Here is a 57,671-nt window from a genome sequence, read left to right as displayed (position 1 = left end):
CCGCGCATGAATTCGACCAGCTCAGGCGGCAGCCGGTGCACCGCGTAGGCCGAGGTGTCCACATAGAAGTTCGGGTACTTCGTCGCGAGCGAAAGCACCTCCGGGATCCACGGATAACCCACGTGCCCGCCCACGACGACCAGCTGCGGGAAGTCCAGCAGCACCTCGTCGAGGTACGGGATCGGGCGGCCCGGCTCGGAGGGACAGAGCGGCCCGGTGTGCCCGATCTGGGTGCAGAAGGGGACATCCTCCTCCACGCAAGCCACGTAGACCGGGTAGTAGCGGCGGTCGTTCGGCGGCAGGTTCCACAGCCAGGGCACCACGCGCACTCCGACGAACCCGAGATCCCGTACGCAGCGCCGGATTTCGCGCACCGCGCCGATCGGGTCGGTCAGGTCCACGGAGGCGACGCCGGCGAACCGGTCCGGGTGTTTCGCCACCAGCTCGGCCACTTCGTCGTTGGAGACCAGGACTCCGTTCGGCCCCTGCCACGCCGACAGGAGCCCGACGCGTACGCCGCCGTCGTCCATCGCGCCCAGTGTCGCGGCGGTGCTGGGCGCGGCGCGTTCCAGGTTCGTCCAGCGCACGAGCGTTTCCAGCCACGGCTGTGCCATGAAGCGCTGGTTGGGCTGCTGCATCCAGACGTCGATGATCTCGTCAGCCATCGATGGCTCCTTCGGCGGTGAGCAGGGTCCTGGCCGCGCGGGCGACGGCCTCCACGGTGCGCGACGACGGGAGCTCGCCTCGCTCCAGGTGGCGCCGCACCGCGGCATAGGGCAGGTCGATCAAGACGAGCAGCAGGTCGTCGGTGCCCTGTCCGGTCATCGGCCGCAGCTCGCGCACCAGGCGGCGCCACGCCGTTTCCAGGTTCTGGTCCGTCTGCTTCGCGGCGACGCGCTGCTCGGGGGACCACGCCTGGTCGTCGAAGGCGCGCCGGCCCGCGTTGAGCACGTGCGCCTCGCCGGGGTGGGCCCGGCACCAGCGCACGACGTGCGCGGTGGAGGCGATCGCGGCTTCCGCCGCCGTGCCGTTTTCAAGTATCGCCAGGTATTCGGCGTGGAACCGCTCCACCGTGCGCAGCCACAACGCCGCCAGAAGCGCGGGCCGGTCGGGAAAACGGTGGTAGACCGACCCGCTCGGTGCCCCGGCCTCGCGCGCGACGGCGGACATCGTCACCGCCCGCACCCCGCCTTCGGCGAACAGCCGGACGGCAGCGTCCAACAGGTCGTCCACGGTGTGTCTCGGCGGCCGGCCCATGTATTGGAGACTAGCCTCTAATTTGTCGGCTTGACAGGGCGGATTCAATGGCCTGATAGTGGCCCATTGACGGGGTGTGCGGTGCGGGGAAAGGTGTGCGGATGAACAGTGCCCGGGGCATGCTCACCATCGGCGAGCTGCGCGCGCTCGCCGGAACCCGCGAGATCGACACGGTGCTCGTGGCGATGACCGATATGCAGGGTCGCTTGCAGGGCAAGCGATGCGCCGTCGAATACTTCCTCAACGAGGTCGTCCCGCAGGCCACCGAGGCGTGCAACTACCTGCTCGCCGTGGACGTGGACATGAACACCGTCGACGGCTACGAGATGTCCTCCTGGGAGCGCGGTTACGGGGATTTCGTGCTGCGCCCCGACCTGTCCACGTTGCGCCGTGTCCCGTGGCAGGAGGGCACTGCGCTGGTGCTCGCCGACGTCGAATGGGTGCAGGGCGGTGACGTGCCTGCTTCGCCGCGGCAGATCCTGCGACGGCAGCTGGACCGGCTCGCCGAGCGCGGGCTGGCCGCGTTCGTCGGCACCGAGCTGGAGTTCATCGTCTTCGAGGACACCTACGAACAGGCGTGGCAGCGCGCGTACCACGATCTGCGCCCGGCCAATCAGTACAATGTGGACTACTCGATGCTCGGCACCGCCCGGCTCGAACCGCTGCTTCGCCGTATCCGCAACGAAATGGGCGGCGCCGGGATGTACGTCGAATCGGCCAAGGGTGAGTGCAACCCCGGCCAGCACGAGATCGCGTTCCGCTACACCGACGCGCTGTCCACTTGCGACAATCACGTGATCTACAAGACCGGGTCGAAGGAGATCGCCGCGCAGCTGGGCAAGAGCCTGACGTTCATGGCGAAGTACAACGAGCGCGAGGGAAACTCCTGTCATATCCACATCAGCCTGCGCTCGGCGAGCGGCGAACCGGTGCTCGCGGACGGGCACGGGCACTCCAGGCTGATGGATCACTTCCTGGCCGGGCAGCTGGCCTGCCTGCGTGAGCTGACTTACTTCCTCGCGCCGAACATCAACTCCTACAAGCGTTTCATGCCCGGCAGCTTCGCGCCGACCGCGGTCGCCTGGGGCACCGACAACCGCACCTGCGCACTGCGGGTCGTCGGGCACGGGCAGTCGCTCCGGGTGGAGAACCGGGTGCCGGGCGGGGATGTGAACCCGTACCTCGCGGTGGCCGCGCTGGTCGCCGCCGGGCTGCATGGGATCGAGCACGAGCTGCCGCTGGAGCCGGAGTTCCACGGCAATGCCTACGGTTCCGAAAAGCCGACCGTTCCCAGCACATTGAGGGATGCCGCTGCCCTGCTCGCGGAAAGTAAGATGGCGAAGGCGGCGTTCGGTGCCGAGGTCATCGAGCACTATCTCAACGCCGCCCGCGTCGAGCTCGCCGCTTTCGACGCTGCCGTAACGGATTGGGAGCGTATTCGTGGTTTCGAACGGCTCTAGGCCGCTCATCGGCCTCTCCACCTACGTGGAGCAGGCCCGCTGGGGTGTGTGGGACACGCCTGCCGCGTTGCTGCCGATGTCCTATGTGGACAGTGTGGTGCGGGCGGGCGGGGTGCCGGTGCTGCTGCCGTCGGTGGGTGAGGACGTTTCAGCGCTGTCCGCGGTGGACGCGCTCGTGCTCACCGGCGGCGCGGATGTCGATGCGGCGCGCTATGGCGCGGCAGCGCACGAAAAGACGGTCAGCAGGCCGGAGCGGGACGGGTTCGAGTTCGCCCTGGCGCGCGAGGCGTTGCGCCGGAGTATGCCGGTGCTCGGGGTCTGCCGCGGTATGCAGGTGCTGAACGTCGCGCTCGGCGGCACGCTGACCCAGCATCTACCCGAGACGGTCGGGCACGCGGAGCACCAGCCGGCGCGCGCCGTCTACGGGCACAACCGCGTGACGCTCGCCGGACGCGCGGCGGAAATCCTTGGCAGCGAAGCAAAAGCGCAGTGCTACCACCACCAGTCGGTGGCCCGGCTGGGTGCCGGGTTGCGCGCCGTCGGCTGGGCCGCGGACGGCACCGTCGAGGCGGTCGAGCTGGCAGGGGAGCGGTTCGTGCTCGGCGTGCAGTGGCACCCGGAGCAGGACACCGACGACGTAAGACTGTTCGCGGCGCTGGTGGAGGCCACATGGACGTGATCAACCCGGCGACCGAAGAGGTCGTCCGGACGCTGGAGCTGACGTCGCCCGCGGAGACCGACGCGGCGATCGAACGTGCGCACAAAGCCTTGCCGGGCTGGAAAAGCGTCGCGCCAGGGGATCGGGCCAGGCTGCTGCGCCGGTTCGCCTCGGCGGTCGACACGGACATCGAGCACCTCGCCGCGCTGGAGGTGGCCAACTCCGGCCACACGATCGGCAACGCGCGCTGGGAGGCCGGTAACGTCCGTGACCTGCTGGACTACTACGCCGGCGCGCCGGAACGTCTGCTGGGCCAACAGATCCCGGTCCCGGGCGGGGTGAACGTCACGTTCCACGAGCCGCTCGGGGTGGTGGGTGTGATCGTGCCGTGGAACTTCCCGATGCCGATCGCCGGCTGGGGTTTCGTGCCCGCGCTCGCGGCGGGGAACACGGTGGTGCTGAAGCCTGCCGAGCTGACTCCGCTCACTGCCTTGCGGTTGGCGGAGCTGGCCAGGGAAGCCGGGCTGCCCGAGGACGTGTTCCAGGTGCTGCCGGGCAAGGGAAGCGTTGTGGGGCAACGGTTCGTGACGCATCCCGCGGTGCGGAAGGTGGTGTTCACCGGGTCCACCGCGGTCGGCAAGCAGATCATGGCGGGCTGCGCGGAGCAGGTGAAGCGGGTCACCCTGGAGCTGGGCGGCAAGAGCGCGAACATCGTTTTCGCCGACGCGGACCTGGAGAAAGCCGCCGCGACCGCGCCGTACGGCGTGTTCGACAACGCGGGCCAGGACTGTTGCGCGCGTTCGCGGATCCTCGTGCAGGCGTCGGTGTACGACAGGTTCATGGAGCTGCTCGAGCCTGCGGTGCAGGGGGTCCGGGTCGGGGATCCGGCGGCGGAGGGCACCGAGATGGGCCCGCTGATTTCCGCGCAGCACAAGGCACGTGTGTCGGCGTACCTGCCGGACGACGCGCCGGTCGCGTTCCGCGGCAGCGCGCCGTCGGGGCCCGGGTTCTGGTTCCCGCCCACGGTGGTCACCCCGGGATCACCGGCCGACCCGTTGGTCACGGAGGAGATCTTCGGTCCGGTCGTCGCCGTGGTCCCGTTCACCGACGAGGCTGACGCGGTGCGCCTGGCCAATGACACCGAGTACGGGCTTTCGGGCTCCATCTGGACTTCCGACGTGGGCCGCGCGCTGCGTGTGTCCCGGGCGGTGGAGGCCGGGAACCTCTCGGTGAACTCGCATTCCTCGGTGCGGTACTGGACTCCGTTCGGCGGGTTCAAGCAGTCCGGTCTCGGCCGTGAGCTGGGGCCGGACGCTGTGCAGGCCTTCACCGAGCTCAAGAACGTCTTCATCAGTACGGAGGAATGAATGCAGCGCTTCGCAGGGCGGGTCGCGGTGATCACCGGCGGCGGCAGCGGGATCGGCCTGGCCACCGCCCGCCGGCTCGCCGAGGAGGGCGCGAAGGTCGTCGTCGCCGACGTGGACGCCGCGGCGGGCAAGGCCGCTGCCGGCGAGGTGAACGGCGAGTTCGTGGCCACCGACGTGACGAACGAGGCCCAGGTCGAGGCCCTGTTCCAGAGCACAGTGGACAGGTTCGGCTCGGTGGACGTGGCCTTCAACAACGCCGGCATTTCCCCGCCCGAGGACGATTCGATCCTCACCACCGGGCTGGACGCCTGGAAGAAGGTGCAGGAGGTCAACCTGACGTCGGTGTACCTGTGCTGCAAATACGCCATCCCGCATATGCAGCGCCAGGGCAAGGGCTCGATCGTCAACACTGCTTCGTTCGTCGCCGTGATGGGTGCGGCCACCTCGCAGATCTCGTACACCGCGTCGAAGGGCGGGGTGCTGGCGATGACCAGGGAGCTCGGCGTGCAGTTCGCGCGCGAGGGCATCCGCGTCAACGCGCTGTGCCCGGGGCCGGTGAACACCCCGCTGCTGCAGGAGCTGTTCGCGAAGGACCCGGAGCGCGCCGCCCGGCGCCTGGTGCACGTGCCGATGGGCCGCTTCGCGGAGGCGACGGAAATCGCCGGCGCAGTGGCTTTCCTCGCCAGCGACGACGCGTCCTTCATCACCGCGTCGCAGTTCCTGGTGGACGGGGGGATCAGCGGGGCGTATGTGACGCCGCTTTAGGTGTTGCGCTGCGAGGGCAACGGCCGCACAGAGCGCGCTCTGTGACCCCGGTTCGGTGGCGGGGCGTGGGCGTGGTGGTGGTGCCGGTTGCGCTGCGAGGGCAACGGGCCGTGCGCTGGGCGGGGTGAGGCTCGCATCGCGTTGCTGGTTGCTGGGTGCCGGGTGGTGCGGTGGTCCGGCGGCGGGGCTGGCGTGGTGCGTGCCACCGCGCCACCCGCCCTATAGACTGATCCCACCAAAACCGAATACGGCCGACATGAGCCGGAGCGGGAGAGTCCCCGTGCCGCACGGGGCGCCGAAGGAGCAATTTCCCCGCCAATCTCTCAGGTACCAGTTACCGCTCGGGCCAGGCCACTCTGGAAAGCAGGCGCGCACAACCGCGCCTCACCCAAGGTGAAAGCCGCGCACTGCGGTGAAACTCTCAGGTGCCGATGACAGAGGGGGAGTTCCCGCACCAGCGCAGAAGGAGCTCCCCATGCACACGTTCGCGGACCGGCACATCGGACCGGCCGAGCACGAGCAGGCGAAGATGCTGGCCGAATGCGGGTACGGCAGTCTGGACGCGCTCGTCGAGGCGGCGGTACCGGCGGCCATCCGCAACCCCCGTGAGCTGGACCTCCTGCCGCCCGCCAGTGAGCACGAGGCGACCACCGAGTTGCGGGCGCTGGCGGCGAAGAACCGGCCGATGACGCAGATGATCGGCCTCGGTTTCAGCGACACGGTGACCCCGCCGGTGATCCGCCGCAACGTGCTCGAAAGCCCCGCCTGGTACACGGCGTACACGCCCTACCAGCCGGAGATCTCCCAAGGGCGCCTCGAAGCGCTGCTCAACTTCCAGACCATGGTCTCCGACCTCACCGGTCTCGACCTGGCGAACGCCTCGCTGCTGGACGAGTCGACCGCCGTGGCCGAGGCCGTGATGCTCATGCGCCGCGCGTCGAAAGCCAAGTCGAACCGCGTGGTGCTGGACGCCGAATGCCTGCCGCAGACCATCGCCGTGGTGCGCACGCGCGCCGAGGCTGTCGGCGTCGAGGTGGACGTGCGGGATCTCGGCGCCGGACTGCCCGAGGAGTTCTTCGGTGTGGTCGTACAGTATCCGGGCGCTTCCGGAGTGTTGCGGGGCAAGGGTTTCTACGAGGCGATCGCCAAGGTCGCCAAGGACGCGGGCGCGCTGTACACCGTCGCGGCCGACCTGCTGGCGCTCACCATGATCGCCGCGCCCGGAGAGTTCGGGGCCGACATCGCCGCCGGCACCACGCAGCGGTTCGGCGTGCCGCTCGGCTACGGCGGCCCGCACGCCGGGTACCTCGCGGTGCGCAAGGGCCTCGAACGCTCCCTCCCCGGCCGCCTCGTCGGCGTCTCGGTGGACGCGGACGGCAACCCCGCGTACCGGCTCGCGCTGCAGACCCGCGAGCAGCACATCCGCCGTGAGAAGGCCACCTCCAACATCTGCACCGCGCAGGTCCTGCCCGCGGTCCTCGCCGCGATGTACGCCGTCTACCACGGGCCGGACGGGTTGAAGGACATCGCCGAGCGCGTGCACCGGCTGGCCAGCGGGCTGGCGGCGGCGTTGCGCGAAGGCGGTGTCGAGGTGGTGCACGAGAGCTTCTTCGACACCGTGCTCGCCCGGGTGCCCGGCCGCGCGCGGCAGGTGGTCGCCGACGCGCGCCGCTTCGGCATCAACCTCGGCGAGGTGGACGCCGACCACGTGCGGATCGCCTGCGACGAGGTCACCGACATCGACACGCTGCGCCGGGTGCTGCTGGCGTTCGACACCGAGGCGCACGCCGAGCCCGGCCCGGCCGCCCTGCCGAACGGGCTGGCAAGGGAGAGCGAATACCTGACGCACGAGGTGTTCTCGAGCCACCGGTCCGAGACGGCGATGCTGCGCTACCTGCGCCGGCTGTCCGATATGGACTATGCGCTGGACCGCGGGATGATCCCGCTCGGCTCGTGCACGATGAAGCTCAACGCGACCGCCGAAATGGAGCCGATCAGCTGGCCCGAGTTCGCCGGCCTGCACCCGTTCGCCCCGGCCGAGGACGCCGTGGGCTACCGGGAGCTGATCGAGCAGCTGTGCACCTGGCTGGCCGAGGTCACCGGCTACGACAAGGTTTCCCTGCAGCCGAACGCCGGCAGCCAGGGCGAGTTCGCCGGCCTGCTCGCGATCCGCGCCTACCACAAGGCGAACGGGCAGCCCGAGCGCGACGTCTGCCTGATCCCCTCGTCCGCGCACGGCACGAACGCCGCTTCGGCGGTGCTGGCGGGGATGCGCGTGGTCGTGGTCGCCTGCAACGACAACGGTGACGTCGACCTGGCCGATCTACAGGCCAAAGTGGACAAACACCGGGAGACCCTGGCCGCGATCATGGTCACGTACCCGTCGACGCACGGGGTGTACGAGAACGGGATCGGCGAGATCGCCCGGATCGTGCACGACGGCGGCGGCCAGGTGTACGTGGACGGCGCGAATCTCAACGCGCTGCTGGGCCTGGCCAAGCCGGGCGAGTTCGGCGGCGACGTCTCGCACCTGAATCTGCACAAGACGTTCTGCATCCCGCACGGCGGTGGCGGCCCTGGCGTCGGTCCGGTCGCGGTGCGCGCGCACCTGGCGCCGTACCTGCCCAACCACCCGCTCTCGCCGGAAGCCGGCCCGGAAAGCGGGGTCGGCCCGATCTCGGCCGCGCCGTTCGGCTCGGCGTCGATCCTGCCGATCTCGTGGGCGTACGTGCGGATGATGGGTGCGGCGGGGCTGACCAGCGCGACCAAGGTCGCCGTGCTCGCCGCGAACTACGTGGCCGCCCGTCTTTCCCCGCACTACCCGGTGCTCTACACCGGCCGCGACGGGCTGGTGGCGCACGAGTGCATCCTCGATCTGCGGGCGCTCACCAAGCGCACCGGGGTCACCGTGGACGACGTGGCGAAACGCCTGGTGGACTACGGTTTCCACGCGCCGACGATGTCCTTCCCGGTGGCCGGCACGCTGATGGTGGAGCCGACCGAGAGCGAGGACGTGGCCGAGATCGACCGGTTCTGCGACGCGATGATCGCGATCCGCCGGGAGATCGAGGAGGTGGCCGACGGCCGCTGGCCGATCGGCCAGAGCCCGCTGCGCAACGCGCCACACACGGCGGAAACCCTTACCAGCGAATGGGATCTGCCCTACGATCGCCGTCTCGCCGTGTACCCGGCCGGGGTGGTGCCGAAGGCGAAGTACTGGCCGCCGGTCCGCCGCATCGACGGGGCGCACGGGGACCGCAACCTCGTCTGCTCGTGCCCGCCCATCGAAGCCTACGGGAGCTGACATGCACACCGCGCTCTATGGCGTCCACAAAGGACTCAACGCACTGTTCACCGACTTCGCCGGCTGGGAGATGCCGGTGCGGTACTCCAGCGAGCTGGCCGAGCATCGCGCGGTGCGCGAGACGGCCGGGCTGTTCGACCTCTCGCATATGGGCGAGATCGAGCTGACCGGCCCGCAGGCGGGCGAGGCGCTGGACTACGCGCTGGTCGGCAAGCTGTCCGCGGTCAAGCCGGGCCGCGCCCGCTACACGATGATGTGCGCCGCGGACGGTGGCGTGCTAGACGATCTGGTCGTGTATCGCCTTGCCGACGAGCAGTACCTGGTGGTGGCCAACGCCGGAAACGCCGCGGTGGTCGCCGAAGAGCTGGCGTCGCGGGCCGCGGAGTTCGACGTCGAGGTCACCGATCGTTCGGCCGACACCGCGCTGATCGCCGTGCAGGGCCCGAATTCGCCGGAGATCGTCGCCTCGGTCACCGACGCGGACCTGGCCGCGCTCAAGTACTACGCGAGTGTGCCTACGACCGTGAAGGGCCACAACGTGCTGCTCGCGCGCACCGGGTACACCGGTGAGGACGGCTTCGAGCTGTACGTCCCCGCGCCCGAGGCGGTCGAGGTGTGGCGGCTGCTCACCGCCGCCGGAGAGCCGCACGGGCTGCTTCCGGCGGGGCTCGCCTGCCGCGACACGCTCCGGCTGGAAGCCGGAATGCCCTTGTATGGCAACGAGTTGTCCAGCGACCGGGCGCCGTTCGACGCCGGGCTGGGCCGGGTCGTGAAGTTCGACAAGCCGGGGGACTTCGTCGGCAAGGCCGCGCTGGAGGGTCGGCAGGAGTCTTCGCAGGTGCTGGTCGGTCTCAAGGGACAGGGCCGGCGCGCGCCGCGACACGGGTACAAGGTGCTCGACGGGTCCACCGAGATCGGCGAAGTGACCAGCGGCGCGTTGTCGCCGACGCTCGGCTACCCGATCGCGATGGCTTACGTGGCAACGGAATCGAGCGAGCCGGGGACGAACCTGTCGGTGGACGTCCGGGGCCGGATCGAGCCCGTCGAGGTCGTCACGATGCCCTTCTACCAACGCTCCTGAGATGGCCATCAGCGTCTTCGACCTGTTCTCGATCGGGATCGGGCCGTCGAGTTCGCATACCGTCGGCCCGATGCGGGCGGCGCGGATGTTCATCGATTCGCTCGGTGACGCGCGGGTGACGCGGGTCGAGGCGGAGCTGTTCGGTTCGCTGGGCGCCACCGGGCACGGGCACGGCAGCGACCGGGCCGTCCGATTAGGACTGTCCGGCTACCGGCCCGAGGACGTGCCGCTCGACGCGGAGCCGTCGCACGAGTTCGAGCTGGACCTGACGATGCATCGCCGGAAGTCCTTGCCGGAACACCCGAACGGCATGGTCTTCCGCGCTTACGGCGAAAAGCTGTTGGCGGAGCGCACTTACTATTCTGTCGGCGGTGGGTTCGTGCGCGGTGAGCAGGCGATCGTCGAGGACAGCACGGCGCTGCCGTACCCGTTCTCGACCGGCGCCGAGTTGCTTGCGCATTGTGCTCGAACTGGCCTGCCGGTCAGCGAAATCATGCTGCGCAACGAGTTGTCCTGGCGCACTGCGGAAGAAGTGCGTGCCGGCCTGCTGCGGATCTGGCACGTGATGGCCGAATGCGTGCGCAACGGCTGTGCGCACGACGGCGTGCTGCCCGGCGGTTTGAAAGTGCCGAGGCGGGCGAAAGCCTTGCACGACAAGCTGTTGGCCGAGGACAGCGCCGGTGACTCGCTGGTCGCGATGGACTGGGTGAGCCTGTACGCGCTCGCGGTCAACGAGGAGAACGCCTCGGGCGGTCGCGTCGTCACGGCCCCGACGAACGGTGCGGCGGGCATCATCCCCGCCGTCCTGCATTATTACCGGCGGTTCGTTCGTGGTGCCGATGACGACGGTGTGGTGCGTTTCCTGCTCACCGCCGGGGCGATCGGCGTGATCCTGAAAACGACCGGTTCGATCTCCGGCGCGGAGGTCGGCTGCCAGGGCGAGGTGGGCTCGGCCTGCGCGATGGCGGCGGCCGGGCTGGCGGAGCTGCTGGGCGGCAGCCCCGAGCAGGTGGAGAATGCCGCCGAGATCGGGGTGGAACATCATCTCGGGCTGACCTGCGATCCGGTGGGCGGGCTCGTGCAGATCCCGTGCATCGAACGCAACGCCGTCGGCGCGTCCAAGGCCATCCACGCCGCGCGGATGGCGATGCGGGGCGATGGCAGCCATGTGGTCACGCTGGACAAGGCGATCAAGACCATGCGGGAAACCGGTGCGGACATGAAGGTCAAATACAAGGAGACCGCGCGCGGCGGGCTCGCCGTAAACGTGATCGAATGCTGAAATGACCGGCGCTGGCGATGCGGTGTTCCGGCCCGTGCGGGCGGGGAACGCCTTCGAGGAGACCGTCGAGCGGCTCCTGCAGGCGATCCGGCTCGGGGTTGTCGGGGCCGGTGAGCGCCTCCCGTCCGAACGCGAACTGGCCGAACGACTGGGCGTCAGCCGCGTGACTCTCCGTGAGGCAATCCGAGCCCTGGCCGACGCCGGTTACGTGGAGTCGCGGCGTGGGCGGTATGGCGGGACTTTCGTGATGGAAACCCTGCCCGAGCCCGGGGAGACCGGCGATCGGCGGCCTGAGCTGGAGGACACCCTCAGCCTGCGGCATGTGCTGGAGACGGGCGCCGCGGAGCTGGCGGCGGGGCAGGCGTTGAAACCGGCCGCGCGGGAGCATTTGGCCGCCACCCTCGCGGAGGCGTCGGCGGCTTCGCTGAGTGACTATCGACGGCGGGATTCCCGCCTCCACCTGGCGATCGCGGAGGTCACGGGCTCGGCGTCGCTCACCTCGGCGGTGGCGGACGTGCGGATGCGGGTCAACCGCCTGCTGGACGAGATCCCGTTGCTGGAACCGAACCTCGACCACTCCAACGCCCAGCACGATGCGGTCGTAGGCGCAATCCTGGACGCCGACCCGACGGCCGCCAGGCAAACAATGGCGGAACACCTGGACGGCACAGCCTCACTACTACGCGCCTTCTTGAGCTAACAACCTCCACCCAACCGCAACCCGGCAACGCGACAGCGAGCCACCCCGCCCACACCCCACCCTCGAACCGATCCTAAGCGCCCTCAGCGGTCGACGTGGCGTGTCAAGGCATCTTTCCCGCCTTGACACGGTGCGGCGACCGTTGAACACTGCGCGGTCGGGGCGAGAGTGGGGTACACAGAGCGCGGCCGCTATCGCAAGCCGCAACCGTTGCCACGCAAGGGAAACAGCGCAAGGGAAACCCCTCAGCGCCGAGCCTTCGGAATCACCAGCGGCGTCCCGGTTTCCGGATCCGGCATCACGCGGCACGGCAGGTCGAAGATCTCCTCCACCCGCTCCGCCGTGACAACCTCCTCCGGAGTCCCGGTCGCGATCACCTCGCCGTCGCGCATCGCGATCAGGTGCGTGCCGTAGCGGGCGGCGTGGTTGAGATCGTGCAGCACCGCCACCAGCGTCCGGCCCTGCTCGGCGTGCAGCTCCGCGCAGAGGTCGAGGATGTCCATCTGATGCGAGATGTCGAGGAAGGTCGTCGGCTCGTCCAGCAGGAGCAGCTCAGTCTCCTGTGCGAGCGCCATCGCCAGCCAGACCCGCTGACGCTGGCCGCCGGAAAGCTCGTCGACCAGCCGGTCCGCCAGTTCCGAAACACCGGTCGCGGCCATGGACCGCTCGACGACGGCCGCGTCCTCCTTCGACCACTGGCGCAGCAGGCGCTGGTGCGGGTACCGGCCGCGGGAGACCAGGTCGGACACGGTGATGCCGTCCGGCGCGATCGAACTCTGCGGCAGCAGGCCGAGCCGCCGCGCGACCTGCTTGGCGGGTATCGACGTGATGATCTCGCCGTCCAGGTAGACCATGCCCTTACGCGGCTTGAGCAGCCGGGCCAGTGCACGCAGCAATGTGGTCTTGCCGCACGCGTTCGGGCCGACGATCACCGTGAACGACTGATCGGGAATGGTGACCCCGAGATCCTCGGCGACGGTACGGCCGTCGTAGGCCAGCGTGAGTCCTTCGCCGTGCAGCCTGCTGGACGTCGTTGTGTCGGCGATCGCGGTCATGAAGTTAGGCTAACCTAGCCGATTTGCGAACGGTACTAACTTGGGTGAGTGTTCGACGTCACTGACCTCACCCGCATCGCCCCTGTCCTCGATTCCCGCTCCGTGACCTTCGAGAACCCGACCGGCGAACGCGGCGCGGGCGGCGCCGCGGCCGGAGGCCGCAAGGGTGCGCCGAGCAGATTGGTCCAGCCGGACGAACGGGTGGTCCTCGCCGACCTCGCCGGACCGGGCACGATCAGGCACATCTGGCTGACCTTCCCGCCTGGCCCGCCGGAGCAGATGCGCGCGGTGTACTTCGAGGTCACCTACGACGGCTTGGACGAGCCCAGCATTTCCGTGCCCTGTCTGGATTTCTTCGGCTCTCCGCACGGCAGGCCGGTGGCCTACGCCAGCGCGCTGACCAGCATGCAGCAGGGCCGCGGTTTCAACAGCTACCTGCCGATGGCCTTCGGCGAACGGGTGCGCGTCGAGCTGGTCAACGCGTCCGGTCGCGCCATGCCGGTGTACTACCAGATCGATTACACGCTCGGGATGCAGCGCGATTCCGGCCGGTTGCACGTCAGCTTCCGTCGCCGGAACCCGACCGTGCTGCGCGAGGATTTCGTGATCGCGGAGGGATTGCGTGGCCCAGGGCGGTTCCTCGGTTGCGTGGTCGGCGTGCGCCCGATCGACCCCGGCACCTGGTATGGCGAGGGCGAGGTGAAGGTCTATCTGGACGGCGACGCCGAGCTGCCGACGATCTGCGGCACCGGGCTGGAGGACTACGTCGGCTCGGCCTGGGGCATGGGCCCGCACCACGCCTGGTACGCGGGCGCGCCCCTGGACGTGCGCAAACCCGGGGCACAGCTGGGAGAGTTGCCGGACTACGTCGGGTTCTACCGCTGGCACGTGCTCGACCCGATCATGTTCCGCGACGAGCTGAGGGTAACGATCCAGCAGATCGGCGCCGATCATTTCCTGCCAGGACAGGAAGAACGACTCGCCGAGGCCGAGGCGCAGGGGCGCGTCGCCGGGACCGGGATCAACCGGGACCGTGGTGGACCGTTGCTGGCGAGCGGAATCTTCGAACGGGTCGACGACTACTGCGCCACCGCGTTCACGGTGTGCGCGCAACCGCAGCCGGTGCCGCGGCTGGACGTGGCCGGCGCGGTGGCCGACCTGGCCCGGCTGCCGTATGAGAAGCCGGACGAGATGGAGTTCCTATTCGCGTGAGGCCTGGTCTCCCACCGCCACGACGGCGTCGCGCAGCGCGGCGCGCAGCCGGCCGACGTCGAGCGGTTCCAGCACCGCCGCTTCACCCGGCGGGGCCACCAGAACGACCCGGCCGCTACTGATGAACACTGTCAGATCACGGCGCCTGCCGGCGAGATCCCGGCAGCTCACCGCCCATTCGTTCGGTGTCGCCACTTGGCTTCCCCTCTTCGATCGCCTTGTGGTCTCCAGTGGGACGCCGTCCGTGGGATCTCGTGACGGAGCGGCGCGCGGAAATTATCCGGCGCCGGTAGCGTGAGGTGCGTCACCGGCGATCGGAGCCCCCATGTCCCAGCCACAGCGAATCGTGATCATCGGCGCCGGACTGGCCGGCGCGTCAGCCGCGGCCGGTCTCCGCGACCGCGGCTATTCCGGTGAAATCATAGTTTTGGGCAACGAAACGCACCAGCCCTATGAGCTACCTGCTTTGTCCAAGGCGCTCCTGCTCGGTGACGCCGAGGAGCCGGACTGGGTGCGGGAGGACGGTTTCTATCAGCAGCACGACATCGACCTGCGGCTGGGTGTCAACGCAACTCGTGTCGAGCTGGGTGCGCGGAAGGTGCTCGACGATCAGGGGGCCGAGCACAGGTACGACAGGTTGTTGCTGGCCACGGGCTCGCAACCGCGCAGGTTGCCGATCGCCGGTGCGGATTCCCCCAGCGTGCGCACGCTGCGAACTTTGGACGATTCCCTTGCCCTGCGGGAAAGTTTCGGTTCAATCGAGCGCGCGGTGATCATCGGGGCGGGCTGGATCGGCACCGAAGTCGCTGCCGCGGCCCGTCGGCACGGCGTGGAAGTGACGGTGGTCGACAGGATCGCCGCGCCGTTGTTGCCGGTTCTGGGTGCGGAGGTCGCCGGAGTTTTCCAGAACCTGCACAGCGAAAACGGCGTGCAGTGGCGGTTGAACGCCGAGATCTCGGAGATCTCGGGCGACACGGTCCGGCTTGGTGATGGCAAGGAGCTGCCCGCCGAGCTGGCGGTGATGGCGGTCGGCGCGGCTCCGCGTGTGGACCTCGCGCACGCGGCGGGTCTCGAACTCGCCGACGACGGGGGCGTCGCCGTGGATGCGGCCCTGCGCACAGCGGCCCCGGACGTCTACGCGGCGGGCGATATCGCGTCGCAGTTCCACCCGCGCCTCGGCCGCCGCGTCCGCGTCGAACACTGGGCGAACGCGAAGAACCAGGGCACGCACGTCGCCGGGAACCTCATCGGCGAGGCCGAGCCTTACCTGAATTCCCCATATTTCTTCAGCGACCAATACGACCTCGGTTGTGAATACCGGGGATTGGCCGACCCGGACACGGACGAACTGGTGGTCCGCGGCGACCTCGCGAAGCGCGAGTTCATCGCCTTCTGGCTCCGCGACGGCCGCGTGTCGGCGGCGATGAACGTCAACGTCTGGGATGACGGCGATGCGCTGAAACGCCTGGTGGACGGCCGGTTGGCCGTTTCACCGCAGACGCTTCGCGAGGGTGATCTGAGCAGCGTGGAGTAGGTCCGAGTACTGCCGAAGTCAGCCCACCACAACCCGCCGCGGGCGGGTCAACGTCGCGAAGATGATCAGCCCCGCCACGGCGAACGACGCCATGACGGTGCCCATCGGGACGGCACTCGACTCGCCACCGATGGAGACCAGTGGGGTGGCGAAGCCGCCGACCACGAACTGCATCACGCCCAGGAGGGCCGAGGCCGAACCGGCGTTGTGCGGGTGCTCGGCCAGCGCCAGCGAGGAGGCGTTCGGCATCACCAGGCCGATGCTGGAAACCAGCACCAGCAACGGGATCAGGAGCGCGGCGAGCGGCAGCGAAAACGCGGCGGCCAGTAGCACCCCGACGCCGCCGAGGGCGGAGAGCACGAGGCCGACGGCGAGCAGCCGGCGTTCCGGGAAGCGGCCGACGAGCCTGCCGTTGATCTGCCCGGCGAGCACGATGCCGACGCCGTTCGCGCCGAACACGAGGCTGAACGACTGCGGGCTGAGGCCGTAAACATCTTGCAGCACAAAGGACGAAGCCGAGACGTAGGCGAACAGGGCGGCGAACATCAAACCGCCGGCGAACGCGTAACCGAAGAACGACCGGTCGGCCAGTAGCTTGCCGTAGGTTCGCAGTGTCGTGCCGAGCCGCGCGGGGTGGCGGCCTTCCGGCGGAAGCGGTTCGGGTAGCCCGACGGCCGTAGCGAGCAGGAGCAGGACGCCGATGACGGTCAGCACCACGAACACCCCGCGCCACGACGTGAGGCGCAGGATCTGCCCGCCCAGCACCGGCGCGAGAACCGGCCCGAGGCCGCTGACCAGCATGAGCATCGAGAAGAACTTGGTCATCGCGGTGCCCGAGTACAGGTCGCGCACGACCGCGCGGGCGATCACGATGCCGCCGGCGGCGCCGATGGCCTGCAGCACGCGCCCGGCGATCAGCAGCTCGGCCGATGGGCTCACCGCGCACAGCACCGAGGTCACCGCGTACAGCCCGAGGGCGGCCAACAGCGGGCGGCGGCGGCCCAACGAGTCCGACAGCGGGCCGATGATCAACTGGCCCAGCGCGAGGCCGATGATGAACGCGGTGAGCGTGAGCTGCAGCGTTCCGTTCGTGCTGTGCAGATCGCCGGTCATCTGCGGCAGCGCCGGCAGATACATGTCGATCGACAACGGGGCGAAGGCGGAAAGCCCGCCGAGGATCAAGGCGTACCGGACAGTTCGTGGCTTGGCTCGTGCCGTGGTTTCGGTCAAGGCGGTATCAGTCGCACTCATCGGTCTCCCGTCTCCGGGACGGCCAACTCCGTATCAATGCTAACTATTCCGAATTGTGGTGTCCGACACGTCCCGTGTCTGATAAGAATGCGCCGTGACGAGCGTGCGCAGCGTCGATGAGCTGCTCCGCGCCGGGCAGCAGGTGGAGTACCTGTACTTCTGGGGACATCGGCCGGGGCCCGGCGGGGTCGGGCCGGGTTGTCTGAGCCAGTGGTGGCCTGCCGAGTTCGTGGTGGGCGGGCTGCGGTACGCCACCGCCGAGCATTTCATGATGTCGGAGAAGGCGATGCTGTTCGGCGACGCCGATATCGCGGGCCAGATCCGCCGCGCGCCCGAGCCGGCCGACGCCAAGGCGCTCGGCAGGCAGATCCGCGGTTTCGACGAGCAGGTGTGGGCCCGGCACAGGTGCGAGATCGTGATCGAGGGCAACCTCGCGAAGTTCGGCCAGCATCCGCAGCTGCGGGACTATCTGCGCGCCACCGGTGACGCGGTGCTCGTCGAGGCTTCGCCGGTGGACACCGTGTGGGGCATCGGCCTCGCCGCCGACGACGAACGTGCGGCGAGGCCGCAGACCTGGCACGGGCTGAACCTCCTCGGTTTCGCGCTGATGGAGGTCCGCGCCCGGCTCGGTTAGCGTCCGGGGTTCACAGCTTCACCGGCATCACGAGCGTGGTGAACGAGCCCTGCGTCGCCGAGCGGACGAACGCCGGTTCCCACGCGCCGGCCGTTTCGAGCAGCACATCTGGGCCGACGCTCTCGTCCAGCGCCGGGCCGAGCACGGCGGGGTCGAAGCCGATCGTGAACCCGTCCTCCGTACTCAGCGCCGGGATCGGCTGCCCGTCGACGAGCAGCTCGTCACGCCCGATGGTCAGCACCGCGGGGTTCGCCGTCAGCGCCTCCCGCAGTCGCACGCGGTCGGCCACCACCCGATGCCGAGGCGGTTCGAGGTTGGCCAGCATCATCCGGTAGTCCGGAAACTCACCGTCCACAATGGTCACTTCCCGGTCGTCGACCCTGCGCCCGGCCAGGTCGATCGTCACCAGCGGGAGCCGGGCCACGAAAGGGGCGAGTGCGCGCAGTTCCCGCGCCGGCACCAGCAGCGAGCCCGAGCCACAGCTGCTTTCCGGGCGCAGCACCCGGATCGCCAGCCGGTACCGATCGGTCGCGACCAGCCGCAGCTCACCCTCGGCCAGCTCCACGGACACGCTGTCCGCGGCCGAAGGCACCACCTGCCGGATCGCCCCGGCCAGCTCGAACCCGTTGACTTGCACCGAAGTTCCGGTGAGCCCACGCAACATCCGGTCCACCGCCTCGTCCGCGGCAGCCGCGTCCCGGCGGATGCGGCGCTGGTGCGCGGCGAGGATTTCCGTTGCCTGCTCGACGGAACCGTCGAGCACCTGTTGCACCTCCGCCAGCGGCAACCCCGCCGTGCGCAGGTCCCGCAGCCGGCGGGCGCGGTCCTCTTGCGCCGGGCTGTAGTAGCGGTAGCCCGTGGTGTCGTCCACCCGCGCCGGCTTGAGCACGTCACAGTCGTCGTAGAACCGTAGCGCGCTCGGCGCGAGACCGACGCGCCTGGCGAAGGCGCTGATCGTCAACGTGTCTTCCATACCGGCGATTCTGGGCGCTCAACCTGCTCGAAGGTCAAACGCGGTCCGAAAGACCGAAACGCATGAACCCGATAAAAGGTGCGGACCGCCCATAGCGGCGGGCGAAGGGGGTTCGGACACCCGGCGTTTCCCTCGCGTTTGGTTGATCCCCCACAGGGCGTTGTTTCGCCTCCGTAAGTTCCGATCCGCTCACCGAGGAAGGGAAACGATGGACAAGCCCCTTTCCGTCCGGGCGCGCGGGATCACGAAGTGCTTCGGTGATGTCGTTGCGCTTGACGGCATCGACTTCGACGTAGTGGAAGGCCATGTCCATGGTCTCGTCGGTCCCAACGGCGCCGGGAAGACGACGTTGCTCGGCCTGCTCCTCGGGCTCGCGGTCGCCGACGAGGGGAGCCTGGAAATCCTGGGCTCGCCGGTCGGCCGGACTCTCGCCACTCCGGACGGTGTAACAGGATTCGTCGACGGTCCCGGCCTCTACCCGTCGCTCACGGCGCGCGGGAACCTCGCCGCGCTTGCCTCGCTGCGGGGGAACGCGCCGACCTCCGGCATCGACGACGTGCTCGCGCAGGTCGGGCTGACCGAGGTCGCGGATGATCGCGTACGCGGCTTTTCGCTGGGCATGCGCCAACGGCTGGGACTTGCCGCCGCGCTACTGGCCAAGCCCCGCCTGCTCATCCTCGACGAGCCGGCCAACGGCCTTGACCCGTCGGGAAAGAAGCACGTCCACCGAGTGCTCAACCGGCTCGCGGCGGACGGCGTGACGGTCGTGCTTTCCAGCCACCGCATGGACGATGTCGAGGCGCTGTGCTCGGAGGTCACGCTGGTGGCCACCGGTCGTGTCGTGTTCACCGGCCCGCTCGGCAAACTGTCCGCCGAGAACCGCGAACTCGAGTACCGGTTGGTCACCTCCGATCCCGCGGCCGCCCGTGAGCACGCCGCGGCCACTACCGGTGTCCACGTCGTCGAGGAGCCGGAAGACATCGCCCGCGGCAGGGAAGTCGTCGTTGTCCGCACGCTTGAGCCCGCGCTGGACGAACTCGTCGCACGGCTGGTGCACGCCGGTATCGCGGTTCGCGAGCTCGCCCCCGTCGTTTCGCCGCTCGAAACCGCGTTCCTCGCCCTTACCGAGCGGCAGGAAGGTCGGGCCGCCCGATGACCGCGACCGCCGTCGAGGCGTCTCCCAGCTCGGTCGCGCCTGCCGCTTCGGTGGCGCGCGGCTACCGGTTCGAACTCGTCAAACTGTTCGCGCAGTGGCGGATCCGTCTGCTTGTGCTGGCGTGCTGGATCGCGCCTGCGGTGTTCGTCGCCGCCGTGAGTCAGCAGAGCTCACTGCCGGTGGACACGTTGTTCGGCCGCTGGATGGGTACGACCGGCTGGGCCGGTTCCCTGGTGGTGCTTGGTTTCGCGGGCTCGTACGCGTTGCCGCTGCTGACTTCCGTCGTCGCAGGTGACGTGTTCGCCGCCGAGGATCGACTCGGGACGTGGCGCCATCTGCTGGTCGCGGTCCGCTCGCCGCGCCGGATCTTCCTGGCGAAGACGCTCGCGAGTCTCACCGTCATCCTGTTGCTCGTCGTGGGTCTGTGGGCATCCAGTGTGATCGGCGGCCTCGTCGGGGCCGGCAACGGTCCACTCATCGGCCTTGACGGACACGTACTTTCGGGTGGCCAGGCGGCAGGACTGGTCCTGCTCGCCTGGGTCTGCGCGCTTGGGCCGACGTTGTCGCTGGCCGCCATCGGCCTGCTCGGATCGGTTGCGTTGGGACGGTCACCGATGGGGTTGCTGCTGCCCGTGGTGTTCGCGTTACTGATGCAGCTCGCGCAACTGCTGCCGCTATCGGTTCCCGTTCGCATGGCATTGCCGGGCTACGCCTTCATCTCCTGGAACGGGTTGTTCACCAGCCCGATCCAGTCCGGCCCGCTCGTCGTCGGCGTAGCTGTCAGTCTGGTGTGGACGGTCGTCGCGACGGCCCTGGCGTACTTCTTGTTCCTGCGGCGTGATTTCACGAATCTCACCCACGACGGCTCGGTCGGTCGCGCGGTCACCGCCGGTGTGTTGCCGCTGGCCGGACTGCTCGCCGTGTCCATCGGCGTCCTCGCCGCGGCCACGCCGTCGTCGGGTAGCGGAATCACGCAGGACAAGGTGCAGCGCTCGGTCGCCACGGCGTTCGGGCACCTGTACCGCCTGCAGACCCAACAGCTCAACCGTCCCGTGGTCACCGAGGTGCAGTTGCAGACCGCCGCGGCGTGTGTGAAGGGCGGCGGCAGCGGGACGAACGAAGGGCCGGGCAACGACTGGCATTGCACGGTCACCTGGCATCTCCCTGGCGCCGCGGCGACCGGCTCGGCCATCTACCAACTCGACGTCACTTCAGACGGGCGGTACGTCGCCGACGGCGATGGACCGAAGGAAGTGAACGGCTACTTCCTGGTGCACACCTCGCAAGGGGACGCGCCGAATCCGTTGTGGCAGTTCGACGGCAACGTCGAACTGTTCCCCGCCACCCCGAAGGGATAACCAACATCATGCAGGTAAGGCGCCTTCGACGGCGTGCTGAGAAGCGGCATCCGCTTCTTGGTTCCCGTCGGCGGTTCACTCTGGCCGCAGCCGGAGTGTCCGCTGTCGCGTTGGCCGTCACCGGCACCGGTATCGGTGTCGCCCAGACCGAATGGCTCGGGACCGACCAGGTGGGTCAGGCCACCGACAACGGTCTGGTGGTCTCCTCCGATCAGACGGTCAAACCCTACGGCGACCAGATGGTCATCAACCAGGGCAAGATCATGTCGTCCACGGTGAGCCCGGACGGCACGCACCTGGCCGCGTCGATCACCGACGGCGGCTACGCGATGTCGATCGTGGACTTGAAGAGTTACAAGGTCCAGCAGCTCATCGGCAAGAACTCCGCCGCGAGCGTGCAGATCTCGGGTAACGACGTCGGCCAGGAAGGTCCGACGTACTCCCCGGATGGCAAGTCGCTGTGGCTGGGCGTGTCCGACGGGTACCAGGTGTTCTCGGTGAACCCGGACGGGTCGGTCGCGGCCAACCCGCGGTTCGTGTCGATTCCGCCCGTCAACGGCCGGCACGCGCTGGTCGGGCAGGCGACGTTCTCCCCGGACGCCTCGACGGTGTACTCGGCCGTGAACGGGCAGAACAAGGTCGTGGCGATCAACGCCGCGACCGGCGCGGTAACCCAGTCCTGGACCGTGGGTACCGCGCCGCGAGACATTGCACTGGTCGGCGGCAAGCTCTACGTGTCGAATGAGGGCGGGCGTCCCGCGCAGCCGGGGGACACCACGATGAACTCCTACGGCACCCAGGTCCCGGCGGACCCGAACACCGGTGCCGCCACCACCGGCACCGTGAGCGTCATCGACACCGCCAACCCGGCCGCCGCACCCGCGAGTATCCCGGTCGGGCTACACCCGACCGCGGTGTACGCCAAGAACGGAGCGGTGTTCGTCACCGACACCGACAGCAACGACGTGTCCGTCATCGACACCTCGAAGAACGCAGTGGTTCAGACCATTGCGACGCAGCCGTGGCAGGATGCTTCGGTCGGCTACGACCCGAACGCGGTGACCCTGACCGGCGACGGTCACCTGCTGGTGACGCTGGGCCGCGCGAACGCGGTCGCGGTGTACCGGTACACCAGCCCGATGACCCCGGCCGGCTACATCGGTCTGCTGCCCACTGACTACTACCCGTCGGAGATCAACGCGGTCGGCAACCAGATCGTGGTCTCGAACACCCGGGGTATCGACGCGCGCCGCTCGACCACCGACTCGCACGGCACACACGACACCACATCCAGCCTGACCCACTTCACGCTGCCCAGCGATGACGTGATCAAGGGCGAGACCGGTGCCGTGTTCTCCCAGAACGGGTGGCACGGCAACTCGCTGGCCAAGGCCGACGACAGGCACCCGGCGGCCCCGGTTCCGGTGCCGGTCAAGCTGGGTGACCCGTCGACGATCAAGCATGTGTTCCTGATCGTCAAGGAGAACCGCACCTACGATCAGCAGTTCGGTGACCTGCCGCAGGGCAACGGAGATCCGGCACTGACCCAGTACGGCGAGAACGTCACCCCGAACAACCACGCGCTGGCAAGCCAGTTCGGCCTGTACGACAACGCCTACGACACCGCGACGAACTCCGCCGAGGGGCACAACTGGGCGATGCAGGCGGACAACCCGGAGTACACCGAGTCGGACGCCGGTCAGTACACCCGCAGCTACGACACCGAGGACGACGTCCTTGGCCACCAGAGGTCCGGGTTCATCTGGACCGGTGCGCAGGCCGCGGGCAAGACCGTCAAGGACTACGGCGAGTTCCAGTCGTTCGAGCAGAAACCGGCCGGCGCGACCTGGCAGAACTACTACTGCGACGCGAAGAACATGGCCGCGACCGGCGAGCCCAGCGCCTACCCGATCAAGACCGGCTCGGCGATCCCGTCGCTGAACTCCGTGTCGGTGCCCGGCTTCCCGCTGTTCGACCTGAACGTGCCGGACGTGTACAAGGCCCAGGTCTGGAAGCAGGACTTCGAGAAGAACGGCCCGGCGAACCTGAACATGTTCTGGTTGTCCAACGACCACACCGGCGGCCCGAACAGCGCGGCCTCCGGGGTTGCGGACAACGATCTGGCGCTGGGCCAGATCGTGGACACGATCTCGCACAGCAAGTACTGGAACGACTCGGCCATCTTCGTCATGGAGGACGACTCCCAGGCCGGTGCCGACCACGTCGACGGTCACCGGGCGCCGTTCCAGGTCATCAGCCCGTACGCCAACCACGGCGTCGTGGACAACCACTACTACTCGCAGGTGACGGTCGATCGCACGATCGAGCAGATCCTCGGGATCCAGCCGATGAACCAGATGGACACCGCGGCGACGCCGATGCGCCAGGCGTTCACCCAGCACCCGGACTTCACCCCGTACAACGTGGTGCCCAACCGCACCTCGCTGACCAACGGTCTGAAGACCCCGCCCGCGTGTGGCAACGATGTTCCGGCCGTGGCGAACCCGGCGGCGGCGCCCGTGCCGTCGGCGACCGTCCCCGCGGACAAGCAGCAGGTCGCGGCCCAGTGGGACGCCTGGAAGTCCCAGCAGGCCTTCGCCGCGCCGAACAACGCCCAGCCCGACTCGGCCAACCCGGAGCAGCTGAACCGCTACGACTGGTACGACGCCCACGGCTGGGAGGTGCCCTACCCAGGTGACAACAAGGTGTACGCCCCCAGTGAGGTGCCCGGTGCCGTTCTTCCCGGTTCCGACGGCGACGGCTGAACCGCCTGGATAACGCTGCATCATCGAATTCACGAAGAGCCCCTGGCCGCCGCTGACGCCGGCCAGGGGCTCTTCCCGTTGCATCGGGACGGTGACTTGAGCTGATGGTGGTCATGGAAGATGAGGGCGACGCGGAAGAGGACTCAGACGGCCTGCGGCGGTGAAAGGCGGCAAAGTGGTTGGTCAATGGGCTGCTTATCAGAACGAGATCTACCTGCAGGGACTCGCCGGGACGAAGCCCCCGTTCACGACGGATCCGACCGCGCTGGAGGACGCCGCGGCCGAGGTGCTCACGCCCGAAGCGCTCGGCTACGTCGCCGGTGGCGCGGGTTCCGGCGGCTCGATGCGGGCCAACCGCGCGGCCTTCGACCGCTGGCAGCTCGTCCCCAGGATGCTCACCGACGCCACGGAACGCGACCTCTCGGTGACTTTATTCGGCGAACAGCTGGCCGCGCCCGTGTTGCTCGCACCCGTTGGCGTGCAGTCGATCGTGCACCCGGACGGCGAGCTGGCCACCGCCCGCGCCGCCGCCGGGCTGAACCTGCCGATGATCCTGTCCACCGCTTCGTCGCACACCATCGAAGAAGTCGCCGCCGCGAGTGGCGCCGGGCCGCGGTGGTTCCAGCTGTACTGGCCCAACGACCCCGACGTGTGCGCGAGCATCCTCGCCCGCGCTCGCAAGGAGGGGTACACCGCACTCGTCGTCACCCTCGACACGTGGTCGCTGGCCTGGCGTCCGCGCGATCTCGATCAGGCGTACCTGCCGTTCATCAGGAACATGGGCACGGCGATCGCGATGTCCGACCCGGTTTTCCGCGCCCAGCTGGAAAAGATGCCCGAGGAAGACCTGCCGACGGCTCTGCTGCGCTGGGTCAGCCTGTTCACCGGCGTGGACAAGAGCTGGTCTCAGCTGGCGGTGCTGCGCGAGCTGTGGGACGGGCCGGTCCTGCTCAAGGGCATCCAGCACGTCGACGACGCGCGGCGCGCGGTCGACGCCGGGATGGACGGGATCGTGGTGTCCAACCACGGCGGCCGCCAGGTGGACGGCGCGATCGGCTCGCTCGAAGCGTTGCCCGCCATCGCGCAGGCGGTCGGTGGACGGGCCGAGGTGTTGTTCGATTCGGGCGTGCGCAACGGTTCCGACGTGTTGAAGGCGCTGGCGCTGGGCGCGAAAGCGGTGCTGCTCGGGCGGCCGTACGTGTACGGGCTCGGCCTTGGCGGCGAGGACGGCGTGCGGCACGTGCTGCGGAGCCTGCTGGCGGACACCGACATCACGCTCGGCCTCGCCGGATTCCGCACGCCCGCGGAGCTTTCACCCGCCGCGCTGCACCGCGCTGAGGGCTAACGCATATTCGCAGGCCATGCGGATCTCCGGCCGCTAAACTGGAGACCGTATGTCCACACCATCCCCCCTTGCCGAACTGCGGGCCCGCCTGCCCGGGTTGATGTTGCGCGACGAGCAGCGGCTCCGTCGCCGGCTCGACGGTGCCCGCAAAGCGCGTGACCGGGAGCGGGTGGCGCGGCAGATCGCGAGCGACATCGACGCGGCCGAGCAGCGCGTGCGGCAGCGCGCGGACAGCCTGCCGAAGATCGAATACCCCGCCGAGCTGCCGGTCAGCAGGCGCAAGGACGACATTGCCGCCGCCATCCGGGACAACCAGGTGGTCATCGTCGCGGGGGAGACCGGCTCCGGCAAGACCACCCAGCTGCCCAAGATCTGCCTCGAACTGGGCCTCGGCGTCCGCGGTCAGATCGGGCACACCCAGCCGCGGCGGCTCGCCGCGCGCACGGTCGCCGAGCGGATAGCCGGCGAGCTGCATACCGAGCTGGGCAGCACGGTCGGCTACAAGGTCCGCTTCACCGACCAGAGCGGCGACGACACCCTGGTCAAGCTGATGACCGACGGCATCCTGCTCGCCGAGATCACCAACGACCGGATGCTGCGCCGGTACGACACGCTGATCATCGACGAGGCGCACGAGCGCAGCCTCAACATCGACTTCCTGCTCGGCTACCTCAAGCAGCTGCTGCCCCGCCGCCCCGACCTGAAGGTGATCATCACCTCGGCCACCATCGACCCCGAGCGGTTCTCGCGGCATTTCGGGGACGCGCCGATCGTCGAGGTCTCCGGCCGCACCTACCCGGTCGAGGTCCGCTACCGCCCGGTGATCGACCCGGACCAGCCCGACGACAAGGAACGCGACCAGGTCACCGCGATCAGCGACGCGGTCGACGAGCTGTGCGCCGAAGGCCCCGGTGACATCCTCGTTTTCCTTTCCGGGGAAAGGGAAATCCGGGACACTGCGGACGCGCTGAACAAGCAGGACCTGCGCAACACCGAGGTGCTTCCGCTGTATGCGCGGCTTTCGGCGGCGGATCAGCATCGCGTGTTCGCCAGGCACACCGGCCGCCGGATCGTGCTGGCCACCAACGTCGCCGAGACCTCGCTGACGGTGCCAGGCATCAAGTACGTCATCGACCCCGGCACGGCGCGCATCTCCCGCTACAGCCACCGCACGAAGGTGCAGCGGCTGCCGATCGAGGCGGTTTCGCAGGCGTCGGCGAATCAGCGCAAGGGCCGCTGCGGCCGTACGTCGGACGGGATCTGCATCCGGCTGTACACGGAAGAAGACTTCGACGCGCGGCCCGAGTTCACCGACCCGGAGATCCTGCGCACGAACCTCGCTTCGGTGATCCTGCAGATGACCTCGCTCGGGCTGGGCGAGATCGCCGACTTCCCGTTCGTGGAGCCGCCGGACAGGCGGCAGGTCAGCGACGGCGTGCAGCTGCTGCAGGAGCTCGGCGCACTGGAGCAGGGCAAGCTCACCGAGGTGGGACGGCAGCTCGCGCAGCTCCCGGTCGACCCGCGGCTGGGCCGGATGGTGCTGGAGGCGGCGAAGAACGGCTGCGTCCGCGAGGTCATGATCATCACCGCCGCACTGTCCATTCAGGACCCGCGCGAACGGCCGGCGGACAAGCAGGAGGCGGCGCAGCAGCAGCACGCGAGGTTCGTGGACAAGACCTCGGACTTCCAGGCGTACCTCAATCTGTGGGAGTACCTGCGGGAGCAGCAGAAGTCCTTGTCCAACAACCAGTTCCGCAAGCTGTGCCGCAACGAGTTCCTGAACTACCTGCGGGTGCGGGAATGGCAGGACATCTACAGCCAGCTGCGGCAGCTCGCCAAGCCTCTCGGCGTCACGTTGAACAGTGAGCCGGCGGATCCGCGGCACGTCCACCTGTCGTTGCTCCCGGGACTGTTGTCGCACATCGGGTTGAAGGATCCGGAGAAGGGCGACTACCTCGGCGCCCGTGGCGCCCGGTTCGGGGTGTTCCCCGGTTCCGCGCTGTTCAAGAAGCAACCGCGCTGGATCATGTCCGCGGAACTCGTGGAGACGTCGCGGTTGTGGGCGCGGGTGAACGCGCGGATCGAGCCGGAGTGGGTGGAGCCGCTCGCCGGGCATCTGGTGAAGCGCAACTACTCCGAGCCGCATTGGGAGCGCAAGCAGGGCGCGGTGATGGCCAGCGAGCGGGTGACCCTGTACGGGGTGCCGCTCGTGGCCGGGCGCAAGGTGAACTACGGCCGGATCGACAGGGAGACTTCGCGGGAGCTGTTCATCCGGCACGCGCTGGTCGAGGGCGATTGGGACACCTCGCACAAGTTCTTCGCCGAGAACCGGGCGCTGCTCGACGAGGTGGAGGACCTGGAGAACCGGGCCCGCCGCCGGGATCTGCTGGTCGACGACGAGACCCTGTTCGAGTTCTACGACCAGCGGGTCGGCGAGGAAGTGGTGTCCGCACGGCATTTCGACACCTGGTGGAAGCAGGCGCGCCGCGAGCAGCCGGATCTGCTGAACTTCGAAAAGGCCATGCTCATCAATTCCTCGGCGGAGGAGGTGCGCGAGTCCGACTACCCCGACACGTGGGTCCAGGGCTCGCTTCGGTTCCCGCTGACGTACCAGTTCGAGCCGGGTGCGGACGCGGACGGTGTGACGGTGCACATCCCGCTGCCGGTGCTGAACCAGGTGAGCCCGGACGGGTTCGACTGGCAGGTGCCCGGCCTGCGCGAGGAGCTGGTCACGGCGTTGATCAAGTCGCTGCCGAAGCAGCTCCGGCGGAACTTCGTGCCGGCACCGGATACCGCGAAAGCCGTGCTGTCCCAAGTGAATCCAGGCGACGGCGCGCTGTTGACGGTGCTCGGGCGCGAGCTGGAGTACCTGCGCGGCGTGCCCGTGCCTGCGGATGCGTGGCAGCTCCCGGCGGTGCCCGAGCACCTGCGGATCACGTTCCGCGTGGTCGACGACAAGGGCCGGAAACTGAGTGAGGGCAAGGATCTTCTGGCGCTGAAGCATTCGCTGAGCGGCGAGGTGCGGGCGACGATCTCCCAGGCCGCGAACAGCATCGAGCGTTCCGGCCTGACCAGCCCGGCGTTCGGGGATCTGCCTCGCGTGTTCGCCGGCACGCGGCGTGGCCATGAGGTGAAGGCGTACCCGGCGCTGGTCGACGAGGGGCCGACAGTCGCGGTGCGGATGCTCGACACGGCCGTGGAGCAGCGGCAGCAGATGTGGCTGGGCACGCGGAAGATGTTGCGGCTCAACCTGCCTTCGCCGATGAAGTTCGTCAACCGGAGCCTGAGCAACAATTCGAAACTGGTGCTGGGCCGCAACCCGCACGGAGGCGTCGCGGCGTTGCTGGAAGACTGCGTGGACTGCGCGGTGGACAAGCTGATGGCCGACAATGGTGGCCCGGCCTGGGATGAGGCCGGTTTCGCGGTGCTGCTGGAGAAGGTCCGCGGTTCCCTCAACGTGACCGTGCTGGATGTACTGTCCGAAGTGGAAAAGGTCCTCCGCGCGGCGAACGACGTCGAGGCTCGTCTCGGAGATGCCCGTGGCCCGGCAGAGTCGCTCGCGGACATCCGGCAGCAGCTCGATTCCTTGGTGTTCAAGGGTTTCGTGACGGCGACGGGTTTCGACCGGCTGCCGGACGTGGTGCGATACCTGAAGGCGATCGACCGGCGCATCGAAAAACTGGCCAACGCGGCCGCCCGCGATGTGCGGATGCTGGGCGATATCCAGTGGCTGACCGAGGAATACCGGGCCGCGGTGCGAGCCCTGCCGCCCGGCGTGGAGCCGGGCCCGGCGCTGGTCGAGGTGCGGTGGATGATCGAGGAGCTGCGGGTGAGCTTCTTCGCGCAGACACTGGGGACGGCTTATCCGGTCTCGTTGAAGCGCGTGATTCGCGCCCTGGATGACGCGGCGGCGTAAAGCAGCACACGCCCCGGGTGGGGCTGGGCGTGGGGACGCTTGCGGTCGCGTCATCGGGGCGCGATAAACCCAAAACGCCATAAAATCACCACCGTCGCTGCGACACAGTTGATTCTTATCTTTTGCACAGTGCCGGCCCAGTTACCGGCCCGTGATCGGGGGTAGGTTGGCTCTTGCCGGTGGAGATGCCGGTGAAAACGAAAAAGAAAGAGGTAACGAAAATGGCGAACTTCCCGCTCCCCCCGAAGCCGGTCCGCAAGCCCAAGCCGCGGCCGAAGCCCGCTCCCAAGCATCGCTGAGGATGGTTCTGAGCAGGTAGTTCAGCGGGGCGAGGCCCGGCGTCCGCAAGGGGGACGCTGGGCCTTTCCTCGCCATGAACAAAAGGGGCACGAAATGACGGTGCGGCAGGTTTTCCGCCGCTTCTTTCGTTATGTCAAAGGTGACCGGAAACTGCTGGCCTTCGCCGCGTTGCTTTTGCTGGTGAATGTCGGGACGGATTTGGTGGCGATCTGGACGTTCGCCGCGATCACCGACAACGCGCTGGTCGCGGGGAACCTCGACGGGTTCTGGGAACCGGCTGGGATCTGGCTGGCGATGACGTTGCTGGGCGGCACCGTCGCCTACGCGGGGCGGATGCTCACCGCGCGCGTGGCCGAGCGGTTCCTGCTCAAGCTGAGAGACACCGTCTACGCCCACGTGCAACGCCTCGCCCCCGACTTCCACCAGAGATACGGCCTCGGCGACCTCGTGGCCAGGCACTCCGGCGACGTCGACGCCGTCGAGCACCTCGTCGCGTCCGGGGTTGTGGAGACGTTCGTCGCCGCCATGAGCGCGGTCGCGTTTGCCGGAGCGGCCTTGTGGATGCGGTGGGATCTCGCGCTCGCGGCATTCGCCATCGCTCCGCTGTTTCTGTTGGTGGCCAAGTGGTTCTCCGGCAAATTGCGAGTCGCCGCGCGGGACGAGCGTAACGTCAACGGGGAGATCAGCTCGGCCGTGGAGGAAGGGCTGGCCAACTTCACCGTGGTCCAGGCCTACAACCAACAGCCGTTCGACCAGCATCGGATCCACGAACGCGGAGTTTCCTGGCTGCGCGCGAAGCTCGCCGAGGCCAGGGTCAGCGCCGCCTACGCGCCGCTCGTCGGGGTCACCGAGGTGATCGGCACGCTCGGCGTGCTCGCGCTCGGGGCGTGGGAGATCGAGGCGGGCCGCGTCACGCTCGGCGGGCTCATCGCGCTGACCGGCTACCTCGGCTACCTGTATCCGCAGGTCCAGGAGCTGGGCCAGCTCCAGCTCACCATCAACTCGGCGACGGCCAGCGCCGAACGCATCGTCGAGCTCCTCGACGCGCCCATCGCCGTGCGCGACCCGCGGCGGCAGCTCGTCGCGGGGAGGGCGGACGGGCTGATCGAACTCCAGCGGGTCAGTTTCGGTTACCAGCCAGGCAAACCGGCGTTGCGCGACGTCTCGTTCAAGGTCCGGCCGGGGCAGTTCGTGATGGTGACCGGGGCCAGCGGCGCGGGCAAGTCCACGATCGCCAGGCTGCTGCTGCGGTTCTACGATCCGGCGGCCGGTGCGCTCCGGCTGGACGGCGTGGACATCCGCAACCTCAGCCTGAACCTGTTGCGGGACAACATAACCCTGCTCCCACAGGAGACCGCGATCTTCACCGGCACGGTCCGCGACAACCTGCGCTACGGCCGTCCGAACGCGACAGACGACGAGATCGTGGCCGCAGCCCGCGCGGCCGACGCGCACGGGTTCATCAGCAGCCTTCCGCAGGGCTACGAAACCGGGCTGAGCCAGCGCGGCCTCGATCTTTCCGGCGGGCAGCGGCAACGTATCGCCATCGCCCGCGCCATGCTGCGCGACACCCCGGTGCTCGTGCTCGACGAACCGACCGCGGGGCTCGACGGCGAGACGGCCTCCCGCGTGCTGGGGCCGCTCCGGCGTCTCATGGCGGGCCGCACCACAATCCTGATCACACACGACCTGCACCTGGCCACCGACGCCGACGCGATCGTGGTGCTCGCCAACGGGCGTGTCGCGGAGATCGGCACGCACCACCAGCTCGTGCTCGCCCGGGGCGCATACCGGGCCCTCCACGGAGACCGGCTCGACCCGCCCACGATGCCGCTGCTGCCCGTGCGCTGAGCCTCACTTCGCGTCGGCATAGGTCTCGACCACCGCCGTGTGCATGGGAAAGTGCACCGGGCACGACGGGCCGAACAGCAACGCCGCCGCCTCCGAGACCGAGGACTCGATGAGCGCCGGCATCTCGTCCGCCAGCGCGTCCGGCGCGTGCACGATCACCTCGTCGTGCTGGAAGAACACCAGGTGGGCGGGCTCGGGCAGGCGCTGCCGCAGCGTGGCGAGCAGTACCGCGGTGAAGTCCGCCGCGCTTGCCTGCACGACGAAGTTCCTGGTGAACCGTCCCCAGTTGCGCGACGCCTGCCGGGCCCTGGACTCGTCCCCGTCCGCCGCGCCCGTCAGCGCCCGCCACGCCTCCGACGGCGCCGGCGACGTGCGGCCGAGCCGGGACCGCACTCGCTCGCCCCGTTCCCCGGCCTGCGCCGCACGCTCCACATAGGACACTGCCTCCGGGAAACGCTGGCGCAGCAAAGCAAGCAGGGAAGCCGCCTCGCCCGCCGTGCCGCCGTACATCGCGGAGAGCATCGCGATCTTCGAGCGGCCGCGGGAATCCTCGTCCACGTGCCCGAACATCGCCTCGGACAATCGCGCGTACAGATCCGTCGAGGCCGAAACCTCCGCCAGCCGCCTGTCCCCGGAAAGCGCTGTCAGCACTCTGGGCTCCAGCTGCGCCGCGTCCGCGACGACGAGCTTCCAGCCCGGATCCGCCTGCACGCACACCCGCAGCGTCTTCGGAATCTGCAGCGCGCCGCCGCCCTGGCTGGCCCAGCGCCCGGACACCACCCCGCCCACCACCCACGCCGGCCGGAACCGCCCGCCGGAAACCCATTCGTCCAGCCAGGCCCAGCCGTTCGCCGAGTGCAGCCGGGACAGCTCGCGGTACTCCACCAGCGGCGCCACCGCGGGATGGTCGATCTTCTTCAGCACGTGCGCCCGCGCCGAGGGCACCGAGATGCCCTCGCGGCCGAACGCGCGCACGATCGTCGACGGGCTGTCCGGGTTGACCGGTTTGCCGCCGAACGCCTCGCTCACCCGTTCCGCCAGTTCGACCAGCTTCTTCGGCCGGTGGCCGGGCGGCACCCGCGGGCCGAGCAGCTCTGTCAGCAGCTCGTCGTGGATGTCGGCCCGCCACGGCAGCCCGTCCCGCGCCATCTCGGCCGCGACCAGCGCGCTGGCCGACTCGGCCGCGATCAGCAGCCGCATCCGGTCCGGGTGCTCCGTCTGCCGGATGCGGCGTTCCTGTTCCGCCAGCACGGTTTTCGCCGCGTCGACCACCGAGACCCCAGGCGGCAGCCCGGTACCGCGGGTGTCGAACAGCGCCGGCTGCGCGTCGGCGTGCGTGGGCTCGTCCGGCGGAGGCTCCTGCCCGCGCGCGCGGGCGAGCGCGGCGGCCAGCCCGCGCGGCTCGCCGATCCGGCCCTCGTGCGCGAGCAACAGCCCCTCGGCGAGCATCAGGTCGTGGCAGCGACTGACCCGGATACCCGCCTCCAGCAGCGCCGGGTAGCTGCGCTCGGTGGCCGCGAGCACCCAGCGCGGGCGCAGCCGCCGTTCGAGCCCGGCCAGCTCGGACAGACCGACCTCGCGGCGCCCGGATTCGTCGAGCACGACAAGGGCGCCGTCCTCCTCCTGTCCGACGAAGATGTGCACCCCCTGATTCTGCTTCCTGGCACCGACAATTCCGGGGCAACCCTGGCCGTACCGGGCGCCCGTCACCTACCCTTCGGTAACATCCATACCCTCGGTACGTCGGGCCCAACGGAGGTGCCATGCTCGTCGACAAGGTGACGGAGACGGTCCGCAGCATCGAGGTGATGTGGAAGTCCGGGCTGATCCCGTTCCCGAGAGTCGATGACGGTCTGCACGCGCTGTACGCGATGCGGAAGATCGGCCCGTTCGCCGCGTCCGCGCTGATCGCCGCGCGCCGGCACCCGCGCGAGATCGGCCTGGTGGACGAGCGTGGCCCGCTCACGTTCAAGCAGCTCGACCTCCAGTCCAACGCGCTGGTCCGCGCGTGGCAGGCGCGCGGCGTCGGCGCCGGCACCGTGATCGCCGTGATGTGCCGCGACCACCGTGGCCTCGTCGTCGCGATGTCCGCCGCCGGCAAGCTCGGCGCGCGGCTGTTGCTGATGAACACCGGGTTCAGCGGACCGCAGCTGGCCGACGTCGCCAAGCGGGAGAAGGTCCGGGTGCTGGTCTACGACCAGGAATTCACGGAGCTGCTCTCCGGCATCCCCGGCGACGTCGAGCGGTACCTGGCATGGGTGGACGACGAGGAGGCGCTGGCCGCGCACGAGATCCCGGTACTGGACGAGCTGATCGCCAGCAGCGACGACCGCCCGGTGCCGTACCCGTCGCGCCGCGGCGGTTTCGTGCTGCTGACCAGTGGCACCACCGGCACGCCGAAAGGCGCGCCGCGTGATCACACGTCGCTGATGTCCTCCGCGCAGTTCCTGGACCGGGTCCCGCTGCGCTCCGGCGAGGCCACTTTCCTTGGTGCGCCGATCTTTCACGGCACCGGCGTCTCGCAGTTCATCCTGTCCTACGCGCTCGGCAGCCGGGTGGTGATGCGCCGCCGGTTCGATCCGGAGGCGACCCTGCGGGGCGTCGAGGAGAACAAGTGCACCGCGCTCGTCCTCGTGCCGACGATGCTGCAGCGGATCGTGGATCTCGACCCGGAAGTGATCAGCCGCTACGACACCTCGTCGCTGCGGATCATCTTCGTGGCCGGCTCGGCCCTCTCGCCCGATCTAGGCAACCGCGCCACCGAGATCTTCGGCGACGTGATCCACAACCTGTACGGCTCGACGGAGGTCGCCGTCGCCACGGTCGCGACTCCGGAGGACTGGCGCAAGGCGCCCGGCACCGTCGGGCGCACCCCGGTCGGCTGCAAGGTCGCGCTCTACGACAAGGACGGCACCAAGGTCACCGAGCCGGGCGTGACCGCGCGGGTGTTCGTCGGCAGCGGGCTGGCTTTCCACGGCTACACCGACGGGCGGCACAAGGAGATCATCGACGGGCTGCTCTCCAGCGGCGACGTCGGTCATTTCGACGAGGACGGGCTGTTGTTCATCGACGGCCGGGACGACGAGATGATCGTGTCCGGTGGCGAGAACGTCTACCCGGTCGAGGTGGAGAACCTGCTCGTGGAGCGCCCGGACGTGCTGGAGGCGGCGGTCATCGGCGTGCCGGACAAGGAGTTCGGGCAGCGGCTCAAGGCGTTCGTCGTGCGGGCCAAGGGCTCGGATCTCGACGAAGACGCCGTGCGCGCGTACGTGAAGGCGCACACGGCTCGCTACAAGGTCCCGCGCGACGTCGAGTTCGTCGCCGAACTGCCGCGCAATGCCACCGGCAAGGTGCTGCGGGGCGAACTCGGCTGAGCCCGTGCGAAAGGGATCGAACAACGGTTTACCCATTCTCACCCGAAAGGGTGGCTAACGGGATTTTCCTGGCTCTCCGTATCGATCTTCGACGGTAAAACACCTGTTCGCGGGCTTGCTGTCGAGTGGTGGTCCGCAGCGATTCTGCTCAGACGAGCCGTTCGGCGCTCAATTCCGACCGGTGGGCGCTGGCTGCCCGGACAGGGGTGCCGGTAACCGATTTCCGACGCAAAATTGCGGGCGAACGCGGTGGGGCGCGGCCTGCCTCGCCGCGTGTTCGAGCCGCGATCCCCGCCCGCGCGGGCCGGTGCCGCGGCGAGCACCCGGACCCCGTGCGGGAAGAGAGGTGGCCACCATGACCGAACTGCCTCCGGACGCCGCCGCGCCCGCGCCGAGAGCCCCGATCGTGCTCAACGAAAGCTTCTTCGCCGAGGCCGAGCCGCCTGCCCCGCCGGTCGTGCTGAAGCTCGGCACGCCGCCTGCCCGGCTGGGCAGGCGGCGCTGGACGTGGCGGGTCGTGGTGGCGATGGCCGCCGTGGCGATGGCGCTGTTCGCCGCGAGCGGCGCGGTATGGCTGACCGCGGTGTCGATGTTGTTGCTGGTATTGGCGAAGCTCCTGGACGATCTCACACGCAGGCGCTGAACCTTCAGTCCCAGGCGATCCCGAAAACACCCGGGCCGAAGTCGAGCGCCACGGAGTGCACGCCGCCGGTCGTGTCGAGTTCCAGGTCGCGCCGGTCCTCGGCGGCGTCGGGGCCGCGCCTCGTGTACTGCCAGCACCGCCGCGGCGCGGTGTCGAAACGGATCTCCAGCAGGTATTCCCGCACCGGGCGGCGGAATTCTCGGTAGTAGGTGTTCGCGCTGTCCGGGTACGGTGGGCCGCCGTTGGTCAGCGTGTACTCGATCAGCTGCGTCTCGCCGCGGTCGATGACCCGGTCGAACAGCAGTTCCGCCGCGGTCAGCCCGTGTTTGGTGTCGATCTCCACCCGGCCTGCCCGGCAGTTGCGCAGCGCATGCAGCCGCGGCGGCACCGCCTCCGCGCCGCCGTGGTCGTACACCAGCAGCCAGCGGTCCTGACCGTCCGCAGTGGACTGGAAGACCGCGCGCGCCGTCATCGCCCGCTGCCCGCCGCCGTCGGCGATCTCGCAAAGATCGTGCAGGCTCATCAGGTTCAGCCGATGTTGCTGCTCCAGCGCATGCGGAGCACCGACCTTCTCCAGCAGCACCTGCAGCGCTTGTGCGGGGAAGTTCACGGTGCCGGGTCCGGCGCGCCTGCGGGCCGAACCGCGTGGCTTCGGCGGCGGGAGCAGCGTCAGCAGTTCGCCGGGCGTGAGGCCCAGCACGTCTTCGAGTACGCGCACGGCGGAGAGCGAGCTGCGCCTTTCCGGCTGGCGTTTCCCGGACTGCCAGTAGCTCAGCGCCGTAACGCTGACCGGGATCCCGTTCGCTTGGAGCCGGGCCTGCAGCCGGTCCAGACTCAGCCCGCTGCGGGCGATCGCGGCGCGAAGTGCCGCGGAGAACGCGGTGCTGGACGTGTCCACTGAGGACGATGTTATCAGTATTACCCCATTTGGGTGAGTACTGGTAACTGTGAATCATTGCTCTGCCGGTTACCGGCGGGTTTGCATAACTGTTGTCACCAGATCGTGTGGGGAGGACAGGTTCATGGGGAACTCACGGAAGCTGCTGGCGATCGGCGCGGCCGCGGTGGCCATCGCCGGCGCGGGCCCCGCCGTCGCACAGGCCCAGGAGGGCCAGATCCGCGACGCGGGCACGGCCGGCTCGGTCTCCGACAGCTATCTCGTCGTACTCAAGGACACGACCAACCGCGACTTCACGCCCAAGAGCGAGATCACGGCAACCATCGATTCGCTGGCACAGAACCTCGCCGGCCGTTACGGCGCCCAGCTCGGCAAGACCTTCAGCGCCGCGCTGCACGGCTTCTCGATCCACGCCGACCAGCAGGAAGCCAAGCGCCTCGCCGCGGACAGCCGCGTCGCCTACGTGGTGCAGAACCACATCTTCCGCGCCTCCGACACCCAGCAGAACCCGCCGTCGTGGGGCGAGGACCGGGTGGACCAGGCCGATCTGCCGCTCGACTCGTCGTACACCTACAGCACGACGGCCGACAACGTGACCGCCTACGTGATCGACACCGGTGTCCGCGCGACGCACGAGACCTTCGGCGGCCGGGTGTCCGGTGGCAAGGACTTCATCGACAACGACGACGACCCCAACGACGAGAACGGCCACGGCACGCACGTCGCCGGCACCATCGGCGGCAGTGAGTACGGCCTGGCCAAGGGCGTGAAGATCGTCCCGGTCCGGGTGCTCGACGCGGACGGCAGCGGCACCACCGAGCAGGTCGTCGCCGGGATCGACTGGGTCGCCGACAACGCCAGCGGGCCGTCGGTCGCCAACATGAGCCTTGGCGGACCCCAGGACGACGCGCTCGACCAGGCCGTGTCCGGCGCCATCGCGAAGGGCGTCACCTTCGCCGTCGCCGCGGGCAACGACGGCGCCGATGCCAGCGGCTCGTCGCCGGCGCGGGTGCCGGAGGCGATCACCGTCGCCGCCAGCGACAAGACCGACAAGCAGGCCAGCTTCTCCAACTACGGCAGCGTCGTCGACCTGTACGCGCCCGGCGTGAACATCACCTCGTCCTGGGGCACCGGCGACACCGCGACCAACACCATCAGCGGGACCTCGATGGCCACCCCGCATGTGACCGGCGCGGCCGCGCTCTACCTGGCAAGCCACCCCGACGCGACGCCGGCGCAGGTGTCGGACGGGCTCACGTCGGCGGCCACCCCGGACAAGATCTCGAATGCGACGGAGGGCACGCCGAACCGGCTCCTTTACACCGGCTCGGCGGGATAGCCTGCGGGAATGGGTGCCATCTACCTGATCAGACACGGTCAGGCTTCCTTCGGTGAAGCGGACTACGACCGCCTGTCCGGCCTCGGTGTCGAGCAGGGCGCGGTGGTCGGAGCGGAGCTGCTGCGCCGCGGAGTCCGCTTCACCGAAGCGCGTTGCGGGTCATTGGTCCGTCAGCGCAAGACGGCCGAGACGGTGCTCGACTGGCTGGGCGCCGGCACTCCGGCCAAGGAAGACCCCCGGTGGAACGAGTACGACCACGTCGACGTGGTGGCACACCACGGCGGCGGCGTTCCGCAGGAGGCGACGGATTCGCGCGGCTACCAGGCCGTGCTGGACGGGGCGCTCGCGGAATGGGTCGGCGCCGGGGAGGCCAGCCCGTGCGCCGAGACCTGGCCGGCGTTCCTCGCCAGGGTGCGCGGCGCGCTGGACGAGCTGGTTTCGGTGCTGCGCAAGGGAGAGAACGCGGTGGTGTTCACCTCCGGCGGGGTCATCGGCACGCTCGCCGGGCTCCTGCTCGGCAAGCCGGAGGCCGGTTTGCAGAAGCTGAACCGCGTCACGGTGAATGCCGGCATCACCAAACTGGTCACCGGCCGTGGCGGGGTGACCTTGTTGACCTTCAACGAGCATCCGCATTTCGAGGGTGGCGCCGCCCGGCTGCTCACCTATCGCTGAAGCTTCCCGGACGTGGGGCTCGCCCGGGGGGCGCGAGCCGCACGTCCGGGGATTTGGCCCTACCGGGCAAGGAAGCAGCACCACCCGGACGGTTCCGGTCATCGCCGGGAAAGCGCGCGGTCGCTTCGGCGCGGACCGGCCGGTACCCTCCTGCGGCATGACGACGGGCGTGGTGGCCGAGCCGGACAGTCCGGTCGGTGGCGGCTGGATCGCGCGGATCTCACTGGCGGTACTGGGGTTCTGGGTGGTCGTGCTGGCCCCGGTGCAGGTGCTGCTGCCCGTGCAGGTCGAGCGGATCGACCCGGCACACAAGGAATCCAGCCTCGCGCTCGTGACGGCCGCGGCGGCGATCGTGTCGGTGCTCGCGGCCCCGGTCGCCGGTGCGTTCTCCGACCGCACCCGCGCGCGGCTTGGCAGGCGCCAGCCGTGGATCCTCGGCGGCGCCCTCGTCTGCGCCGTGGTGCTGTGCGTGCAGGCGATGCAGGGCAGCGTGCTGGGTGTCGCGTTGTGCTGGATGATCGCGCAGGGGGCGCAGAACGCGATGTTCGCGGGGCTGACAGCGTCGGTGCCGGATCAGGTTCCGGTGCGGCAGCGCGGGGTCGTGTCCGGGTTCGTCGGGCTGACCGGGCCGCTCGGGCTGGTGCTCGGCGTGCTGCTGGTGACACAGGTGGTGCCGGGGCAGACGGCGGGTTACGTCACGCTCGCGGCGCTGCTGCTCGTGCTCACGCTGCCGTTCCTGACCACAACGGACACCCGGATCACCGAGCGGGAACCCTTGCGGTGGCGCCGGTTCTTCGCCGGATTCTGGATCAGCCCGCGTAAGTACCCGGATTTCGCCTGGGCCGCGGTGTCGAGGCTGGCGATCCAGCTGGCGAACGCGATCGCCACCCTGTACCTGCTGTACTTCCTGCGTGACGCGGTGCATCTCGCCGAGCCCGCCGACGGGGTGTTCGTGCTGACCATCGTCTACACCGTGGGCATCCTGATCACGAGTGTCCTTTCCGGACGGTTGTCCGATCGCAGCGGGCGACGCAAGCCGTTCGTGGTCACCTCGTCCGTGGTCATCGCGGTGGCGATGCTGATACTCGCGATCTGGCCGTCCTGGCCCGCCGCGATGGCCGCGGCCGCGGTGCTGGGCCTCGGGTTCGGGGTGTACGCGGCGATCGACGCGGCGCTGATCACCCAGGTGCTGCCGAAGGCGACCGACCGCGGCAAGGACCTCGGCGTGCTGAACGTGGCGAACACCGCCTCACAGGCGCTGGCCCCGCTGATCGCCGGTGGCCTGATTTCCTTGCTGCACAGTTACACCGTGCTCTACATCGTGGCGGCCGTGATCGCGCTCGCCGGCGCGGCGCTGGTGCTGCCTATCCGTTCCGTGCGCTGAGCGTGGCGAGCACGTTCGGCCACAGCGCGTCGAGGTGCCCGCGCCAGGTGTCCCAGAAATGCGTGCCGCCGGTGAAGTTCGTGGTCACCTCGACGCCCTCGGCGCGCAGCCGTTCCGCGAACTCCTCGTTGGCAGCACGGGAATTGCGCTCGATCCGGCCCATCCCCGGCACCGTCTCCTCGCCCGGCTGACGGTTGCCGTCCCCGGCCGAAAGGAAGACCGGGGTGCCGCGCAACGCCGCGGCGTGCAGATACGGGTCGTTCTCCGCCCAGTTCGCGAAATTCCGCCGCCGCGAACCCCAGACCCGACCGGGGAGCACACCTTCGCGTATCGAAAGCAGCGCCAGCAGACCGCCGATCCCCGGCCTGGTCAGATGGACCAGCCCGCTCAGCGAAGCCACCGCACGGAACAGGCCGGGCCGCCGGATCGCGTAGCGCAGCGCGCCGAACCCGCCCATCGAGATCCCGGCCGCCATCCGCATATTCGTTGCGCCATAACGCTCTTCCACCCACGGCAGCAGCTCGTCGAGGTGGAAGGTCTCCCAGTGCGGGACCGTCCGCTTGCGGTCGGGCACCTGCCAGTCGTGGTAGAAGCCGATCCGGCCGCCGTCCGGCATCACCACGAGCACGTCCGAATCGGCCGTGCGCTCGACGATTTCGGTGTGCGCCGTCCAGCAGTGGTTGTCGTCCGACGAGCCGTGCAGCAGGTACAGCACCGGATACCGGCGCCCCGGCTGCCAGCCCGGCGGCGTCAGCACGGTGACCGAAACCTCGCGGGCGAGCGCGGGCGAGAACAGGCGCAGTTCGTGAAGCCGGTCGGTGACCTGCTCGTCGATCAGCTTCACCGTGCGGCGCCGAGCCTCGCGCCGGCCAGGATTCCGTTGAGGCGGCTGCCGATCTCGTCCACGTGCGGTGGGTCGAGCAACGAGAGGTGGTGCCCCGGCACCCGCATCACGTCCAGGTCCGAGCACACCGCGTCCCAGCCGCGGGCCGGGTCACGGCGATCGAATCGGTGGTCACGCAATCCGCCGGGGGTCTGCTCCGCGGCGCTGAAGAACGACACCGGGCCATCGTATCGGCTCGGCTGGTAGCGCTCCAGCGAGCGAGTGTCCAAAAGGGATGTCCGCTGGTGGTTCAGGATCGCGTCGCTGACCGCGCCGTTGACCAGCCCTTCCGCGCGCATGGTGTCCACCACGACCTGGACCTGGCCTTCGTCGTCCAGCCGGGCGAGCAGCTGGTACGGGAGGTCGATCTTACGGCCGTAGCTGGCTTCCAGGAACTCGCCGAACCGCTCGAAGCGCAGTTCGGTCAGCTCCACATCGGACAGTCCGGTTTCGTTGGGCAGCGGGATGATCGAGTCGATCAGGGCCAGCACCTCGACCCGCTGGCCGGCCGCGTGCAGCTGCTGGGCCATCTCGAAGGCGAGGAACCCGCCGAAGGACCAGCCCGCCAGCCGGTACGGCCCGTGCGGCTGCACCTTGCGCAGCTCCGGCAGATACCGGCGGACCCGTTCCTCGACCGAGGAAATCCCTTCCAGGCGGTCGAATCCGTACACCGGGACCGCCGGATCGAGCAGCTGGGTGAGCTGTGCGTAGACGCCCGTGTCACCGCCGCCGGGGTGGAAGAAGAACAACGGGGTCTTGCTGCCCTGACCGCGCAGGACCCGCAGCGGCGAGCCGCCGTGCTCCTCCTCACGCAGGTGCGCGGCCATCCGTTCGATGGTCGGATGCTCGAACAGTTCGGAGATCGTCAGCTCACGGCCGCTGCGTTCGGTCAGCAGCGCGGTGACCCGCTCGGCCAGCTTCCGGTCGCCGCCGACTCCGTAGAAGTCCTGCGTCACCCCGATTTCGTCACCCAGCACATCCCGCCACGCACTGGCGACGAGCCGCTCGGCGGCGTCCCGCGGCCCGACCTTCGCCGACGCGACGGGCACGGTGCCGCCGCCGATGCCCAGCTCGTCGAAGAGCCACTGCTCGGTCTCGGCGACACTCGCACCGCGTAACAACAGGGAAACCGGCAGCGACAGCGCGAAATCGTGCTGCACGGCGTTGCGGATCCGCACCGCCAGCAGGGAATCGACACCCAGCGCCGACAGCGGCGACGTGACATCCAGCCTGTCGGCGGTGAAGCCCAGCACCGAGGCGACCCGCGAACGCAACTGCGCCGACGCGACGGCGCGCGCCGTCTCCGGCGGCAGCTTCCGGACTGCGGCGACGCCGGCCCAGTCGTCGCGTGCGTCCGCGGTCTGTGCGTGGTCGCCGAGCAGCGTCGCGAAGAACGGGATCGTTGTCAGCTGGGGGAAAGCGGCGACCAGGCGCGGGGTGTTGAGCCGCAGCGCGCCCACGTGTGCGAGGTCGCGGCCCAACGCCGTGGTGAGCACTTCGAGACCTTCGGCGGGCCGGATCGGGTGTAGCCACGGGATGTCCAGCGCCGCGGCGGCGCCGATCTCGGCCCAGGTGCCCCAGGCGATCGACGTCGCGGGAAGGCCCTGCGCCCGACGCATCTCCACCAGCGCGTCCAGGTAGGCGTTGCCGGCCGCATACGAGGGCTGACCGGGGGAGCCGTGCAGGGCGGCGGCCGAGGAGAAGCCGATCCACCAGTCCAGATCGAGGTCACGAGTCGCTTCGTGCAGCCGCCACGCGCCGTACGCCTTCGGCAGCCACGACTTGTGCAGGGTTGCGGCGTCGAGACTGGTGGTCGTCTTGTCGTCGAGCACCGCCGCGGCGTGGATGATGCCGCGCACCCGCGGACCCGCCGCCGCGATCAGCCGCTCCGCCACGCCCGGCTCGGCGATGTCGCCGAGTACGACGTCCACCTCGGTGCCGGTGATGGCCTCGATCGCCTGCCGCGCCGGAGGCTTCGGTGCGGATCGTCCATTGAGGACGATCCGGCCCGCGCCGCGCTCGGCGAGCCAGCCCGCGAGGAAGATGCCGAGCCCGCCGAGCCCGCCGGTGATCACGTAGCCGCCGTCCGGCCGCACCACGGCGGGCCCGCCGGTGGCTTCGGCGACCCAGTCCAGGCGGCGGGCGTGCCGGGTGCCGGAACGCCAGGCCACCTCGTCATCCGTGCCGGAGGCGAGCTCTCGCCGCAGCGCGCCGGCGGCCTCCTCGGCCGTCCACAGTGGATCGAGATCGACGATGCCCGCGCGCAGCTCCGGATGTTCGCACGCGAGCACGCGCACCAGCCCGCGCAGCGACGCGAACACCGGCTCCGCGACCTCGCCGGGGCTCACCGAGAACGCGCCCGTCGTGACCAGCAGCAGCCGCGAAGGTGGTGCCTCGATCATGCGCCTCGCCGCGTTCGCGACGGCCAGCACGGCTCGTTCGGCGTCGGCGAGGCTGCCTCGCCGTGGCAATACGAACAGCACTGTCTCGGCACCGATCTCGGCGTCGTAACCGCCCTGCATGGCGCCCAGCGCGGCGGCGAGCGGGCTCGGCTGCTCGCTGAGCACGAGCGTCGTCCCGGTCGGCTCGCCCTTCGCGGGCGCGGGGGCCGGGTGCCAGGCCGCTTCCAGGAGTTTTCCGGTCAACGGCGCGGCGATCTCGTCGTGGCCTGCCGCGCGCACGAAGACGTCGTTGATCTCCAGCAGCACCTTGCCGTCCCCGTCGACGAGGTGCAGTTCACCGATCCAGCCGCCGCGGTCGGCGTTTTCGGTGGCCGACACGTGCACCAGGACCCCGCGCGCCGGGTCACCGTCGCAGCGGACCGTGCCGTACTCGACAGGTATCCGGACCTCGGTGGCATCCGGGTCGAACAGCGCGGCGGCGAACACCTGCAGGCAGGATTCGACGAGCGCCGGATGCAGCCGTACGCGGGCCAGCTTCGGCGCCGCGTCCGGCAGTGAGACCTCGGCGACCGCGCGCAGCCGGTGGTCGCCCGCCCGGGTGCTGGCCCTGGCGTTGCGCATCCCGGAGAAGGCCGGGCCGTAGCTGAGACCGAGCGCCGCGAGCTGCCGGTGCACGTCGGCCGTCGAGATCGGCGCGAACTCGTTCTCGTCCACTTCGGACACACACGCTTCGGTGCTGACCGGGTCCGCACGTTCGGCCTCGGCGGTCGCGTGCAGCTGCCAGGCACCGTCCGGCGCCTTCGTGTGCACCCTGATGCTGCCGCGTCCCGGCTCGCCCGGGGTGAAGGTGGTGGTGACCTTGGTCTGCTCGCGCAGCGTCAACGGCCGATGCAGGGTGACGTTGCGCAGCGCGACCTGCTCGGCTCCCAGCGCCGTCCGTGCCGCGGCCGACGCCATCTCCAGGTAGCCGGAGCTGGGCAGTACCGGGCGGCCGTCGAGCCGGTGATCGGCGAGCCACGGGTGTGCCGCCGTGCCGAGTTCGTTCTGCCACAGGTGTTTTCCGTCGTCCGGCAGTTCCGCGTGGGTGCCCAGCAGAGGGTGTTCGCCGGCCGGGACCGGGGCGGAGGCGGGAAGCCAGTGCCGGGTGTGGCGCCACGGCGTGGTCGGCAGGTCGATGATGGCGCCCGTACGCGCCGGAGCGGCCTGCCCGGCCAGCTCGAGTGCCGCGAGCTGACTGTGGAAATGCACCGTCTCGTCAGGACAGTTGCGCAGGCTGGACAACACGAGCGCGCCCGGGTGCTCCGCCAAGTTGTCGGTCAGCGCGTGCCGCAGCACGGGATGCGGGGACAGTTCGACGAAAGTCCGGTAGCCGTCCTGCGCGGCGGCGGCCACGGCCGCGGCGAATCGCACGGGCTGGCGGAGGTTGCGGGCCCAATAACCGGGAGCGAAGTCTGCGGTTCCGCCGGTCACCGTGCTGTAGAAGGCGACTGCGGGCGGGTTCGCGCGCAGCCCGGCCAGGCCGTCGGCCAGCGTGCCGGTGACCGGCTCCACGATCGGCGAATGCGCGGCCACGTCCAGTTTGATCAGCTTCGCCAGCTTGCCGCGTGAGTCCACCACGGACACGATCCGCCGGACCTGCTCGGCGTTCCCGGCGATCACCGTCTGGCCGGGGGAGGTGAGCACCGCGACGTCCACCTCGGGCAGATCCTCGACCAGCGCGCCGGCCTCGTCGGCGCCGACTTCGAGCAGGGCCATCGCGCCGTCACCGGCGAGCGACGCGAGCAGGCGGGAGCGCAGGGCGACCACCCGGGCGCCGTCGGCCTCGGTCAGCGCGCCGGCGACGACGGCCGCGGCCACTTCGCCGAAGGAATGCCCGATGACCGCGTCCGGCCGCACGCCATGCTGCGCCCACAGTTCGGCGAGCGCCACCTGGATGCCGAAGACCAGCGGCTGTACGTGGTCCATTGTGGACGCGTCCACACCTGCGCGGAGGTCCTCGCGCAGGGAGAACCCGGCCTCGGCCCTGATCAACGGGTCGAGCCTGTCGATCGCGGCGGCGAACACCAGCTCCTCGTCGAGCAGCCGCTTGCCCATCCCGGCCCACTGCGAGCCGTGCCCGGAGAACACGAAAACCGTGCCCGCACCGGCTTCGGGGACACTCGTCGGCTTTATGTCCCGCAGCCCGTCGGCCAGCTCCTCGCGCGTCCGCGCGACCACCGCCGCTCGTCTCCGCCCGCCGAGCCGGCGCCGTAGCGTCGTCTCGATGTCGGCCAGGCTCGCCGGACCGGCCCACCCCGCCAGCTGCTCGGCGCTGCTGCGCAGGCGTTCGTCGTTCTCGGCGCCGAGCAGGAACCGCCGCACGGCGTCGGTGCTTTCGGCGGGGGTTCGCGCCGGCGCTTGCTCGAGCACGACGTGGGAGTTGGTGCCGCCGAAGCCGAAACCGGAGACGCCCGCGATGGAGGGACGGGCGGTCTCCGGCCACGGCGTCCTGGTGGCCGCGACGGCCAGCCCCAACTCGTCGAACGGGATATGCGGGTTCGGGGCGGTGTAGTTGATCGAAGCGGGTATCTCGCCATGCCCCAAGGCGAGCACGGTTTTGATGAGACCGACGATGCCGGCCGCCGCCTCCAGGTGCCCGAGGTTGGACTTGACCGAACCGATCAGCAGCGGGCGCTTCCGCTCGCCGCCGAGGACCGCGCCGAGCGCCCGTGCTTCGATCGGGTCGCCCAGCAGCGTGCCGGTGCCGTGCGCCTCGACATAGTCCACATCGGACGGATCGATCCCGGCCTGCCGGTATGCCGTGCGCAGCAGCGCCTGCTGCGCCTCCACGTTCGGCGCGGTGAGCCCGTTGGAGCGGCCGTCGGAGTTGCTCGCGGAGCCGCGGACCAGCGCCAGCACCCTGTCACCCGCCGCCTGCGCGTCGGACAGTCGTTTGAGCACCACGACGCCGACGCCTTCGGCGCGCGCGATCCCGTCGGCGTCGGCGGAGAACGGCTTGCACCGGCCGTCGGCCGAGCTGATCCCCATCTCGTCGAAGCTCGCCGTCACGCCGGGGCCGAGCAGCAGGTTGGCCCCGCCGACCAGCGCCAGCTCGCTCTCGCCCGAACGCAGGCTCTGCACCGCCAGATGCACGGCGGTGAGCGAGGACGAGCACGCGGTGTCGATCGCCATACTCGGCCCGCGCAGGTCGAGCGCGTAGGAGAGCCTGTTGGCCGCTATCGACAGCGCGGCGCCGGTGCCGACCCACGGGTCCACAGTGGACAGATCGGCGATCGAACGGGCGCCGTACTCGGTCCCGCTGACGCCGACGAAGACACCCGTCGCGCTGCCGCGGAGGGACTCCGGCGCCATCCCGGCGTGCTCCAGCGCCTCCCACGCGACTTCGAGGACCATGCGCTGCTGCGGATCCATCCGGGCGGCCTCGCGGGGCGCGATACCGAAGAACTCCGCGTCGAAGCCCGCGACGTCCTCGAGGAACCCACCCCAGCGGGTGGTGCCCTCGGGCACGTCGCCGTACTCGGCCCAGCGCCCGTCGGGAACCTGCGCCACCGCGTTCCGGCCCTCGATGAGCAGCTGCCACAGCTGTTCCGGACCGTGCACGCCGCCGGGCAGCCGGCAGCCGAGCCCGACCACCGCGATCGGATCGGACTCGCTGACCGGCGAAATGGACTCATCGTCCACAGGGGACGATCCGGTCAACGCCGCCGCGAGGCGCTCGATGGTCGGGTGATCCCACAGCAGCGTTGTCGGCAGGCTGGTGTCGAGGAACTCCTCCAGCGCGCCGGACAGCTCCACGGCGTCGCGTGAGGACAGTCCGTACTCGCCCAGCGGACGCGCCGGGTCGACCTCGTCCTCGTCGAGAAAGCAGGCCTCGGCAACCCGCTCGACGAGCCAGCTGCGCAGCTCCGCGGCGCTGGTCACGGTTCGTCCCAGTGCCGCTGTTTGGTCGCCGCCCTGGCGATCTTGCCGCTGGACGTGCGCAGCACGCTGCCCGGCGAGACGAGTTTGAACCCGCGCAGCTTGACGTCGTGCGTGGCCGATACCGCCCGCCGCACCGCCCGCGAGATCTCCTTCTCGTCCAGTTCGTCCCCGGCGCGCCGGCTGAACTCCGCCACCACGGCGGCACCCTCCACACCGGACTCGTCGCGCACGGCGAAGGCGGCGACGTGGTCACGGCGGATCGCCGGGTGCGCCTCCTGCACGGTCGCCTCGATGTCCTGCGGGTAGTGGTTCTTGCCGTCGATGATGATCAAATCCTTGATTCGGCCGGTGATGTAGAGCAGCCCATCGTGCACCAGCCCGAGATCGCCCGTGCGCAGCCACCGCCCCGGCTCGCCCTCGATCCGGCCGCCGAAGGTCTCTTCGGTGCGCTCGGGCTGCTGCCAGTAGCCGCTCGCGACGTTCGCTCCGCGCACCCAGATTTCGCCGACCTCACCCTCGCGTCGGAGAGTGCACTCGATCGGGTGAACTATGTGGACGGTCTGCCCGACCGGCCGACCGGCCGCCACGAGCCTCAGTTCGCCCGGTGAGCCGGGCTCCACCACCACGCCGTTGTCCTCGGCCAGCGCGGCCCGGTCGAAGCTCGTCACCGTGGGGCCTTCTTCGCCGGTGTTGGTCACGAACACCGTGGCCTCGGCCAGCCCGAACGACGGCCGGTGCGCCTCCGGCGCGAATCCGTACGGCCCGAACTCCCGCTGGAAATCGGCGATCGTGCTGTCCCGCACCGGTTCACTGCCGTTGATGATGACGCGCACGCCCGAGAGGTCCAGCCCCTCGCGATCGGCTTCCTTGACCTTCTTCGCCACGTAGTCGAACGCGAAGTTGGGCGCGGCCGAGAAGACATTTTGGACATTCGACAGCTGCCGCAGCCAGCGCACGGGCCGCATGATGAAGCTGAAGGGCGTCATGAACACCGAGCGGCCGCCGGCGAACAGCGGCTCGGCCAGCAGCTGAACCAGGCCCATGTCATGGAAGAACGGGATCCAGCCGGCGAAGGTCCAGCTCTCGTCGAGACCGAAACCGACCATGGCCTGCCAGGCGTTGGTGACTATCGCGCGGTGCGTGATCACCGCGCCGGCCGGCTCCCTGGTGGAACCCGAGGTGTACTGCAGATATGCGGGTTCGTCGAGATCCACTTCCGGCGCCTGGAAATCCTCGGCCGGGGGCAGGTCGTCCACCGCGATGATCTGCTTCGGCATCGGCACCGGGTTGTTCTCCAGCAGTGCGCGAATGTCGTCGAGCGCGCCACGTGACGTAAGCCACACCTCGGGCGCGCAGTCCGCGAGCACGTTCACCAGCCGCCCGCCGTGCTGGCTCACTTCGGGCGCGAACAACGGCACCGCAACACATCCCGCGTGCAGCGCGCCGAGGAAAGCGGTCACATACGTCAGATCCTGGGGCGCCAGCACGGCTACGCGCGCGCCACGTGCGGTGCGCCTGCTCAGTTCGGCGGCCACCGAGCGCACCTGCGCGGCCAGTGCCGCCCAGCTCAGGGTGTGCTCGGTGCCGTCACGATCCGTTGCGTAGTCGAGAAAGGTGAACGCGGCCTCGGCGGAATCGGCTCTGTCGAACAGATAGGTGGTCAGCGGCCGGAGTCCGGCCGGGACCGCCGCCTGAGCCGAACGGCGTTCTACCAGCGACATCTGCTATTTCACCCGCACAATGAGTAGTTGGAGTCCACCTGCTGACGACGCGGAACTGCCCGGTGGGAGCGGTTGAGGCGTCGTTGCCGTGAAAGCCTTCTTGCACCAGGGAAACGATCACCCATCCCTGGCGGTAGCGCCCGTGAGGCTAGTGCGCTCACGCGATCGGCTGATGAGCGGGCCTTACGGTAGCCAGACCCGCAACAGCGCGCAAGGTGTTCCCACCCTCTGTGCTGGATCGGTGCGGATCCGGCGGAAGAACTCGGGGCAGAGGGCGGTGACAGTGCAAGCTTGTGACAAATATTCAGCTCGGATGACCAGTAGTCGCGGACAGCCTAGCCTGCCCCCCGGTGAGTCTTGTATAAAGCCTTGTCATGCTTGGCCGGATGAAATCCGCGGCAGGAACGACCGGTCGCCCGTGGCTCACGCTCCTGGCGGCGGTGCTGGGCGGCGCGATGGTCGGCCTCGACGGTACCGTCACCACCATTGCGGCGCCCTACATCGCGAAATCGGTGGGTGCTTCGCTCGGGCAGCTCGAATTGATCGCCAACGCGTATCTTGTCGCGCTGGCGATCGTGCTGCTGCCTGCCGGACGTCTCGCCGACCGGATCGGCCGCCGGCGCGTGTTCGTGCTCGGCGTCGGGCTCTTCGGTGCGGCGTCGCTGGCGCTCGCGCTCTCGCACAGCGTGTGGGCACTGGTGGTTTTCCGTACTGTGCAGGGAATCGCGGGCGCGCTGCTGCAGCCGTCCGCGCTCGCCGTGCTGCGGAATGCGTTCCCGGTCGAGAAAATCGGGCTGCCACTGGGTGTCTGGGGTGGCGCGAACGCGCTCGCCATCGGGCTCGGCCCGGTGATCGGTGGGGTGATCGTGCAGGGGCTGGACTGGCCGGCGGTGTTCGCGCTGAACGTTCCGGTCGCGGCGATCACCATCGTGCTGACCTACTTCGCGGTCGCGGAATCCCGCGGTCCCGCCGAGCGCGTCCGGGGTGTGGTCCGGAAACTCCTTGCCCTCCGGCCGGTCTGGCTCGGCGCGGCGATGGTGGCGGTCAGTTCGTTCGGCGTCTTCGGGCTGCTCTTCCTGCTCACCCTGTACCTGCAGAACGTGCACGGGATGCCGCCGGTCACGGCCGGGGCGTGGATGCTCGCGCCGACCTGTGTGGTGGTGCTTTCCGCGCCGGTCGGCGGTTTGCTGGCCCAGCGTTTCGGCCCGCGGTGGCCGGTGTCCGGCGGGCTCGTACTGGTCGCGGCCGGGTTGACGAGCCTCACCTTGCTCGACGTGGATTCCACCTTCACCGATCTGCTCTACCCCGGCGCGCTCGTCGGCGCCGGCACCGGACTGTGCACGATCGCCGCCACCGAGGCGATCATCGGCGCGGTACCGGAGGAATCGGGCGGCACGGCTTCGGCACTGCAGCAGATCGCCTCGCAGCTCGGCGGGGTGCTCGGCGTGGCCGGCGTCGGAATTGTCATGTCGTGGCGCATTTCCGCGGCGTTACCGGCGCATATCGCCCAGGCGGGGCTGCCGGAAACGCTCGGGCAGCAGGTGAGATCGGGCGCCGAATTCCTTTCCCAGGGCCGGGTTCCGCCCGGCTTCGACGACGGCAGCGTCGGCACGGCCGTGGCGCACGCCGTGTCGGTGATCAGCAAGCTCACGTTCCTCGACGGGATGGGGGTGGCGCTGCTCGTCGCGGCGTGTGTGAGCCTGCTGGGCGCGGGCGCCGCACTGTGGCTGCCGCGGCCGGCCGCGGCGGAGCCGGCGGCTTCGGCGGCCGCCGAGCCGGTTTCCCCGGCCACCAGATGAGCCGGCCGGTGTCCACGGCGAGCGCGGGCACCAGCAGCGAGCGGACGACGAAGGTGTCCAGCAGCACGCCGAAGGCGACCAGGAAAGCGATCTGCGCCAGGAAGAGCACCGGGATCACCGACAGCGCGGCGAAGGTCGCGGCCAGCACCACACCCGCCGACGTGATCACCCCGCCGGTCACCTTGAGCGCGGTGAGCGTCCCGCCGACGGTGCCCTCGCGTGCCGCCTCCTCGCGGGCCCTGGTCATGAGGAAGATGTTGTAGTCGATGCCGAGCGCGACGAGGAACACGAAGGCGTACAAGGGAATCGCCGGATCGGCGCCGGGGAAGTGGAAGACGTGGCCGAACATCAGCGCGCCCACGCCGAGGGTGGCGCCGAAGGACAGCACCACGGTGGCCATCAGCAATACCGGCGCCACCACCGAACGCAGCAACAGCGCGAGAATCACGAAGATCGCCACCAGCACGATCGGGATGATCGTGTTCCGGTCGCGGGTCGCGGCTGCCAGCAGATCCGCCTGTTGCGCCGTCTGCCCGCCCACCTTCGCGTCGGCGTCCGGGATCGCGTGCAGGGTGTCGCGCAGTTTCCCGATCACCGCGAGCGCCTCGGCCGAGTCGGCCGGATCCTTGAGCGTGGCGGCGACTTCGACCGTCCCGTCGACGGTCTTGACCTTGCCACCGTCCATTGTGGGCGCGGCGTCCACGATCCCGGCTGTGCCCTTGGTAGCCGCGATGACCTGGGGCAGCGCGCGGGCGTCGGCGGTGATCACCGCGGGGCTCCCGGTGCCGCCGGGGAAGTGCGCGGCCAGCACGTGCTGCCCGGTGACCGCCTCGACCTCGTTGAGGAACAACGCTTCCTGTGAGGTGCCGCCGGCCGAGAGCCCGCCGATGTTCGCGAATCCGGCCGCCAGCACGAGAGTCGTGACGATCCAGGTCCACCTTGGTCTCTTGCGCACGAGCGAAGCGATCCCGTCGAAGATCCCGTGCGTGGTGCGGCGATGCTTGACCGGCACCGGTTTCGCCGGCCAGAACGCCGCGCGGCCCAGCACCATCAGCGCGGCGGGCAGGAACGTCAGCGAAGCCAGCAGCGCGCCCGCGATCCCGATCGACGCGACCGGCCCGAGGCTGCGGTTGGACGTCAGTTCGCTGAACAGCAGGCACAGCATGCCCAGGATCACCGTGCCGCCCGAGGCACCGATCGGCTCCAGCGAAGCCCGCCAGGCGATGCGCATCGCGTCCCACGCGCTCTTGGTGCGCAGCAGTTCTTCGCGATACCGCGCGACGAGCAACAGCGCGTAGTCGGTCGCCGCGCCGAACACCAGGATCAGCAGGATGCCCTGGGTCTGTCCGTTCAGCGTCAGCACACCCGCGCGGGTGAGGTAGTAGATGAGCGCCGACGCCGAGCCCAGCGCCAGCCCGGCCGAAATCAGCACCACCAGCGGCAGCAATGGACTTCGGTACACCAGTACCAGGATCAGCGCCACGATACCGGCCGTGACGAGCAGCAGCATTCCGTCGATCCCGCCGAACACCTCGGCGAAGTCCGCGTTGTACCCGCCCGGCCCGGTGGCGTAGACGCGCAGCCCGTCCGGCAGTCCCACCGGCAGCGTCTGACGGATCTGCTTGACGTCTTCCCCGGCCTGGAAAGGATCCTCGCCCGAGATCGGCAGGATCACCTGTACCGCTTTGCCGTCGTCGGCCGGGATCGGCGGGGTGGGCTGCCCTCCGTCCAGCCCGGGCGCGTGCGCGAGCTCGGCCGTCTTCGCGGTGATGGCGTCCGAATCGGCCTTGGTGAGCCCGCTGTCCCGCGCGAACACGATCACCGTGGGTAGCAACCTGTTCTGCGCGAAGCGTTCCTGCAGTTGTTGCACCGCCGTGGACTCCGCGCCACCCGGCAGGAACGACGCGGGATCGTTGCTGGCGACCTCGCTCAGTTTCCCCAGGAACGGCAAGGTGAAAAAGCCCAGAACCAGCCAGGCGAGTACGAGGAGCGCGGGCAGCAACCGGCGGCGTGCGCGGTGCTCGGGCTGACCGAGGTCCAGGGTGCCCGAGAAGCTCTGCTTCGGTTGCGCCATGATCGAGTTTCACCGCCGACGGTTTACGGGGACGGCAGAAACCCTCTCACATCCGACGTGAGATTCACCGTCAACTCGGACGGCTCTGAGCCTTTTCGACCGTCGGGAACACCTCGGTGATAAGCGTCACCAGAGATTTGTGGAGCAGGGCGTGCACCTGGTCGCGGTTGAGTTCACCACGGTGCAGCCACTCGCGGCCGGCCGTTTTGACCATGCCGGCGAAGGAACGCACGAGCGCGTTGAGTTCGGCCCGTGCCGGTTCGTCGGAGGAGACACTGAAGGCGTCGAGCAACCGGTCGGCCGATTTCCGTTCCGCTTCGAACAGGATCTGCTCGACCTCGGGATCGTGCCCGATTCCCTCGGACGTCGCGACCAGCCACATCTTGCCCTGGCCGAGCACCATGTCCAGGAACCAGCCGACCGCGAGATCGGCCCGGTCGGCGATCGAGCCCCGCGCCTCCTCCAGTTCCAGGGTGGGCAGCGTGACCGCGCGGCGGATCACCGCGAGGTACAGCTCCCGTTTGGTGCCGAAGTAGTGGTTGATCAGACCGCGGGCGACCCCGGCCTTCGCCGCAATGTCCGAAGTGGACACATCCGCGTAGGGACGTTCGCCGAAGAGCCGGGCGGCGCAGCTGAAAATCTGCTCCTTGCGTTCGTCGGGTTCGAGTCTTCGCCACCTGGGCTCGGATGCCGTAGTCATGCCGGACATGTTGGCACGAACGGGCAGGTCCCGGCCGGGTTTTCCGGTAGCCCGTTAACGGATGTCAGTCGATCGGACGCATCTTTCCCCGACCCGCACGTGCATCTGCCCGCGCACTGCGAACTTTTTCGGCCGGATGGCGGAATTCGGTTCAGCGAAGCGGCGGAGTCGTTCCGGGCGGAAAGGTTTGGGCCAATCTTTCAGCGGCGGCGGCGCGGTTTCGCGGTGCTTTCCCGCAGCAAGACCTCGCCGGAGAGCCGGCGCACCCGGCTGCGCGCGCCGCGCGTACTGGTGAGCGCGAGCTCCATGGCCTGCTCGCCCAGTTTTTCCAGCGGCAGTGCGACGGTGGTCAGTGCGGGGGCCAGATCGCGGGCCAGCGGGATGTCGTCGAATCCGGCCACCGAGACGTCGCCGGGCACCGAACGCCCCGCTTCACGAAACGCCGTCATCGCGCCGGCCGCCATCAGATCGGTCACCGCGAACACGCAGGTGGCCTTGTGTTTCGCGGCGAGCAGTTCGCCGGCCGCGGCGTACCCGCCGTCGCGGTCGAAGGAGGATTCGAACACGTCGCGTTCGGACAGCGTGATTCCCGCTTCGGCCAGGCCGTCGGCGAACCCGTCCAGCCGGTCCACCACCGTTGTCAGCCCGAGCGGTCCGGCCAGCACCGCGAACCGCCGGTGCCCCTGTTTGACCAGCGCCGCGGCAAGCGCTTTCGCGCCCGCCTTGTTGTCCGGCTGCGCGGAATCCACCTTGAGGTTGCGGTGCCTGCCGACCACCGCGACCTGCCCGCCGCCGCGCCGGTACGGCTCCAGTTCCGCGCCCATCGCCCGCGACCACTCCCTGTCCTCGTAGCCGGAACCGACGAGCAGGATCGCCGACGCCCGCTGCGCCCGCAGCATCGACACGTACGCCAGTTCGCGGTCGGGGTCGCGGAAGGTGTTGGCCAGCATCACCAGCAGCCCGTTCCGATCGGCCTCGCGCAGCACGCCGCGGGCCACCGCGGCGAAGTACGGGTCGCTGATGTCGTGGCAGATCACGCCGACCGTGCGCCGCGACGAGCCGGCCAGGGCCTGTGCGTGCACGTTCGGCGTGTAGTCCAGGTTGGTCGCCGCCGAGAGCACGCGTTCGCGCAGATCCTCCCGGACGTTCGTGGTGCCGTTGAGCACGCGGGACGCTGTGGCCAGTGAAACACTGGCCACCTGCGCGACCTCTTCGAGTGTCACGTGGGGCCTCGAGTTCATCGCTCCTCCTGCGCGCTGGGCTGTTTCGCGATTCTAGATCCACTTCCTGGCGTTTTGCCTGGTCAGATGCACTCGATCGGGTTGAGATGAGCGTGGATTACCGGCCGGGGCCGCCGCGTTGTGCTCAGTGCAGGGGTGAGAACGAACGAAGGGAAGCCGCATGCTGTTCGGCGATGAGCACGTCCGACGCTACGAGGAGACCGACGGTGAAGTGGGTCACGACTGGAACGGCGGCGTGCCGACGCTGGTGCTCACCACGGTCGGCCGGAAGACCGGCCAGGAGCGCAAGTTCGCGCTGATCTACCAGGAGGTGGACGGCGCCTACGTGATCGTCGCGTCGAAGGGCGGCGCCGACAAACACCCCGGCTGGTACCTCAATCTGCAGGCTCAGCCCGAGGTGAAGGTGCAGGTCAAGGCCGACAGGTTCACCGCACGCGCGCGCACCGCGGAAGGCGACGAGCGGGCCCGGTTGTGGAAGAAGATGGCCGCCGTCTGGCCGGACTACGACAACTACCAGGCCAAGACCGAGCGCGAGATCCCGGTCGTGGTTCTCGAGCGCGTCTGAGCCCGGAGTGACGGCCGCCGCGAACGCCGGTGGCCGTCACTCCAGCTGGGTGATCCTCGGCCTAGGCTGGGCACCATGAGTGGACATTTCGACGTGGTGGTGCTGGGCGCGGGCCCCGGCGGGTATGTCGCGGCGGTCCGGGCTTCGCAGCTGGGGTTGCGGACGGCCGTCATCGAGGAGAAGTACTGGGGAGGCGTCTGCCTGAACGTCGGCTGCATCCCGTCGAAGGCACTGCTGCGCAACGCGGAGCTGGCGCACCTGGTCACCAAGGAAGCGCGCACTTTCGGCATCTCGTCCGACTCGGAGATCCGCTTCGACTACGGCGCGGCGTTCGACCGCAGCCGGTCGGTCGCGGACGGCCGCGTCAAGGGCGTGCACTTCCTGATGAAGAAGAACAAGATCACCGAGTACAACGGGCGCGGCACCTTCACCGACGCGAACACGCTGCAGGTGCGCACGGAGAACGGCACCGAGACCGTCACGTTCGACAACTGCATCATCGCCGCGGGCGCGACCACGAAGCTGCTGCCGGGCACCTCGCTGAGCGAGCGCGTCGTGACGTACGAGGAGCAGATCCTCGAACGGGAGCTGCCGGGCAGCATCATCATCGCCGGCGCGGGCGCGATCGGCGTCGAGTTCGCCTACGTGCTGCACAACTACGGCGTCGAAGTGACCATCGTGGAGTTCCTGGACCGGATGGTGCCGCTGGAGGACGCCGAGGTGTCCAAGGAGCTGTCGCGGCGGTACAAGAAGCTGGGTATCAACGTGCTCACCGGCACGCGCGTCGAGAGCATCGACGACAGCGGCGCCAAGGTGAAGGTCACCGTGTCCAGCGACGGCAAGCAGCAGACCCTGGAAGCCGACAAGGTTCTGCAGGCGATCGGCTTCCAGCCGCGGGTCGAGGGCTACGGCCTGGAGAACACCGGCGTCGAGCTGACCGAGCGCAGGGCCATCGCGGTCGACGGGCGCTGCCGTACGACGGTGCCGCACATCTTCGCGATCGGTGACGTGACCGCGAAGCTGATGCTGGCGCACGCGGCGGAGTCGATGGGCATCGTGGCGGCGGAGACGATCGGCGGCGCGGAGACCATGGAGCTCGACTACCCGATGATCCCGCGCGCGACGTACTGCCAGCCGCAGATCGCCAGCTTCGGCTGGACGGAGGAGCAGGCGCGGGAGAAGGGCTACGACGTCCAGGTGGCGAAGTTCCCGTTCACCGCCAACGGCAAGGCGCACGGTCTCGCCGACCCGGGTGGTTTCGTGAAGATCCTGTCGGACGCCAAGTACGGCGAGCTGCTCGGCGCGCACCTCATCGGCCCGGACGTCACGGAGCTGCTGCCGGAGCTGACTCTGGCGCAGCAGTGGGACCTGACCGTGCACGAGGTCGCCCGCAACGTGCACGCGCATCCGACGCTGGGGGAAGCCGTCAAGGAGGCCATCCACGGGCTGGCCGGGCACATGATCAACATGTGAGTATCCGTGTGCCGAGCCCCCGCGGTCTGCCGGCCGCGGGGCTCTTTTCACTCGGGAGGTGCGGGAATGCCGGTGGCAGTGGTGACCGGGGCCGGGTCCGGGCTGGGCAGGGTGATCGCGCGGGCGCTGCTCGGCGACGGTTACCAGGTGGCGCTGGCGGGGCGGCGGCCGGAAGCCCTGGCCGAGACGGCCAAGGGTTTCCCCGACGCGCTGGCCGTACCCACCGATGTCGCGGCCGAAACCGAGGTGGCGGCGCTGTTCGAGGCGGTCGAGCAGCGGTGGGGCCGGCTCGACCTGCTGGTGAACAACGCGGGAACCTTCGGCCCATCGGGAGATCTCGACGAGTTGAGCGTCGCGGACTGGCGGCGCACGGTGGACACGAACCTCACCGGCGCTTTCCTCTGCGCGCGCCAAGCGGTCCGGCTCATGAAGGCGCAGCGCCCGCAGGGTGGCCGGATCATCAACAACGGTTCGGTTTCCGCGCACGCGCCCAGGCCCGGCAGCGCGGCGTACACCGCGACCAAACACGCGATCACCGGGTTGACGAAGTCGATCTCGCTCGATGGGCGGCGGCACGACATCGCCTGCGGTCAGATCGATATCGGAAACGCCGCGACGGAAATGACGTCGGGAATCAGCAAAGGCGCCCGGCAGGCGGACGGGAAAATATTGCCGGAACCCACTTTCGATCCGGCGCATGTCGCAGCCGCGGTGCGCTATATGGCGGAATTACCATTGTCGGCGAACGTTCAGTTCCTGACGATCACCGCGACGAAAATGCCGTTCATCGGCCGAGGGTGAAAACGGTCGGCGCCCCGTTGCCGGGACGCCGACCGTCGACCCTGTCCGAGGTCAGTACCAGTGGCTACGGCCCGCGACCTTGGTTCCGGCGCGGCCCAGCACGGCCAGTACGGCGCCGATCACGACGAGTGCGATACCGATCGACCACACGATCGAGATGCCGGTCAGAAAGCCGACGATCAGGAGAATGACACCGAGCACGATCATTTTGTTCTGCTCCTTTTGGGTAACCCGAACCGACGATCGAAAAGCAGCTCGTGGCCGGACCCTTCCGGTGGGGACTTAGCTGCTTGCGAATACCCATGCGCCACCCCTGCCAAACCACGGATTCCGGGTGTAGCCGTTCTTCGGTGACGTTCCGCCCCGGGCCCGCTGCCGTGCCGGGTAGAATCCCTGACGTGAACCGCGCGCCCGCTTCCTCTCGCATCACCTGGATCAAGGTGATCGCCGGCGTGCTGAGACCTTGCGGCTGAACGCCGCCATCACCCTTTCGGCCCCGCTTGACTGCTCTCCGTTGACCAGAGCGTTGCGCCGTTCGCTGCTGCCCGCACGGATTC

The 57,671-nt window shown here is 69.2% G+C and carries 40 protein-coding genes, 1 pseudogene and 2 riboswitches (1 of these 43 running past the window's edge); of the genes and pseudogenes, 26 read left to right on the top strand and 15 right to left on the bottom strand.

Features of this window, described 5'->3' with window-relative positions; translation table 11 throughout:
* Both VHD82_RS26695 and VHD82_RS26690 read right to left on the bottom strand, forming a co-directional pair.
* Positions 1 to 665, bottom strand: partial view of an amidohydrolase family protein gene (locus VHD82_RS26695; protein ID WP_325709668.1) — the 5' portion only. The gene continues 154 nt to the left of window position 1, outside the view; only the first 665 of its 819 coding nucleotides appear in the window; the start codon lies at positions 663 to 665; the stop codon falls past the left edge of the window.
* On the bottom strand, positions 658 to 1,257 hold the full coding sequence (locus VHD82_RS26690) for a helix-turn-helix domain-containing protein (protein WP_325709664.1): 600 nt from the start codon (positions 1,255 to 1,257) through the stop codon (positions 658 to 660). The genes VHD82_RS26695 and VHD82_RS26690 overlap by 8 nt, the downstream gene beginning before the upstream one ends.
* Before the next feature lie 101 nt (positions 1,258 to 1,358).
* Between VHD82_RS26690 and VHD82_RS26685 the strand changes: the two genes are divergently transcribed.
* The 8 genes from VHD82_RS26685 to VHD82_RS26650 all read left to right on the top strand — a co-directional run bounded on the left by VHD82_RS26685 (position 1,359) and on the right by VHD82_RS26650 (position 11,874).
* Complete coding sequence (locus VHD82_RS26685) at positions 1,359 to 2,717, top strand: glutamine synthetase family protein (RefSeq protein WP_325709660.1); 1,359 nt, start codon at positions 1,359 to 1,361, stop codon at positions 2,715 to 2,717.
* On the top strand, positions 2,698 to 3,396 hold the full coding sequence (locus tag VHD82_RS26680; protein ID WP_325709657.1) for a gamma-glutamyl-gamma-aminobutyrate hydrolase family protein: 699 nt from the start codon (positions 2,698 to 2,700) through the stop codon (positions 3,394 to 3,396). The genes VHD82_RS26685 and VHD82_RS26680 overlap by 20 nt, the downstream gene beginning before the upstream one ends.
* Complete coding sequence (locus VHD82_RS26675) at positions 3,387 to 4,742, top strand: aldehyde dehydrogenase family protein (protein ID WP_325709654.1); 1,356 nt, start codon at positions 3,387 to 3,389, stop codon at positions 4,740 to 4,742. Before VHD82_RS26680 ends, VHD82_RS26675 begins: the two co-directional genes overlap by 10 nt.
* A complete protein-coding gene (locus VHD82_RS26670; RefSeq protein WP_325709651.1) occupies positions 4,743 to 5,507 on the top strand; it encodes a 3-oxoacyl-ACP reductase in 765 nt (254 codons plus the stop codon). It abuts the gene before it with no gap.
* Positions 5,508 to 5,764: 257 nt separating this feature from the next.
* Positions 5,765 to 5,857, top strand: a riboswitch (glycine riboswitch).
* A gap of 1 nt (position 5,858) precedes the next feature.
* A riboswitch (glycine riboswitch) is annotated at positions 5,859 to 5,952 on the top strand.
* A 30-nt stretch (positions 5,953 to 5,982) separates the two neighbouring features.
* Positions 5,983 to 8,811 (top strand): aminomethyl-transferring glycine dehydrogenase, encoded by a 2,829-nt coding sequence (gene gcvP / locus VHD82_RS26665; protein WP_325709648.1) that lies wholly within the window; start codon positions 5,983 to 5,985, stop codon positions 8,809 to 8,811.
* A gap of 1 nt (position 8,812) precedes the next feature.
* Entirely contained in the window at positions 8,813 to 9,892 is a 1,080-nt protein-coding gene (gcvT, locus tag VHD82_RS26660; protein WP_325709645.1) for a glycine cleavage system aminomethyltransferase GcvT, read from the top strand.
* 1 nt (position 9,893) lies between these two features.
* On the top strand, positions 9,894 to 11,174 hold the full coding sequence (locus VHD82_RS26655; RefSeq protein ID WP_325709642.1) for an L-serine ammonia-lyase: 1,281 nt from the start codon (positions 9,894 to 9,896) through the stop codon (positions 11,172 to 11,174).
* Between the two features lies 1 nt (position 11,175).
* Positions 11,176 to 11,874, top strand: a complete 699-nt coding sequence (locus tag VHD82_RS26650) for a FadR/GntR family transcriptional regulator (protein ID WP_325709637.1) — start codon at positions 11,176 to 11,178, stop codon at positions 11,872 to 11,874.
* 245 nt (positions 11,875 to 12,119) lie between these two features.
* Here the strand turns inward: VHD82_RS26650 and VHD82_RS26645 are convergent, their stop codons facing one another.
* A complete protein-coding gene (locus VHD82_RS26645) occupies positions 12,120 to 12,929 on the bottom strand; it encodes an ABC transporter ATP-binding protein (RefSeq protein WP_325709635.1) in 810 nt (269 codons plus the stop codon).
* Positions 12,930 to 12,977: 48 nt separating this feature from the next.
* Here VHD82_RS26645 and VHD82_RS26640 point away from each other — a divergent pair, with 48 nt between their 5' ends.
* Positions 12,978 to 14,141: a glycoside hydrolase family 172 protein gene (locus VHD82_RS26640; protein WP_325709632.1), complete on the top strand. Its 1,164-nt coding sequence runs from the start codon at positions 12,978 to 12,980 to the stop codon at positions 14,139 to 14,141.
* On the opposite strand, the gene VHD82_RS26635 is transcribed toward VHD82_RS26640, so the two are convergent.
* Positions 14,130 to 14,336 carry a hypothetical protein gene (locus VHD82_RS26635; protein WP_325709630.1) on the bottom strand — a complete coding sequence of 69 codons (207 nt, stop codon included), beginning with the start codon at positions 14,334 to 14,336 and terminating at the stop codon, positions 14,130 to 14,132. The genes VHD82_RS26640 and VHD82_RS26635 overlap by 12 nt on opposite strands.
* A gap of 130 nt (positions 14,337 to 14,466) precedes the next feature.
* On the opposite strand from VHD82_RS26635, the gene VHD82_RS26630 reads away from it, so the two are divergent.
* Positions 14,467 to 15,675 (top strand): NAD(P)/FAD-dependent oxidoreductase, encoded by a 1,209-nt coding sequence (locus VHD82_RS26630; RefSeq protein ID WP_325709628.1) that lies wholly within the window; start codon positions 14,467 to 14,469, stop codon positions 15,673 to 15,675.
* Between the two features lie 18 nt (positions 15,676 to 15,693).
* On the opposite strand, the gene VHD82_RS26625 is transcribed toward VHD82_RS26630, so the two are convergent.
* Positions 15,694 to 16,926: a Bcr/CflA family multidrug efflux MFS transporter gene (locus VHD82_RS26625; RefSeq protein WP_325709625.1), complete on the bottom strand. Its 1,233-nt coding sequence runs from the start codon at positions 16,924 to 16,926 to the stop codon at positions 15,694 to 15,696.
* Between the two features lie 94 nt (positions 16,927 to 17,020).
* Between VHD82_RS26625 and VHD82_RS26620 the strand changes: the two genes are divergently transcribed.
* The gene (locus VHD82_RS26620) at positions 17,021 to 17,560 is read left to right on the top strand and encodes an NADAR family protein (RefSeq protein ID WP_325709622.1); all 540 of its coding nucleotides are present in this window, start codon (positions 17,021 to 17,023) and stop codon (positions 17,558 to 17,560) included.
* A 10-nt stretch (positions 17,561 to 17,570) separates the two neighbouring features.
* On the opposite strand, the gene VHD82_RS26615 is transcribed toward VHD82_RS26620, so the two are convergent.
* A complete protein-coding gene (locus VHD82_RS26615; RefSeq protein WP_325709619.1) occupies positions 17,571 to 18,533 on the bottom strand; it encodes a MerR family transcriptional regulator in 963 nt (320 codons plus the stop codon).
* A gap of 208 nt (positions 18,534 to 18,741) precedes the next feature.
* On the opposite strand from VHD82_RS26615, the gene VHD82_RS26610 reads away from it, so the two are divergent.
* From VHD82_RS26610 to VHD82_RS26585, 6 genes are all read left to right on the top strand, one after another.
* Positions 18,742 to 19,689, top strand: a complete 948-nt coding sequence (locus VHD82_RS26610) for an ABC transporter ATP-binding protein (RefSeq protein ID WP_325709616.1) — start codon at positions 18,742 to 18,744, stop codon at positions 19,687 to 19,689.
* The gene (locus tag VHD82_RS26605) at positions 19,686 to 21,047 is read left to right on the top strand and encodes an ABC transporter permease (RefSeq protein ID WP_325709613.1); all 1,362 of its coding nucleotides are present in this window, start codon (positions 19,686 to 19,688) and stop codon (positions 21,045 to 21,047) included. Before VHD82_RS26610 ends, VHD82_RS26605 begins: the two co-directional genes overlap by 4 nt.
* 8 nt (positions 21,048 to 21,055) lie before the next feature.
* Positions 21,056 to 23,812 (top strand): alkaline phosphatase family protein, encoded by a 2,757-nt coding sequence (locus VHD82_RS26600; protein WP_325709610.1) that lies wholly within the window; start codon positions 21,056 to 21,058, stop codon positions 23,810 to 23,812.
* A gap of 175 nt (positions 23,813 to 23,987) precedes the next feature.
* The gene (locus VHD82_RS26595) at positions 23,988 to 25,157 is read left to right on the top strand and encodes a lactate 2-monooxygenase (RefSeq protein ID WP_325709607.1); all 1,170 of its coding nucleotides are present in this window, start codon (positions 23,988 to 23,990) and stop codon (positions 25,155 to 25,157) included.
* Between the two features lie 49 nt (positions 25,158 to 25,206).
* Positions 25,207 to 29,073: an ATP-dependent RNA helicase HrpA gene (gene hrpA / locus VHD82_RS26590; protein ID WP_414637580.1), complete on the top strand. Its 3,867-nt coding sequence runs from the start codon at positions 25,207 to 25,209 to the stop codon at positions 29,071 to 29,073.
* A gap of 393 nt (positions 29,074 to 29,466) precedes the next feature.
* Positions 29,467 to 31,224: an ABC transporter ATP-binding protein gene (locus VHD82_RS26585; protein ID WP_325709604.1), complete on the top strand. Its 1,758-nt coding sequence runs from the start codon at positions 29,467 to 29,469 to the stop codon at positions 31,222 to 31,224.
* A gap of 3 nt (positions 31,225 to 31,227) precedes the next feature.
* Here VHD82_RS26585 and VHD82_RS26580 read toward each other — a convergent pair whose 3' ends face one another.
* On the bottom strand, positions 31,228 to 32,868 hold the full coding sequence (locus tag VHD82_RS26580; protein WP_325709597.1) for a bifunctional 3'-5' exonuclease/DNA polymerase: 1,641 nt from the start codon (positions 32,866 to 32,868) through the stop codon (positions 31,228 to 31,230).
* A gap of 119 nt (positions 32,869 to 32,987) precedes the next feature.
* Here VHD82_RS26580 and VHD82_RS26575 point away from each other — a divergent pair, with 119 nt between their 5' ends.
* On the top strand, positions 32,988 to 34,598 hold the full coding sequence (locus VHD82_RS26575; protein WP_325709594.1) for an acyl-CoA synthetase: 1,611 nt from the start codon (positions 32,988 to 32,990) through the stop codon (positions 34,596 to 34,598).
* Positions 34,599 to 34,953: 355 nt separating this feature from the next.
* On the top strand, positions 34,954 to 35,241 hold the full coding sequence (locus tag VHD82_RS26570; RefSeq protein ID WP_325709591.1) for a hypothetical protein: 288 nt from the start codon (positions 34,954 to 34,956) through the stop codon (positions 35,239 to 35,241).
* A gap of 4 nt (positions 35,242 to 35,245) precedes the next feature.
* On the opposite strand, the gene VHD82_RS26565 is transcribed toward VHD82_RS26570, so the two are convergent.
* Complete coding sequence (locus tag VHD82_RS26565; protein ID WP_325709588.1) at positions 35,246 to 36,139, bottom strand: hypothetical protein; 894 nt, start codon at positions 36,137 to 36,139, stop codon at positions 35,246 to 35,248.
* A 124-nt stretch (positions 36,140 to 36,263) separates the two neighbouring features.
* On the opposite strand from VHD82_RS26565, the gene VHD82_RS26560 reads away from it, so the two are divergent.
* The 3 genes from VHD82_RS26560 to VHD82_RS26550 all read left to right on the top strand — a co-directional run bounded on the left by VHD82_RS26560 (position 36,264) and on the right by VHD82_RS26550 (position 39,534).
* Positions 36,264 to 37,478 (top strand): S8 family peptidase, encoded by a 1,215-nt coding sequence (locus VHD82_RS26560; protein ID WP_325709586.1) that lies wholly within the window; start codon positions 36,264 to 36,266, stop codon positions 37,476 to 37,478.
* Between the two features lie 9 nt (positions 37,479 to 37,487).
* Positions 37,488 to 38,150, top strand: coding sequence for a histidine phosphatase family protein (locus VHD82_RS26555; RefSeq protein WP_325709583.1), 663 nt, complete (start codon positions 37,488 to 37,490; stop codon positions 38,148 to 38,150).
* Between the two features lie 157 nt (positions 38,151 to 38,307).
* A complete protein-coding gene (locus VHD82_RS26550) occupies positions 38,308 to 39,534 on the top strand; it encodes an MFS transporter (RefSeq protein WP_325709580.1) in 1,227 nt (408 codons plus the stop codon).
* Here VHD82_RS26550 and VHD82_RS26545 read toward each other — a convergent pair.
* From VHD82_RS26545 to VHD82_RS26535, 3 genes are read right to left on the bottom strand one after another with little or no spacing between them, the layout of a single operon-like run.
* Positions 39,515 to 40,378 (bottom strand): alpha/beta hydrolase family protein, encoded by an 864-nt coding sequence (locus VHD82_RS26545; protein WP_325709577.1) that lies wholly within the window; start codon positions 40,376 to 40,378, stop codon positions 39,515 to 39,517. The two genes, VHD82_RS26550 and VHD82_RS26545, sit on opposite strands and share 20 nt — an antisense overlap.
* On the bottom strand, positions 40,375 to 46,740 hold the full coding sequence (locus VHD82_RS26540) for a polyketide synthase (RefSeq protein WP_325709573.1): 6,366 nt from the start codon (positions 46,738 to 46,740) through the stop codon (positions 40,375 to 40,377). Before VHD82_RS26540 ends, VHD82_RS26545 begins: the two co-directional genes overlap by 4 nt.
* Positions 46,737 to 48,461, bottom strand: coding sequence for a fatty acyl-AMP ligase (locus VHD82_RS26535; RefSeq protein WP_325709570.1), 1,725 nt, complete (start codon positions 48,459 to 48,461; stop codon positions 46,737 to 46,739). Before VHD82_RS26535 ends, VHD82_RS26540 begins: the two co-directional genes overlap by 4 nt.
* A 374-nt stretch (positions 48,462 to 48,835) precedes the next feature.
* Here VHD82_RS26535 and VHD82_RS26530 point away from each other — a divergent pair.
* A pseudogene (locus tag VHD82_RS26530) lies at positions 48,836 to 49,894 on the top strand (MFS transporter); the annotation flags it as partial.
* A 214-nt stretch (positions 49,895 to 50,108) separates the two neighbouring features.
* Here the strand turns inward: VHD82_RS26530 and VHD82_RS26525 are convergent.
* From VHD82_RS26525 to VHD82_RS26515, 3 genes are all read right to left on the bottom strand, one after another.
* A complete protein-coding gene (locus tag VHD82_RS26525) occupies positions 50,109 to 52,334 on the bottom strand; it encodes an MMPL family transporter (RefSeq protein WP_325709567.1) in 2,226 nt (741 codons plus the stop codon).
* 70 nt (positions 52,335 to 52,404) lie between these two features.
* A complete protein-coding gene (locus VHD82_RS26520; RefSeq protein ID WP_325709564.1) occupies positions 52,405 to 53,034 on the bottom strand; it encodes a helix-turn-helix domain-containing protein in 630 nt (209 codons plus the stop codon).
* Positions 53,035 to 53,234: 200 nt separating this feature from the next.
* Complete coding sequence (locus VHD82_RS26515) at positions 53,235 to 54,275, bottom strand: LacI family DNA-binding transcriptional regulator (protein WP_325709561.1); 1,041 nt, start codon at positions 54,273 to 54,275, stop codon at positions 53,235 to 53,237.
* A gap of 160 nt (positions 54,276 to 54,435) precedes the next feature.
* Here VHD82_RS26515 and VHD82_RS26510 point away from each other — a divergent pair, with 160 nt between their 5' ends.
* The 3 genes from VHD82_RS26510 to VHD82_RS26500 all read left to right on the top strand — a co-directional run bounded on the left by VHD82_RS26510 (position 54,436) and on the right by VHD82_RS26500 (position 57,114).
* Positions 54,436 to 54,840 carry a nitroreductase family deazaflavin-dependent oxidoreductase gene (locus VHD82_RS26510; RefSeq protein ID WP_325709558.1) on the top strand — a complete coding sequence of 135 codons (405 nt, stop codon included), beginning with the start codon at positions 54,436 to 54,438 and terminating at the stop codon, positions 54,838 to 54,840.
* 75 nt (positions 54,841 to 54,915) lie between these two features.
* Positions 54,916 to 56,313 (top strand): dihydrolipoyl dehydrogenase, encoded by a 1,398-nt coding sequence (lpdA, locus tag VHD82_RS26505; RefSeq protein WP_325709556.1) that lies wholly within the window; start codon positions 54,916 to 54,918, stop codon positions 56,311 to 56,313.
* A gap of 66 nt (positions 56,314 to 56,379) precedes the next feature.
* Positions 56,380 to 57,114: an SDR family oxidoreductase gene (locus VHD82_RS26500; RefSeq protein WP_325709554.1), complete on the top strand. Its 735-nt coding sequence runs from the start codon at positions 56,380 to 56,382 to the stop codon at positions 57,112 to 57,114.
* Between the two features lie 51 nt (positions 57,115 to 57,165).
* Here the strand turns inward: VHD82_RS26500 and VHD82_RS26495 are convergent, their stop codons facing one another.
* The gene (locus VHD82_RS26495) at positions 57,166 to 57,321 is read right to left on the bottom strand and encodes a hypothetical protein (RefSeq protein ID WP_325709551.1); all 156 of its coding nucleotides are present in this window, start codon (positions 57,319 to 57,321) and stop codon (positions 57,166 to 57,168) included.
* Between the last annotated feature and the right edge of the window lie 350 nt (positions 57,322 to 57,671).

Source organism: Amycolatopsis sp., assembly GCF_035546795.1.
Taxonomy (GTDB): Bacteria; Actinomycetota; Actinomycetes; order Mycobacteriales; family Pseudonocardiaceae; genus Amycolatopsis_E.
This window is presented reverse-complemented; position numbering and strand designations above follow the sequence as displayed.

Bases quoted from the DNA above. Each gene is read 5' to 3' on its own strand.
- VHD82_RS26690 (WP_325709664.1), bottom strand. From the start codon at position 1,257: ATGGGCCGGCCGCCGAGACACACCGTGGACGACCTGTTGGACGCTGCC.
- VHD82_RS26685 (WP_325709660.1), top strand. From the start codon at position 1,359: ATGAACAGTGCCCGGGGCATGCTCACCATCGGCGAGCTGCGCGCGCTC.
- VHD82_RS26675 (WP_325709654.1), top strand. From the start codon at position 3,387: ATGGACGTGATCAACCCGGCGACCGAAGAGGTCGTCCGGACGCTGGAG.
- VHD82_RS26670 (WP_325709651.1), top strand. From the start codon at position 4,743: ATGCAGCGCTTCGCAGGGCGGGTCGCGGTGATCACCGGCGGCGGCAGC.
- gcvP (WP_325709648.1), top strand. From the start codon at position 5,983: ATGCACACGTTCGCGGACCGGCACATCGGACCGGCCGAGCACGAGCAG.
- gcvT (WP_325709645.1), top strand. From the start codon at position 8,813: ATGCACACCGCGCTCTATGGCGTCCACAAAGGACTCAACGCACTGTTC.
- VHD82_RS26655 (WP_325709642.1), top strand. From the start codon at position 9,894: ATGGCCATCAGCGTCTTCGACCTGTTCTCGATCGGGATCGGGCCGTCG.
- VHD82_RS26650 (WP_325709637.1), top strand. From the start codon at position 11,176: ATGACCGGCGCTGGCGATGCGGTGTTCCGGCCCGTGCGGGCGGGGAAC.
- VHD82_RS26645 (WP_325709635.1), bottom strand. From the start codon at position 12,929: ATGACCGCGATCGCCGACACAACGACGTCCAGCAGGCTGCACGGCGAA.
- VHD82_RS26630 (WP_325709628.1), top strand. From the start codon at position 14,467: ATGTCCCAGCCACAGCGAATCGTGATCATCGGCGCCGGACTGGCCGGC.
- VHD82_RS26625 (WP_325709625.1), bottom strand. From the start codon at position 16,926: ATGAGTGCGACTGATACCGCCTTGACCGAAACCACGGCACGAGCCAAG.
- VHD82_RS26615 (WP_325709619.1), bottom strand. From the start codon at position 18,533: ATGGAAGACACGTTGACGATCAGCGCCTTCGCCAGGCGCGTCGGTCTC.
- VHD82_RS26610 (WP_325709616.1), top strand. From the start codon at position 18,742: ATGGACAAGCCCCTTTCCGTCCGGGCGCGCGGGATCACGAAGTGCTTC.
- VHD82_RS26605 (WP_325709613.1), top strand. From the start codon at position 19,686: ATGACCGCGACCGCCGTCGAGGCGTCTCCCAGCTCGGTCGCGCCTGCC.
- VHD82_RS26600 (WP_325709610.1), top strand. From the start codon at position 21,056: ATGCAGGTAAGGCGCCTTCGACGGCGTGCTGAGAAGCGGCATCCGCTT.
- hrpA (WP_414637580.1), top strand. From the start codon at position 25,207: ATGTCCACACCATCCCCCCTTGCCGAACTGCGGGCCCGCCTGCCCGGG.
- VHD82_RS26585 (WP_325709604.1), top strand. From the start codon at position 29,467: ATGACGGTGCGGCAGGTTTTCCGCCGCTTCTTTCGTTATGTCAAAGGT.
- VHD82_RS26575 (WP_325709594.1), top strand. From the start codon at position 32,988: ATGCTCGTCGACAAGGTGACGGAGACGGTCCGCAGCATCGAGGTGATG.
- VHD82_RS26570 (WP_325709591.1), top strand. From the start codon at position 34,954: ATGACCGAACTGCCTCCGGACGCCGCCGCGCCCGCGCCGAGAGCCCCG.
- VHD82_RS26560 (WP_325709586.1), top strand. From the start codon at position 36,264: ATGGGGAACTCACGGAAGCTGCTGGCGATCGGCGCGGCCGCGGTGGCC.
- VHD82_RS26555 (WP_325709583.1), top strand. From the start codon at position 37,488: ATGGGTGCCATCTACCTGATCAGACACGGTCAGGCTTCCTTCGGTGAA.
- VHD82_RS26550 (WP_325709580.1), top strand. From the start codon at position 38,308: ATGACGACGGGCGTGGTGGCCGAGCCGGACAGTCCGGTCGGTGGCGGC.
- VHD82_RS26535 (WP_325709570.1), bottom strand. From the start codon at position 48,461: ATGTCGCTGGTAGAACGCCGTTCGGCTCAGGCGGCGGTCCCGGCCGGA.
- VHD82_RS26525 (WP_325709567.1), bottom strand. From the start codon at position 52,334: ATGGCGCAACCGAAGCAGAGCTTCTCGGGCACCCTGGACCTCGGTCAG.
- VHD82_RS26520 (WP_325709564.1), bottom strand. From the start codon at position 53,034: ATGACTACGGCATCCGAGCCCAGGTGGCGAAGACTCGAACCCGACGAA.
- VHD82_RS26515 (WP_325709561.1), bottom strand. From the start codon at position 54,275: ATGAACTCGAGGCCCCACGTGACACTCGAAGAGGTCGCGCAGGTGGCC.
- VHD82_RS26510 (WP_325709558.1), top strand. From the start codon at position 54,436: ATGCTGTTCGGCGATGAGCACGTCCGACGCTACGAGGAGACCGACGGT.
- lpdA (WP_325709556.1), top strand. From the start codon at position 54,916: ATGAGTGGACATTTCGACGTGGTGGTGCTGGGCGCGGGCCCCGGCGGG.
- VHD82_RS26500 (WP_325709554.1), top strand. From the start codon at position 56,380: ATGCCGGTGGCAGTGGTGACCGGGGCCGGGTCCGGGCTGGGCAGGGTG.
- VHD82_RS26495 (WP_325709551.1), bottom strand. From the start codon at position 57,321: ATGATCGTGCTCGGTGTCATTCTCCTGATCGTCGGCTTTCTGACCGGC.